We start from the raw sequence: 41,903 nt of genomic DNA on the forward strand, positions 1-41,903 counted from the left end.
CGGGTCCCCGATCTCCGTCATCCCAGGCCTCCGAGCCTGGGATCCATGCTCACCGCTGAGAGGGTCGTGCCCCGGCAGAGGTGTGGGAAGGAACTGCCTTCCTCGAATGGGGAGATCGCCGCGTGCCCCTCATCCGGCTGCCGCCACCTTCTCCCCGTAAACGGGGCGAAGGGGAATAGCCGCGACCTCTCCGTCCCTCGCCAACGTCTCGCAGGGCACGTCCCCTCTCCCCGTTCTTTACGGGGAGAGGGCTAGGGTGAGGGGCCGCTATGCGCTCAACTTGCATTTGCCGGTCATTCTCGCGAAAAGGGTGCGGTCGCCCCCTAGCCGGAGATCGCATCACCGAACGCAATCTTCCGACACCCTCCGGAAAGGCAAACCGTGGCCGAGAATGATTATGATGCCTTCGCGGCGGCTTATGACGCCGATAATGAGGTCAATGCCTGGAATGCCTATTACGAGCGGCCGGCCATTCTTGCCCTGGTCGGCGAAGTCGCCGGGCTTTCCGTGCTCGATGCCGGATGCGGCGGCGGGGCGCATGCGGCAGAGTTGATCGCGCGCGGCGCCATTGTCACGGGGATCGATTCCAGCGCCGGCATGTTGCAGATCGCGCAACGTCGCCTCGAAGGGCGGGTGCGCCTGCTACAGGCGGATCTGAGCGTTGCATTGCCGTTCGAGGATCAAGCCTTCGAGCTGATCCTCGCCTCGCTGGTCCTGCATTATCTGCCGGACTGGTCGGGGCCGCTCCGGGAATTCAACCGGCTGCTGCCTCCAGGCGGCCGCCTGGTTTTCTCGACCCACCATCCCTTCATGGATCACCCGTCGAGCGGCCACGACAATTATTTCGAGACCTACAGCTTCGACGAGACCTGGCAGCGCGGCGAAAAGCAGATCGCCATGCGCTTCTGGCACCGGCCGCTGCATGCCATGTTCGGGGCACTGAAATCGGCTGGATTTCTGATCGATATCGTCAGCGAACCCCAGCCCGACCCTCAAGCGGCCACGCTGTTTCCGCAGGCCTATCAGAGCCTGACGAGCACGCCGCGGTTCCTGTTCTTTTCGGTGGTGAAAACATGACGATGTGGATGACCAGAATTTCTTCTGTTGGTGCTCGGCCTTTTATTGACCGCATTGGGCGTGTTGTTCAGACCGTTCTGGTTGTCTGAATGGGGCCTGCCCACCTTCATCTTCCTGGCATGGCTGATCTTGAGCCTCGGTTTGGATGGGGAGGTAAAGACAAGCCATATTCGATCCGCTTCGGGTTCATCTGCGGCAGCGGCATGGCCCTCGTGCTTCTGGCAACAGTCTACATCCAGCGTTATGCAGGGCTTGGCCTGTCGCTCGCACTCCTTTATCTCGGCGTCAGAACGAAGTTCTTTGAACGCTGGAACTGAGCAGCCATGCTCCGAACCCGAGCAATGGAATAATCGGTGCCACTGATCAGAATTTTCCCTCCGCTCGGGAACAACAACCTCCGCCGCTCGTAAGTATGATGGGCCGTGCGGAGGTGCGTTATAACACAGCCATGCACTTCGATACTCTGTGCGGCCAACTCCTGCCTCGGCAGCGATGCGCTGACGCATGTGACGGATCGGATCGCCCGCCTTAGCCAAGAGATCGAGGCGTCGCAGCCTGTCACCCTCTCGACCGATGGGTGACAGGGGGAATGCGAACAAGCACAGCCGACGCCCTGGATATTTGGGCCAAGACTTACGACGCCTTGGGCTTTGCGAAGCCGAAGGTCTTTCGCAGACTGCTGTCGACGGCGTTTGCCGGCATGAACCGGCGCAGACGGCTGAGAAGCGTCGCCTGGCCACCAGCCGGTTGGCGCATCTTGTATGGACCGTTGATTGCCGCGAGGATCTTCTCGGCGACGGCCAACGGCGACGGCGCGGTTTTGATCTGGGCCTGTACCGCCTTGATGGTCGCATCGGCCTGCGTGGCGTAAACACCGAGGGGTGCTGCGGTTTGGGCCGCGTTCACATCGAGCTTGGTGTTGGTGAAGGTCGGTTCAACCAACACGACGCGCACGTTGAACTCGCGGATCTCATGGTCCAGCGACTCCGACAGTCCTTCGAGTGCATGTTTGCTGCTGGCATATAGTCCCATGAACGGGGCCGGCAGGAAGCCGAGGACCGAGCTGATATTGATGATCAGCCCACTGCGAGCGGCGCGCATGGAGGGCAGAGCAGCGCGGATCATGCGCAAAGGGCCGAAAACATTGGCATCGAACACCGCTTGGGCTTCGGCAGGCGACGTGTTCTCGACCGGGCCGACCAGCGAAACGCCGGCATTGTTGATCAGGACGTCGATCCTGCCTGCCTCGGACAAGACCCATTGAACAAAATCGGAGACCGAGGCGTCATCGGTGACGTCGGCAGTCCCATAGCGCACGCCGGGAATGGCATTGACACGCTGCAGGTTGCGCACGCCGCCAAAGACCTGGAAGCGGTTTTGTGCAAGAAGGCGGGCTGTGGCTTCGCCGATGCCGGAGGATGCCCCGGTGATGACGACAACTTTATTTTGAGACATGAATGCTCCTGGCTGGGCGCGAGTGGTTGATTACGGGCTTCGATAGAGGGTCGGACTTTTCACCCTGTCGCCAGGACAGCAGAACTTGGCATCCAAGCGCGTAAGATTTCGATTGACATCTATCCATCTCTTAAATGTCAATCGAAATATAAAATCAAGCACTTTTTGCTTTACGGAGATTTTTTCGGTGATCGCGCCTCCAAACGGGGCATGACGCCGAGCCCGAAGGCCCGCCGACATGACAGCTGGGAGCGGCATCGGCCTCAACGGGTTCAAGATTTCGGAGCGGCTGTCCCGGCGCGGTTTCGAGCGACCATTTCGGCGTGGGTCAGGCTCGTGCCTGCCGCGATGAATTCCTTGATCAGCGCGTCGCGGTTATCGGCTGCGCGGGGTCGATCCGCCGATCGCAGCGCCTCTTCCAGCTCACTTGCGGCAAGCTCGGTGCAATAGGCCGGGGTGCCGGGCTGCTGACGCCAGGACGCCGCCAGCCCGCCTGCATCCAGCGCATCGAAACCGGTGGCCTCGACCAGCCCCATGGCAATCGCCTTGGCGTGCGGCGCATCGCCTGCAACCGGGATGGCGATGCGTCCATCCGTGCCGTCAGGCCGCCCCTTCTCCGCCAGCGTTGCCGCCAGCACAGCGTTCCACGCCTTGACGACGGGTCGGCCGATTTGCCCGCTGACCCAAACGCTTTCGGGCATGCCGCCATCGACGTCGGCGATCGCACCGTCGCGAAACGGATAATAGTTTGACGTATCGATCACCACGACGTCTTCAGGCACGTCATTGAAGAGCCCACCGAGATCGCGATAGTTTGCGAACGGGATCGAAAGAACGACCAGCTCGACGCCCCGAACGGCTTCTTCCTTCGAAACGGCGGTCGCTCCGATGTCGCCGGCGAGATCGCGGATGGTGTCCGGCCCCTTCGAATTGGCAAGCTTGACCTGATGGCCGCCAGCGGCGAATTTTCTTGCCAGCGTCGCGCCGATATTTCCAGCGCCGATGATTCCGATCTTCATGGGATGTCCTTTCTCTGATGTGGAAGTAAGCCCGTTTCAATCGCCGGCGGGGCGAGCGAATGCGTGCAGCGTGTCGCGCAGATCGGCCAGCCTCTCGTCCGTGAGCTGGCAGGCGGTCTTGATCTTGTCGGTGACGGCCCAAAGCGCCTCGCGCAGGGATTCACCGGCTTTGGTAAGATGGATGAGCACCCGCCGCTCGTCGTTACGATCGCGCGTCCGGGTCACCATGCCTGCCGATTCCAGGCGCTTCAGCAGCGGCGTGATCGTGCCTGTGTCCATATCGAGCTTTAAACCCAATTCTCCGACGGCGCGGGGCGTTCCGCCATAAAGTTCAAGCATCACCAGGTATTGCGGGAATGTCAGGCCGAGCGGCTGCAAGAATGGCTTGTGAAGGCGCGCCATCCGATTGGCTGCGCCATAGAGCGCAAAGGAAAGTTGGGTGCCGACCGCGCGGCGGGATGCGATCTCGTTATTCGACATGGTTTCATCTAGTGTACATTTATCTAGTGCACTAGATAATGGCTTTGTTGGAGAGTACAAGATCGGCAGCGCTGGATTATAGCCTTGTCGACGGGCGCAACCATATTAGATTGCGATCTAGCTCTAATTCTGCTATAGATTTCCAATGAAATCTAATTGGAGATCGCTATGAGAGTCAGTCGCGCTCAGGCCGAGGCCAATCGTGAAACGGTGATCGATGTCGCAAGCCGGCTCTTTCGGGAGCATGGCTTCGACGGCATCGGCCTGAAAGACTTGATGAAAGGAGCCGGCCTCACCCAAGGCGGGTTCTACAAGCAGTTCGCATCGAAGGATGATCTTGTGGCGCTGGCATCCGGGCGAGCGATGGAGAACGCCATTCGCAGGTGGTCGAGGGTTGCCGCCGGAAGCGCCGATCCCTTCGACGCGGTTGTCGGCATGTATCTGTCGACCGGGCACCAGGGAGAGAAAAGTGACGGCTGCCCCTTGGCAGCACTGGGGTCCGATGCGGCGCGGCAGAGTGAAGAGGTGCGACTTCCGTTCCAGAAGGGCATCGAGGCGCATCTTCAGGTTCTCGACGAATTGATCCCGGCATCTGGTGGCACGAAACCCTATGACAAGGCCATGGTCGTCCTGTCCCTGATGGTGGGCGCCGTCACCATCTCGCGCATCATGACCGATCAGGGCATGTCGGAGCGGCTGCTTGAAACCGCGGCTGATGCAGTCAAACGCATCGCGGGCGACACAGCGGAGGAATGAGATCCCGGTTCTGCCGCTCAGGCGTTTTTCCAACCCTGCTAGGGCTTCGAATATAGGATTTCCGAGAGCCCGCCAAAGGCTAACACGGCACCGGCGGTGAGCATCACTACAGCAACGGCAATGATGATTTCGGTTCGTGTCATTCTCGATCAAATAGGCTTGTGGCTACCGGCCTCAATCGGACTTATGTCCCGTAACCTACCCCCTCATAGTGGTTAACATTCATGCAGCGGGGTGTATCATGTTTCGATGGAGATCCCTGTCGAAACCGCACTCGAAATGGTCGAACGCCACCTGCTCCGCGGTGAAGCGATCATCGAGCAGCAGCGCATGCTAATCCAGCGCCTCGGAAAGGCAGGCGCATCGACGGTCCAGGCTGAGCATCTTTTGGACGTCTTCCAGAGCATTCAGGCGGAACACCTGCTGCATCTTGCCAGACTCAAAACTGGGATTGACAGCCTACCCGCTGCCCTCACCAGGGATGGCAGATGAACCCCCGCGCAAAAATCGGCAAGAAACCGCTAGCCTGCTGAGCCGACCTCTTCCATCCGGCGTAGAAATCTAGGAATGCTCGCAGCTTCGGCAGCGAATGCCTCGACATTATCGCGGTGTTTATAGGCCAAGCCGACACTTGAAACGGCGGCAGACAGGCTTGGTCCCGAGCCGTTGACGATCAATCGCCCTTTGTGGCGATCTCGAACGCTCCCAGCTTGCCGCGGGCGACGGGGTTGATGGTGCTTGGTAAGTAGTCTGGCGAGCCGACCATCGGTTCCCGCTTGACTGTCTACCTACTGGAAGGTAGAAATAGCCGATGAGCAATCTTCTGACGACATCCGATGAGATCCTCGTCTCGGCGCGGGCGCTGATTACCACCGGCGGCTATAACGGCTTCAGCTATGCCGATATTGCCGCGGTCGTCGGCATCCGCAAGGCCAGCATCCATCACCATTTTCCCAGCAAGACCGATCTGGTGCGCACGCTGATCCAGCGATATCGGGAGGATGCCGAGACGGGGGTGGCGGCTCTGGAGCAGAATGTGCAGGATCCGCTCGAGCTTCTCAAAACCTATGCGGGCCATTGGGCCAAGTGCATCGACGATGCCAGCCGGCCGTTTTGCGTCTGCGCCCTGCTGGCGAGCGAACTGCCGGCGCTGCCGCCCGAGGTCGCCGAGGAGGTCAAGGGGTTCTTCCGCTTCCTCTCGGCATGGCTGACCTCGGTCATGGAACGCGGCGCCAAGACCGGAGCTTTGAGCCTGACCAGCGACCCTGGCGTCGAGGCCGAAGTGTTCATGGCGTCGGTCCATGGCGCCATGCTTTCCGCACGCGCTTACGGAACACCGGAGGTGTTTCCCACCATCCTGGCCCCGACCCTGCAGCGGCTGTCCCCGACCGTCGCTCGGTAAGCTGCCGGGCGGAATGACCGCCCGTGGCGAGAACTGCGGCTCATGAAACTACCAACTAGTAGGAAGAACGATATGAACAAGAACTTTCTCCCCACCCTGATGTTCGGCCTCTCAGTGATCTCGTCAGCGGCCCCTGCCCATGCCGAAGACCAGAAGGCCCAAGACCAGAAGGCCCAGAACCAGAAAGCTGGCCAGATCCATGTCAGGGGCAGCATCGTCAATTACAGCGGCTCGACCCTCACGGTGAAGACGCGCGAGGGCGAGAGTGTCGATGTCATCCTCGCCGACGGTTGGAAACTTGCCAGCGTCGCCAAGGCCGATGTCGCCGACATCAAGCCTGGTAATTTCGTCGGCATCGCCTCCCTGCCGAAAGAGGGCGGCGGCGACGGCGCGCTCGAGGTGCTGATCTTCCCGCCGGCCATGAAAGGCGCCGGAGAAGGCAGCTACGGCTGGGACCTCAAGCCCGACAGCAGCATGACCAATGCCACCGTCGCAGATGCCGTCAAGGGCGTCGACGGCCGGACGGTCACCGTCACCTATCACGGCAAGGATAAGAAGATTTCCATTCCGGACGGCACGCCGGTCGTGACCATCGCTCCGGCAACCAAGGATGATCTCGTTGCCGGCGCCGTCGTCTTCGTGCCCGCCGAAAAAACCGCCGCCGGCACCATCGCCCATCAGGTGCTTGTCGGCAGGAATGGCGTGGTTCCGCCGATGTGAGCCACGCCGTCGCCGGTCGGCCGGGCCGCCCCCGGTTCGACCGGCGATCCCCAGGGAATGCTCCCTGACCGCAGCCGATCGGTGCGACCGCCTATCTGAGCCACCTCCCAAGCCTGCTCATGAGCGGCGGCATCCCGGCTGCGATCAACACCAAACTCACCAAGGAAAACCTGATGACCATCGATCAAATGACCGTTGCCTCCGGCGACAGGGACCCGTGGCTGACGCGCTATTATTTCACCCGCGCAGCGTTTTCTCTCCTCTGGGTCGCCGCCGCCCTGACAACCGGCCGCCAGTCCCTTCCCGTCGCGGCCGCCCTGCTGATCATCTACCCGGCCTGGGATGCCGCCGCCAATTATGTCGATGCCGCGCGCGAAGGCGGCCTGGCTGGAAACCGCAGCCAGGCGCTCAACGTCGCCGTCAGCGCGGTGACAACCGCTGCCGTGATCGTTGCTCTGACGATGAGCATGAACTCAGTCCTCGGCGTCTTCGGCCTATGGGCGATCTTTTCCGGCCTGCTGCAGCTCGGAATTGCCGTCCGGCGCTGGAGAACCAGCGGCGGCCAATGGTCGATGATCCTCAGCGGCGGCCAGTCGGCGGTCGCCGGCGCCTTCTTCATCGCCCAGGCGCAAATGCCCGAACCACCATCGATCGCCAACATCGCCGGCTACGCCGGCCTCGGCGCCTTCTATTTCCTGGTCTCGGCGGTGTGGCTGGGGGTGACGCAGATGCGGCGGAGGTAGCCGCCGGCTGCCGCGGGCAGTTCTCCAGGCCCGAACTAGAGATTGCCGCCCGCCCCTCATCCGGCTGCCGCCACCTTCTCCCCGTAAACGGGGCGAAGGGGAATAGCCGCAACCTCCTGTGCCTCGCTAGCCTTTTGCAAGGCACGTCCCCTCTCCCCGTTTTTTACGGGGAGAGGGTTAGGGTGAGGGGCGGCCATCGACGCCAACTGGACGGCCGTGACCCTGAGCCTGGGATCCATGTCCGCGGCTGATGGAGGCCGGCGTGGATCCTCGGGTCAAGCCCGAGGAGGACGAAGGTTGGGGTAAGCGCTGTGCCAAACACAGCGTCGACGGACGGAGGAAGGGGCGGCCGTGTCGTGCCGGGGCGAACGTCAGAACGGCCCGCCAGCGCTTCCTGCGGAGATGGTGGCTGAGATTGATCAGTCGGGACCAACGATATCAACTGGGAATTTGTAATAGTTGCAGCTGCTCATCGAAAAAACCGCCACACCATCACCTATCTCCCGGCGTTGAAGCTCCCATTCGAAAGTGTCGTCGTCCCCGAGCCCGGCAAGCACCGCCATCATGGTCAGCTCCCTTATCGGCCCTGGAGGATAGACCGTGCCGTACACGATTGCCTCCGTTCCAGAATACTTGCCTTTGATCACTCTCTTGATCTCCAAATCCACCCGTGTCATGCGCGTTGGAGTACCGTCCGTCACGAGCAAACCGGATTCGCCGATCGACAGCGATTTCACCCGCGCCTCAACCACGATCTCTGCTTTCGCCAGCAACTCATCCTGCGGCGGGCATCGAGGCAGTCCGGCTGCCGGCCTTAGACCGACAACCAGCAGAGCAAGAACTGCTTTGACGCATAGCCGCATAGGCCGGTTCCGGAATGCTCTCAGCATCTGTATCTTTCCTGGTGAACGGTCATGTCTATTTCGCCTTGATTGTGTGAGGCTGAAAACGGACATCGTCACGCAATTGCATGAACCGCCGCCTTTTCTCCGTAATCTAGGAAATGCCCTTCTCGCCAAGCCCTATGGAACAGCGCCGATGCTCGACTTTGATCCGCTCTATTCGACCCAGCAGGTTGAGGCGATCGAACGGTCCATCAATCAGCACTATTCGCTGACGGGGCCGGTCTCTTGCCAGATGCTGCAACGCGGCCTGAACGACGTTTATCTTGCCGTTGGCAGCAACGGCGAGCGTTATGTCTTCCGGCTTTCCCATCGGCGCGCGCGGGGTCCAGCCGACGTCAAGACCGAAACGGCTTTTCTCACACACCTCACGCAATCGGGGGTTCCGGTCGCTGCACCGATCCCGACACGTGATGGCGCCTTGTTCCTGCAGGGATATGCGCCGGAGGGTGCGCGCGAGGGCGTGCTGTTCCGGGCGCTCGATGGCCGCAAGCCACAGGCGACGGATGCCGGCGATGCCCGGGCCAACGGCAAGACCCTTGCTCTGATGCACAATGCAGCCGAGGCATTTTCGCCGGACGGAGCGCTCTATCGGCTTGACCTCGAACACCTGCTGCATCGGCCGCTGGCGCGGATACGCGACAGCGGCATTGTCGAAGACGCTGATGTCCGCAGCGATCTCGAACAGATCGCGGCGCGGACCGCAATGGCGATCGACGCCTTCGGCAATCTGACCTGGACCTATTGTCATGGGGATTGTCACGGCTTCAATGCGCGGATCAGCGACGCCGGCGAAGCAGTGTTTTTCGACTTCGACGACGGCGGTCCGGGATACCTCGCCTACGACCTGTCGGTCTTTCTCTGGGCGCAAGTCTCCTTCGGCCGGAGCTCGACCGCCATGTGGGACGCCTTCATCGATAGTTATCGCGCCGTGCGGCCGATCACGCCGGACGATTTCGAAGCCGCCCTCCGCTTCGTGATCGTCCGCCACGTCTGGCTGATGGGCGAATACGCCAGCCGTGCCCAGGAATGGGGCAGCGAGACCGTCGGCTGGATCGCACGCGAAGCGGATTTCCTGAAGACCTGGGAGATGGAGCAATTTGTCGATCGGCTGTTTTGAAAGCGGGTGTTGTCAGGAGGTCTTCAAGGCAAGGGGATGCTGCTTCGGATAAACTGATTGCCGTTAGCGCCGTGCCGTGTAGCCCCCTCATCCGACCCTTCGGGCCACCTTCTCCCCGCTGGGGAGAAGAGGGAGAATGCCGTTTCGCTGTCGACCCCATTGGACGGAGAGCCTTTAAACAGGCGGTTCGTTTGGCAGTATCGACGCGCCTTGCTCCCCTCTTCTCCCCTCGGGGAGAAAGGTGCCCGAAGGGTCGGATGAGGGGGCTGCACGGCACGCCTTTCATGAGCACACTTCAGCTGCTCCATCACCCACCCCTCGCCCCGCGCAACGCGATCAACCCCCGCCGCAGCCACAATAGCTGTTGCGGCGGCATCTGGCGCAGGTGTTCGTAGTCCATCACCGTGACGTTATAGACGGTGCTTCTCACCTGCGGGCCGTCCTGGCAGCGGAGGAGAATGCCCTGCAGGGCCATCATGCGGTTGCTGGCTTTGCGGGCGCGGTCGGCGAGGCTTTCGGTGACCTCGCCTTCGTGGCCTTTGACGGTGAAGAGCGATTGGGCGCGCGGGCTTGGGGCCGGGATGCCGGTGGTTTTGTGGTAGCGGGCCATGGCCTCGGCATAGTCGTCGCCGGCTTGGCGCTGCTCTGCGCTGATCAGGCCGTCGAGGAACATGCGGCCGAGGGTATAGCCGGCAAACGGGCTCTTGACCGTCTCGTCATCGACCGTCCTGCCGAAGCCGTGGATGCGGCGGCGGGCTGATATGGCGACGCTGATATTGTCCTTCTCGGTCTCGAACGGCTTGATCTTGCCGCCGGGAAAACGCTCGACATTTGCCTTGCGCGGCCGGCCGGCGCCCTTGTTTGCCCGCTGTGTCCTGGCCTTGGCTGCTTTGCCACCCATGCTGATTGTCCTTCCTATCGAATGATGCCGTTGCGCAGTGCGGCGGCGACCAGTGCGGTATCCTTGAAAACGCCGAGTCTCATCTTGGCGTTGGCGATGTGCGTATTCACGGTGACGGGGGAGATGCCGAGAATGGTGGCGATCTCGGCGGCGGTCTTTCCGGCCGCCATCCAGCCGATGATTTCGGTTTCCCGCAGGGTGACCTTGCTCATGATGATGCCGGCCCGTCGATGCAAGGCACGCGCGGCATCGTCACCTCAGCCCCCGACAAGGTCACCCGCGTGACGCGGTCGGGGTGGCGGATCGGCGTCGGCGCCTCGCGGGTCTCGGGCGGCGGCTGCCGGGCGTCCTGGCGCGAGGGGAACCTGTCGCGGTTGCGGTGCGCCATGTTGATGACGGTGTTCTTCTTCGAGCCGAACAGGTTGGCGATCTCTCTTGCCGAGAGCCCCTGCTGCCAGAGCTTCTGCGCCTTGAGGATCTTGTCTTCCGTCCAGAACAGGCTTCTCACCTCAATGCCTCCTCGTGTCGTGCGGCTCGTGCAATGATCGGGTTGTCGGGAAACATCTTCGCCAGCTCCCGCTTGGCGCTGCGGCTGCCGTTGGCCGCGTCGCGCAGCAGCTGCATCTTGAAGACGGCGACCTTCGGCTGCGGCGGCTCGGGCGCCGGCTCGATGCGCGGCCGGCTTTGCGCTGCCATCGCCGCCTGCTGATTTCGGCATTCCTCGGCAAAATTGGCGCTGCTCGGGGCAAAGGCGCGGTTATGATCCCTCACCTTTCCCGCGATGAAGCCTCTGGCGGCGCGCCAGACCGCCTCGGCCGGAATGCCGTCGATCGCAAGGAGATAGGCGCGGATCTGCATATCGGGATCAGTGCCGGCGGATGCCGGGAAACCCGAAAGCATCCCCGCAATGATCTTCACCGGAGAGGAAATCTCTTGCGGCATCGACTGTCGTCCTTCTCGTACTGCTGTTGATCGACCCGGCTTCCCTCGCCTTCTCCTTGAGGTACCAGTCGCATTTGATCGCCTGCCAGCCGCGGAAGATCTGCATCTCGGCGGCGCCGGTCGGATCGCCGGTCAGCAGATATTCCCTGGCCTGCATCCGTGCGGCGTAAGCTGTCAGCGGCTTCCGCAGCGTGCGTTTGCGATGCTCGATGACGGCTGCCGCCAGCTCCTCCCCCAGCACCGGGCCGAGGATATCCATGATGTCCTTGTCCATTGTGTCCTTCGCCATGCCGTTTTCCTTTCTCCCGCCGCTCAAACCTGCCGCCGCTGCCCGCCGAAAAAGTTGACCGGCGTGCCCGGCTTGATCCGATGAGGAAAGCGGCAGATCGCCGCGCCGGCATGATCCTGCTGGGCGGTATCGCCGTTCTCGGCGCTGCGACGCCGGTGGATCTCGCTTTCCACCGAAGGCACCGACATGCCGAGGATGGCTGCGATTTCGATATAGTCCCTGCCGGTGCGGAAGAGCTCGAGCGCGTTCATGCCGGGGTGATCCTTCTTGTCCATTTCGAGCGCAGCGGGCCGTTGCCGCCGAAGCGGGCGCTGCCAGTTGCTTCATGTGAGTTCATCGACGGCGCTCCAGTCTGCCGGGGCCGCCCGGGGAATAGCTGCCGGCGTCGCCGAGGGAGGGCGACGACGCCGGCCACCGAGAGCCGTCAGGGAGGGGTGAGGCTGTCGGGATGGGTGAGCGCAGGCGCGCCGGGGACATCGGCTATCTGCCGCATCTCCTTCGGGCGCGTCTGCCGGCCGCAATTTTCGCAATGGCGCTCGATCACCTCGGCGATCGACAGCGCCTTGCCGCAGTTCGGGCAGCCGGTGTAGCGGGCGTTTTCGCGCTGGGACGGGCCGACTGCTGCCTCTGTGGAAGCGTGAATGTTTTGGCTGTTTGTCATGCGTATAGGGTACATTTAATACCCCGTACGTCAAGCAGAAAAAGGCATGACATATACCCTGGAATGGGGTATTTTTTATATCATGTTGAAAGATCAGGAACAATTTGAGCGCGAAGAACGCGCAAAGCGGCTGGTCATGGCCAGAAAGAACGCGGGCTTTGCCGGGCCGAAGGCGATCGTCGATCGGTTCGGCTGGAATGCGAATGTCTATAAGGCGCACGAGTCCGGCCGCAACGGCTTCGGCATTGCCGATGCGAAGAAATATGCCCGCGCCTTCAAGGTCAATCTCAACTGGCTGCAGTTCGGCACCGGCAACGCGCTCGATCCGGATGAGCTGCCGGTCTCCGTCGCCGACGTGCCGAAGATCTCCTGGGTCAGCGCCGGCCAGCTGAGCGAGCAGGCCCCGATCACCGACTTTTCGGAATTCCCGACGGTGGCAGCGCTCGATCTGCCCGATGGCGAATGGATCGCGCTCGAGGTCGAAGGCAATTCGATGAACAAGATCTCTCCGCCGGGCTCGATCATCTTCGTCAACCTGCGCGACAAGCGCCTGGCGCCGAATGCGCTCTATGTCGTCGCCGACGAGACCGGGGCTGCCACCTACAAGCGCTATCGCCCGAACGACAACCCGCCCTTCCAGCCCGCCTCCTACGAGGATGTACCGCCGCCGGAATTCCAGGGCGCCGTCACCATCGTCGGCCGCGTCCGCCGATCGATCATCGAGATGTAGGGATCGATACCCGGCAGCAATTCTGCAGATAAGCCATATTCATCAAGGAAACCAAGATGATCCGCCCTTCCTCGCGCGCCGGCAGAATTTGGTTCTATATCGTCACATCAGCAGTGTTTCTGCTGGCGTTCAGCGCCGCGCGCGAGACGTACGGCCTGTAGGGTTTTTGCTCCGATCCCCGATCCGGCGATCAGCATCATCAGGGGCATCGGGTCGTTTCCTCCTCTTTAACCAGAAGTTGCGGACGGTTCGGGTGCCGTCCGCGCCCCACCCGCGCTACCGCCGGATGGAACGAATGGCTTTAGAGAAGATGTCGTTCGACAGCCTCTCCCACGATCATATAAAATTCGGTGATTCCAACACCCGCCTCGATAGCCGCGATTCCGATCTCGTTACGCCTTCCGTTTTTCTCGCAGCACCAGACTCCAAGATAAGCCTTGTTTCTATCTCTCTATCCTAGCTCCTGAAGGCTGGTGAGGGAGGGTTCCGGCCAAAGCTTCCCCCTACCCCATGAGCAAAGCCCATGAAGCCGGGAGAGCATTGGCCAAGTCCTGAAGGCCGGAGCCGGGATGGGACACGTGCCAGAGGGGCCATTCGCTTCGCCCTCGTCCTGATTTTCTGACAGCGCACTTAAGGACTTTCGCTTCCCGCGCCGCTGGGCTTCGTCAGCTCGGGAGTTGCACCCGGTCGCCCAATCACTGGCGACAGACATACGCCTATGATTCGTACCTCGTCAATCTGTAAGGTATTTTTTATACCTTTCACCATTGACGCATTGAGGTATTATATATACCTTTCTTCACAAGCCAATCGGCGGCGCGTGAGAGGACAGGCGATGCGGCACATCCGCAATATCGAGACCGAGGAGAGCAAGCGCGACGCCCGCTGGAACGGCGCGCGGGGGATCGGCGACTGCAGCGCCTATATGGCGATCGAGGCCCAGCGCATGGGTGCCCTCGGCTTTGCGTTCCTGCGCCGTCCCGAACATTCGATCCGCGGCCCGTCCTGGCTGCGGGGTGCCGCGGCCTCCGTCGAGGAGCATTACCGCTATGCCCGCGAGATCATGGGCATGACCGATCACGATCAGTTTTACGCCTGAGGGGAGCGGAGATGTCTGCCGATTGCATCATCAAGGCCTTTTCCGGCTGCGCCTGCTCAGGCAATGGATGCACGGAGAAACCCCTCACCCCGGCACCGGTCACCTTCATCTCCTGGCGCAAACAGGCGATCACCTGCCTCACCTTCGGCTTCCTCGCCGCGATCATTTCGGCCGGCTGGATGGAGACGCAGTTCAAGAACCAGGACCGCGCCGATCAGGAGCGAGTGTCATGGAAGTGAGCCAGGGCTTTGCCCGGCATCAGCGATCACGAGCTATATTTGATGTCGCTCGCCTTGGCCGCGGTAATGAAGGCGCGGCGCACCTGCTCCGGCCCGGCGGCATCGTTGAAGACGTCAAGCACAAGCCGCTCGGCAACCTTGGCCGCCGGCGTCTGGTCGGGCCAATCGTTCAGCAAAGTGTTGCCGGCCTGGACGACATTATAGACCGTCCTCACCTTGCCATTGATGGTGATCTTCACCGGTTTGAAGCTTCGTCGCTTGCTCATGGCGCAGTATCTCACACGGAACGCGACTCAACGAATCACTTTGGGACTCGTTCCGGTTGATTCGAAAATCGGCGCATCAAGGCCGATTCGGGCAGCCCGATGCCCCCGCGTTGCTGTTCGACCGCGCCGTTATAACTTTCCCGCAGAAAAATTATAACTGGAGAGAAGAGCGAACTGGTGAGGCCTTCTGCGGCAGGGGACGATCTGAACCTCATCTAAACCCTACCTTCCAGAAGAGATCGTGATATGCTCGGAGTCCAATTTGGAGAAACAACTATGTTGAAAAATCATATAGTTGGACTGGCGGTTGGCGCGCTTGTGGTTTTTGTGACCGACGCAGTAGCGACTGCCGATCCGCTCCCCAAAGGTTTTGAACGCCACAAGTTCAACGGATCGGTTAGACCGGAGGCCAAGGACGGCGTGACCCGGTTTCAGATATTCGACCGTCAGTGTTCGAACGTCGACTATGGAGATGGACGCGGCGAAAATGATTGTCGCAATGGCAACGTTCGCTCGACGATTCGCTATACGCGAGACATGAAGGCTGGCGAAAGCGTCGAATACAAGTTCGATTTCCGGCTCGATCCGACGTTTGGCTACAAAGGCTGGCACAACAACTCCGCAAACGGCTTTTATCCCGACGGCTGGGACAGCCATTTGCGTTTCGCGTCCTGGGAAGGACCGGCAATCCACAATTTCATCTACATGCTGAAAGCCGACACCCGCAACGGCGTGAACTTTCTCGCCCGCCAGTGCCAAAAACCGGAAGATTTCGGCAAATGGGCGACATTCTCGCTGAAAATCCGATGGGCACACGATGAGAGCGGATGGGTTGCGGCAAGCTGCGACAACAAGGTGATCTACGCCGCCGAGGGCGAAGCAACCAACCAGGCGCCGCATTGCTGGGAATCGAACGAGTGCGAGCCGCAATCAAACCGCGACCCAAAATCATTCAACTTCATTCTCGGCCCGGTGATGATGGGTTGGGGTCATGACTGGAAGACCTATGACCATCATACGTCCCAGTTTGACGTGGTGCAGCCGGATGGTATCGGCATCGATGTCCGCAATGTCAGTGTGACCCGCGGTGTCAGCGACTATTCCGCCGAACAAGCAGCTTTGCTCAAGAGGTTGCAGCAGCAACTGGCTCATTTGGGCTGCAAGCCAGGGAATGTCGAGGGCAAGCCTGACAAGACAACACGGCAAGCCGCGCTCTCCTGCCGCAAGTTCGAGAGCGGTTCGCTTCCCGAGGCGCTCAACCTCACGACGCTGCAAGCCTTCGCTGACGCCTATGCCAAGCCGGAGACGGCAAGTCTGCCTTCAGGCAACGCCGCGGCTGGTACCGTTTCGTCAAAACCGAGGATCTATATCAAGCTGGGCGAAATGCTTGCCATGAAGACGGGCAAAGACACCAAGGTGAATTCCAACTTCTTTGGCAAGATCAAAGGCGCCAAGAAGGGGCAGAACGAGCTGGACTTCGTTATGCTGGGTCAGTTCGACTACACTGACAACACGTTCAGCCAGCTGTCATTTCTTCTGCAAGACAAGCTCTCCAAGGCCGAAGTGAATGCGGCGGCCAAGTGCGGCTATGGGACGATCAGATTTCCAGACGGCTCAGATCATCTGGAGATCCGCATGCAACGTTCAGGAAACACGTTCTCCTCCCCGCCAAAAACTGACTGCTTGATTCAAGCGCTCGGTAAACGACCGGCATCGCAGGTTCCCTACCTGACCACGAGGTTTGCCGATCTGGCGAAATCAATGGTTTCCGACGGCAGTTGGAAGAAACTTAGGCATGAAGGTTTGAAGATATTTGTCAAACGTGTTGCGGATGGTGAGATCACAGTCGGCGGCTGAGATCGCAGCACAGCGCCACACGTTCCATCAGCCGCGGCTTCGTCCTTCAGGGGTGGAATATGCTGGGGATTTTTTGCCGAGATCAGCGGATACGAAAAACCCCGCCGGAGCGGGGTTTCTAGCTGGTCGGAGTGGAGTGATTCGAACACTCGACCCCCACGTCCCGAACGTGGTGCGCTACCAGACTGCGCTACACTCCGTGACCAGCGGCGCTTCTATAGAACAGCCTATCTGGTTGCACAAGCACCAAATTCCAAAAAGCAGGTGGAATTTTTGACGGGTTGATGACAGGGCGGGCAGTGCGCCGCTGCTGCAAAAAGACACACTCGGAGCAAATCGTCGGGAAGTGCCACAGGGGCAATTTTCTTTTGCCGGGTTCCGCGCTAAAGGGCTCGACGGGACAGGCGAAACCGGGCGTAAAGAGCCGATTCGCAGCCACTGCGCTTGAGATCAGGGACGATACGATGAAACTCCGCACCATCACCGCGGCCGGGCTTGCAATTGGGCTTGCCGGATGCACCACCTTACCTTCCGCCGGCAATCCGATCGAGGCCCGCTGGGTCGGCAAATCGGCCGGCATCTTCTTTGCCGCCTACGGGCCGCCGCTCAGCGATCGCGAGGAAGGCTCGAGCACCGTCTATACCTGGCGCGGCGGCTATAAGACCGTGCGCATTCCGGCGAAATATGCCGAAGGCGCCGACGGCAAGCGCGGCAAGCAGATCGCCGCGGGCCGCACCGCCTATCTGCGCTGCCAGACCGAAATCACCACCAGCTCGGATTACACGATCCGCGACATCCGCACCGTCGCCGATATTCCCGGCGTCGACGGCCCGTCCTATTGCGCCGAGTTCCTGGCGCCCGAACAGAAATAACGGGCGAGCCGAAGAGATGAGCAAACAGGCGGCCGATGTGCCGCCTGTTTTGTTTCGGCTGAAGGCCGCCAGGCCGGTGAACCGCTGCCACGTCCGTGGGCCCAGTTGTGCTCTTCAGTGCTCTCGGCTACATTTTGCGCAAGGCTTCGCCTTGATGTTGCTGACACTCATTCTGCCGGCGATCCGCAAGGGCCGCAAACAGGCATTCGATGCGAGCGAGGACTGGAACAGCCGATGACAGTCGCTCCAACGAAGCCGGCGAGCCATCCGTTGCGAGGCGTCCTGGCGCTGGACGATTTCGAGGCCAAAGCGAGGCGCCACCTGCCGCGCCCGCTGTTCGGTTACATTGCCGGCGCAAGTGAGACCAACGCATCCCTGCGGATGAACAGGGATGCGTTTCAGAAGTATTCTTTCAAGCCGAGAGTGCTCATCGACGTTTCGGCGCGCAGCAGCGAAACATCGATCTTCGGAACGACCTATGCCGGGCCCTTCGGCATCGCGCCGATGGGGATCAGCGCCATGATGGCCTATCGCGGCGACCTGGTTCTGGCCTCGGCAGCGGCGCAGGCAGGCATTCCGATGATCATGAGCGGCTCGTCGCTGATCCGGATGGAAGAGGTGGCGAAAGCCAACCCCGATGCCTGGTTTCAAGCCTATCTGCCTGGCGCGCCGGAGCGGATCGACGCCCTGGTCGACCGTGTGGCGGCTGCCGGTTTCAAAACCATCCTGCTGACCGTCGATACCGCAACGCTTCCAAATCGCGAGAACAACATCCGGGCGGGCTTTTCGACGCCGCTGCGCCCCAGTCTTCGGCTGCTGTGGCAAGGCCTGTCACACCCGCGCTGGAGCCTTGGCACATTTCTTCGCACGCTCGCAAACCACGGCATGCCGCATTTCGAGAATTCTTATGCCGAGCGCGGTGCGCCGATCATCTCCTCCAAGGTGATGCGTGACTTCGCCAAGCGGGATCATCTGAACTGGTCGCACTTGCAGCGCATCCGGGACAGGTGGAGCGGGAACCTGGTGGTCAAGGGCATCCTGCACGAGGACGATGCCGTCAAGGCGGTGGAGGCCGGCGCCAACGGCATCATCGTCTCGAACCATGGCGGCCGACAGCTGGATGGCGCCATGTCGCCATTGCAGGCGCTGCCGGGAATCGTCGAAAAGGCCGGACAGTCCGCGACCATCATGATCGATGGCGGCATAAGGCGTGGAACCGATATTCTCAAGGCGCTGGCCTTGGGCGCGAAGTTCGTTTTCGTCGGAAGACCGTTTCTTTACGCGGCCGCAGTCGCCGGACAGGCGGGCGCCGAGCGCGCAATCGAGGTCCTGCAGACGGAAATTCAGCAGAACATGGCGCTGCTCGGCGTGACATCGCTTGCCGAGCTCAATGAACAGCACGTGCTGCGACATGACGGCTAGAGCAAGCAGGCGACCGATGTGCCGCCTGTTTTGTTGCAGCGGTTGGCGCGGCATGCCACTTTAAAGCATGGAAAACAAACTGCCCAACGGCGCCGAAATCCGGCTTGATCCTGACGAAGCGCTTGTTCTCTTCGAACTCCTCTCCCGCTGGAGCGAGGATAACAACGCCCCGACGCCGGACGCGTCCTGTTTCGAAACTACGGCCGAATGCGCTGTGCTGCACAGGCTGCTTGCCGAACTCGAGAAGCAGCTGGTGGCGCCCTTTCAGACGGATTATCGCGACGCCGTCGACATCGCCCGCAGCCGCCTGGCCTCGGCATGGGAGTATCCGACGTTAAGGGGGTGATCCTTCAAGGTGGGGCTTCGAAGTTGGAGGCTTCCTCAGCCGCCGCGCACCTCTTGGGCTCCCACCTGCCGATCCAAACGACACACTCGCGACCAGCCCCGTGTTTAAAAAGGGCTTGCCGCACGCAACCATCCGGCGTATGTCTTGGCCGTCGCGAAAAGCGGCTGCTTCCCTTGATCCGCTCAGTAGCGGAGTAAACAGGTGGACGAATTGTCGTCCAGGCGGTCGAGCACACGCCCTCCATGCGCCAGCGCATGGATCGGCCAGCACCTCCCAGAAACCAAACGCCTGACACGTCAGGCTTCATCGTGAGCCATCGGCGCGCGCCGAGCAATTCCAATGGTTTGTCCAGGGATTGCCCGCGACCAAGGCTGGAGCCGTTTCGCGCCTTGATGAAGGCGGGAACCGTTCCGGCGGCGCTGCGTGCTCGCGTCGACCCGGAACGCACCATGACCAGATCCCTTATCGTCATCTTCACCGCCATTGTCCTCGATGCCGTCGGCATCGGATTGATTTTCCCGATCCTGCCGTCGCTGCTGCGCGACATTACCCATGCCGAAAACGTCGCGCCGTACATCGGCACGATGACGGCGCTCTATGCGGTGATGCAGTTCATCTTCGCCCCGGTGCTCGGCGCTCTCAGCGACCGGCTCGGCCGCCGGCCGGTGCTGCTGATTTCGCTGGCGGGCGCGGCCGTCAATTACCTGTTCCTGGCGTTTGCGCCCAATCTCTGGATGCTATTCATCGGCCGGGCGATCGCCGGGCTGACCAGCGCCAACATTTCGGTCGCCACAGCCTATATCACCGACATTTCGCCGGAGGAGACGCGCGCCCGCCGCTTCGGCCTGTTCAACGCGATGTTCGGCCTCGGCTTCATCATCGGCCCGGTTCTCGGCGGCCTGCTTGGCGATCATTGGCTGCGGCTGCCGTTCATTGCGGCGGCCGTGCTCAATGGCGCAAACCTGCTGCTCGCGCTGTTCATCCTGCCGGAATCGCGCCCGGGCAGCCGCGAGAAAATTGATTTTTCCGCGCTCAATCCGCTGAGACCGCTGCGCGCGGTGCTGGAGGTCAAAAGCCTGCTGCCTGTTGTCATCCTGTTCTTCATCTTCAGCGCCACCGGCGAGGCCTACGGCACCTGCTGGGCGCTGTGGGGACAGGATGCCTTCCAGTGGAACGGGCTGTCGATCGGCCTTTCCCTCGGCGCCTTCGGCATCTGCCAGACGCTCGCCCAGGCCCTGCTGCCGGGACCGGCCGTCAAACTGCTCGGCGAACGCCCGGCGATCCTGACGGGTGTCGCCGGCGTCTCGATCGCGCTCACCGTCATGGCCTTTGCCGGCCACGGCTGGATGATCTTCGCGATCATGCCGATCTTCGCCCTCGGCGGCATCGGCGTGCCGGCGCTGCAGGCACTGGCCACCCGGCAGGTCGACGAGGACAGCCAGGGCCAGTTCCAGGGCGTGCTCGCCTCAGCCGTCAGCCTCGCCTCGATCATCGCGCCGCTCGGCTTCTCCAGCCTGTATTTCCTCACCCGGGAGGAATGGCCGGGCGCCATCTGGCTATCGGTGGTCGTGGTCTATGGGCTTGCGGTGCCGCTAGTTCTCGGCCTCAGGCTGAAGACGGCGGAGCGGGCGGCGGCGGGCTAGCCGGTCGTGGTGTGTTTCGTTTGGCTGCGTGGCGGCGGGACGCACCCCCCTCTGTCCTGCCGGACCCGGGGTCGAGCCACGGGTCTCGCCCCGTCCTTCGGCCCCCCCCACAGGTGGGGAGATCGGATAGACGTTAGGGCCTCCCCAAACAATTGCCATTTGGAATCAACGTATCGGCAGAGAGGGACCGAGCGTTGGCCTCCTGCCGATCTCCCCCTTGTGGGGGAGATGCCCGGCAGGGCAGAGGGGGGTGCCACAGGACACGACGCCCCCGAACGCTACGTCGGCTTACGCCGACCTGCCCCTCATCCGGCTGCCGCCACCTTCTCCCCGTAAACGGGGGCGAAGGGGACAAGCCGCGACCTCTCGGTCTCTCACCAACCTCTCGTAGGGCACGTTCCCTCTCCCCGTCAGAACGGGGAGAGGGTTAGGGTGAGGGGCAGCTTCTTGGCCAAGAACCGGACAGCGAGAGTTCCGTGCCCCGCCTAAGCCGCCTCCCCCGCCTGCATCGCACCCTCCGCCAGCTTGCGCGCCGCAACAAAATCGACCTTGCCCGAACCCAGCACCGGCACCTTGCCGATATTGACCTCGGCTGGGACCATCATGTCCATGGCGCCCTTGGATTTGGCGAAGGCGAGGAATTCGGGGCGGGTGGCGGTGGGGGCGTCGGTGAGCAGCACCAGGCGTTCGCCCTTCTTGGCGTCGGGCAGCGAGGAGACGACTGAGAGGGCGCCCGGCCAGAGTTCGGCGGCCAGTGTTTCGACGGCGGCGAGCGAGATCATTTCGCCGGCGATCTTGGCGAAGCGTTTGGCGCGGCCGCGGATCTTGACGAAGCCGTCCTCGTCGATAGTGACGATGTCGCCGGTGTCGTGCCAGCCGTCGGCGAGCGGCTCGAGCACACCGGGCTTTTCGGCGCGGAGGTAGCCGGCCATGACATTGGCGCCGCGCACATGCAGCCGGCCGCCCTCATCGATGCCGGGCACCGGTTCGAGCTTCCAATCCATGCCGGGCAGGATTTTGCCGACCGTGCCGGATTTGTTGTACATCGGCGTGTTGATCGAAATCACCGGCGCCGTCTCGGTGACGCCGTAGCCTTCCAAGATGCGCAGGCCGAATTTTTCCATATAGGTCTGGCGGGTCGAAGCCTTCACCGGCTCGGCACCGGAGAAGATGTAGCGGATCGAGCGGAAATCATACGGATGCGCGGTCCTCGCATAACCGTTGAGGAAGGTGTCGGTGCCGAAGATGATCGTGGCGTTGGAGACATAGATCAGCTCCGGCACGATGCGGTAATGCAGCGGCGACGGATAGAAATAGACCGGCACGCCGGAGATCAGCGGCAGCACCGTGCCGGCCGTCAGCCCGAAGGAATGGAAAACGGGCAGGATGTTGAACACCTTGTCGCCGCTGTGGAAATCGATGCGGGCGGCGGCCTGGGCGGCGTTCGACAGGATGTTGCGGTGGGTCAGCACCACGCCCTTCGGCGTGCCCTCGGAGCCGGAGGTGAAGAGGATGACGGCCGGATCGTCGGCCAAGCGCTTCACCAGCGGCCGCGCCTTGCGCAGGAGTCCGCGGATCTTGTCGATCGCGCTGACCTCGGCCCTGAGATCATCGAGCCAGACGATCGTCACCTGCTTTTCCATCTCCTCGACCACCGGGCCGAGTTTGGCCTGGGTGACGAAGGCGCGCGAGGTCAGCACGTGTTTTATCTCCGCGGCCTTGCAGGCAGAAAGAATATTGGCGGCCCCGGCGGTGAAGTTCAGCATCGCCGGCACCTTGCCGGCGCTCATGACGCCGAGCAGGGTGGCGGCGGCGCCATTGGCGTTCGGCAGCATGACGCCGAGATTCGCTTCCGGGAATTTCGCCCGGAATTTTGCGCCGAGCACGGCAGCGCCGGTCAGCAGCTTGCCATAGGTCAGCCGGCCGGTGACCGGATCTTCGACGGCTGGCTTTTTCATGCCGAATTCGTGGCCGGCCTCGATGACCCGCTCGAGCACGGTGGTCGAGGTATCGGCGGTCTGGAACATCAGGTTCGACATCACCTGATAGAGGGCGGCGCCGGCCGCGGTGCGGCGCTTGCGGCCTTTCAGCTCGGCCGGCACTTCGAGTTTCACCGGATCGAGAATGGTGACCTTGACCTTGGGAAACAGCCGGCGGCGGATCTTGCCGTTATCGAGATAAGAGAGATAGCTCTTCTCCAGCCCGTCGATCCTGACCGGCACCACCATCGAGCCGGTCTTGTCGGCGACCATGGCGGCACCGTCATAGACCTTCATCAGCGTTCCGGTCACCGTCAGCCGGCCCTCGGGGAAGATGCCGATCGGGTTGCCATCCTGCACCACCTTGATCAGCGAGCGCGTCGCCATCGGCTTGGTCGGGTCGAGCGGCAGGAACTTGCACATCTTCAGGAAGGGCCGCACCCACCAGGCCTGGGCGATCTTGTAATCGACGGCGAAGGTCGGCTCTTCCTCGGTGATGGCAAGCGCCAGCGCACCGTCGAGCAGGCTGACATGGTTCAGCGCAATGATCGGCGCGCGGCCGGCCTTCTTGATATTCTCCAGCCCCTCGACCTCGAGGCGCATGAAGGCGCGGAACAGGATCGAGATGAAATCGCGAAAAGGATTGGTCGGCAGCGTCTTCAGCATCAGCCAGGCGACGGCAAAGTTGAGGATGCCGAGGCCGATCAGAATCTGCGGTATCGAGGCGCCGAGCGCCTGGATGGCGGCGACGAGGCCGAGGCCGACGGTGATGAACAGCGCCGAGAGCACATTGGCGGCACCGATGACGCGAGCGCGGCGGTCCTCATGCGCCCAGGTCTGCAGGCCGGCGAAGGTGGGAACGGCGATGAAGGCGCCTGATATGGCAAAACCGGCGAGATCGATGGCGACGCGGATGGTATTCTGGCCGGCGAAGAAATCGGCAATCGTCGTCGCGTGGGCGAGCGAGTGCTGGCCCCAGAGGTTCCAGGCGAGATCGAGGCTGAAGAGGCCGAGCAGCGCCGTGCCCACCGGGGCCGGCAGCAGCACGATGCGGCCCGACGACATCCAGGCGGCAATGGCCGAACCGACGGCGACGGCAATGGCGAAGACGGTGAGATAGGCGGGAACGACGAGCTCGGAGCCGCCGAGCAGCTCGGTGACCATGGTCGGCAGGATCGACAGCACGAAGGCGCCGACCAGCCAGAACCAGCAGTTCATCAGCGCCGAACGCCAGAGCCGCTTGTCCTCGCGAATTTCCATGACCAGCGTGTAGCTGGAGCGGATGACATTGCGGTCGATCTGCAGATCCGGCGCCTTGGAACCGGTCGCCGGGATCATCCGGCTGGCAAGCCAGCAGAGCACCGACAGGCCCATCATCATCGAGCCGAACAGCAGCACGTTGTCGCCGCTGGAGAAGGCCAGTGCGGCGATGATCGTGCCGGCGAGGATGGCGATGAAGGTGCCGCCCTCGATCCAGGCATTGGCCTTCGGCAGGTCGCGGCGTTCGAGATGATCGGGCAGGATGCCGTATTTGATCGGCCCGAACAGCGCCGAGATGACGCCGAAGCCGAAGAGCGCGACCATCAGCACAAAGATGGAGGAAAAGCCGAGGCCGACGACGGCCAGCGCCGCAATGCCGATCTCGCAGCGTTTCAGCAGCTCGGCGATCTTCGCCTTGTCATGCTTGTCGGCGAGTTCGCCGCCGAGCGCCGAGAGCAGCAGGAAGGGCACGATGAGGATGACGCCGGCAAGCGTCACCAGGGCGGCCCCTTCGCTCGCCGACATCTTGAAGAGAATGAGGAACACCAGGGTGTTCTTCAGAAAATTATCGTTGAAGGCCGTGAGGAACTGGGTCCAGAACAGCGGCGCGAATTTCCTCGATGTCATCAGCTTGGTTTGCACGGGCTTGTCCCTCTTTCGGCTCGGCTGAGAAGGCCACAGAGTCGTTACCCAAAAGTTGCGTCGGATAACAACTCTGCGCTGTGGTTAAGGAAGATCAATCTTCATCGCTACGATTGAACTTGACGAGCAGTTTTTCGGTGCGGGCATCCTCGACCTTGCGGATCAGTTTTTCGGATTCGGCATTGTCGCGCAGCGTCTTGGTGATGTTCACCGTGGTCTGCACCAGCATCAAGATGCCCATGGCGAGATAACCTTTGCCCCAGAGATCGAGCGGCATCATGTAAAGGCCGAGCGCCAGCATGAAGGCGGCCGAGCCGAAGGAGATGTAGGAGAAGCTGACCCAGCTGGAAGAGTGTTTCTGGAAACTGTCGTTCATGGTCTTAGTCCCTATCGTTGGATGGATTGAAAGGCTGGATGGAGGAAATTTCAAGCGGCAGGCGTGATGCGGCCCTTCAGGCGGGCAAGCACATCATCGGCAGACGAACGCAGCGGCGCGCCGCAGCCGGCATTGGCAAGCTTTTCAATGATGCCGGCCGGGCGGATGGCGCCTTCCATCTCCTTCAGGGCTGAGGCCGTCAGGTCATTCTGGCTCTGGCGCAGGCGCAGCCGCGCCAGGGTCTCCTCGGCCTCGTCGAGCGTCGCCAGGCCCGGACCGGCGACGACGACGTCGAGCTTCTGCGCCTCTTCAGTCGCGCGGGCCAGCCGCTCGCCACGCTGCAGCTCCTGCAGCCGCGCCTCGGCGGAGCGCACGATGGATTTCAGCTTGCCGATCGAGGTGGTGAACTGGGCCTGCGCCTCCACCGAGGCATCACGCTCGGCTTCGAGAAAGGCGATCGCCTCGGCCGCCTCGCGGGCCAGGCCCTCATTGCCCCGGGCGAGGCCTTCATCGCCCTTGGCGAGCGCCGCCGTGGCGCGGATCTCCAGATCGGCGATGCGGGAAAGGATCGTCTGATGCTGCGCCTTTTCCTGCTCGTTCTGGGCGATGGCGACGGCGACGCTGCGCCGGGCCGACTGGATCTGTTGGGCGGCATCGCGGATCTGCTGGGACAGCAGCGGCACGGCGTGGCGATCGGCAAACGCCTGTTCGGCATCATGCGCCCTGCCCCGCAAAAGAATGGAAATCAGTTTGAACATTTCTTGCCTCCGGTTTATGAACGTCGTTCACGAGTGCTGTTATGGCAGAATCATGAACGTCGTTCAAGATAAATTTTGAACGCCGTTCAAAAAATCGAAGTGGAATGGTGAATGGCCGGCAGACGAGAAGAAAAACGCGAGGATTTGAAGGCCCGGCTGATCGAGGCGGCGCGCGAGCGCATCGCCCGCGACGGGCTTGGTAATCTCAGAGCCCGCGATATCACCCAGGACGCCGGCTGCGCGCTCGGCGGCCTCTACACGGTGTTTGCAGACCTCGCCGAGCTGGTCATCCACGTCAACTCGGCGACGCTGAAGGCGCTGGAAGCCAGGCTGACCCTGCCCGAGACCAAAGACAAAAGCCCGACCGACCGCCTGCGCAACCTCGCCCAGGGCTACCTCGCCTTCGCCGTCGAGCACCGCAACCTCTGGAAAGCGCTGTTCGACCACTTCCCCCCCGACACCAGCCCGACGCCGCAATGGCACCTCGACGAACACCTCTTCCTGATGGACGTGATCGCCGAACCGCTGGCCGAACTGCAACCCGACATGCCCCCCGAAGACCGCGCGATCCGCGCCCGCACGCTGTTTGGGGCGGTGCATGGGGTGGTCAGCATCAGCCTCGAAGGCCGCTTCGTCGGCTTGCCGTTGGAACGGCTGGCGCGCGAGGTGGATGAGCTGGTGCAGACGATCGCGGCGGGGGCGGAGCGGCGGCGGTGAAGCGGGCGTGTGAGTGCGGAGGTTGGAGGTGGGTTGGGTTTGGCAGGAACATCACCCCACTCTCCGTCTTCCTCGGCCTTGAGCCGAGGACCCATGCCCGGTGCTGATGAAGCTCCGCCCCAAAAACTGCCCCTCACCCTAACCCTCTCCCCGTTTTGACGGGGCGAGGGGACGTGCCACACGCGACGTCGGAAGGGGCGGAGAGCTCGCGGCATATCCCCTTCGCCCCGCAAGCGGGGAGAAGGTGGCGGCAGCCGGATGAGGGGCTGCCCTCGCCCAATCGTCTGCGCCGGGATGTCGTGCCAGCAAGCCGCCAATGATTTTACCGAGCGGGACATTCTGCCCCCTCACCCAGGGCCATACCTCCAAAATATCCCGATCGGTAAATTCCCTGCCAATCCCCTCTCCCCACCCTCCGTCGTCCTCGGGCTTGACCCGAGGACCCACAGCCAAGCACTCTGCCCCCACCACGCCACCGCGAAAGGAAACCTCATGAGCCGCATCTTCATCACCGGTTCCACCGATGGCCTCGGGCTTGCCGCCGCCCGCACCCTCATGAGGCAAGGCCATGGCGTCGTGCTGCACGCCCGCTCCCGGGAGCGCGCCTCCGCCCTCGCCGAGATTTCGCCCACCGCGCTCGGCCTCGTCATCGGCGATCTCGCCAGCGCCGCCGAGACGCGCTCCATCGCCGAGCAGGTCAACGCCATCGGCCGCATGGACGCCGTCATCCACAATGCCGGCATCTACCTGGAAAGGAGCCGGGGCGAAACGCCTGATGGTCACGCCAAGACGCTGGCGGTCAACGTGCTCGCCCCCTATCTCCTCACCGCCTGGATCACCCGCCCCGACCGCCTGATCTATCTCAGCAGCGGCATGCACCGCAGCGGCGGCAGCACCCTTGACGATATCGACTGGAAGCGGCGGCCATGGAATGCCAGCCAGGCCTATTCGGAAAGCAAGCTCTACATCGCCACCCTCGCCGCCGCCATCGCCCGCCATTGGCCGGATGTTCTGAGCAACGCCGTCGACCCCGGCTGGGTGCCGACCAAGATGGGCGGCGCCGGGGCGCCTGACGATCTGGAGATGGGGCATCTTACGCAGACGTGGCTTGCGGCGAGCGATGCGGAAGCTGCGAAGGTCAGGGGTGGGTATTGGTATCATCGGCAGCGGCGGGAGGCGGCGGAGGAGGTTACGGATACTGGGTTTCAGGATGCACTGGTGGAGAAGCTTGCCGAGCTCACAGGTGCTCGTTTGTTCGCGGGGCGCGGGTAAGGGGCAAGATCACCGCGCCATCCGCGCCCCCACCCTCTTCGGCGCCGTCAGCATCAGCGGAGGCCACTTCGTGGGGTTGCCGCTGGAACGACTGGACCGGGGGTGGATAAGCTGGTGCTGACGATTGCGGCGGGCGGAGAGAGACGGTGATGGCGAGTCGGTTGGGCGGCAGCGTAGATGTTCAAACAAAGCCTATGGTTACCCAATTGTCTGCGCCTCATGTTGAGCTGCCAGAATCGCCGGAGGCCACTGGACCACAGGCGGACGCTTCGGTACGCCAAATGACCGCTGTGAATAAAGCGCGACATGCGACGGATCAATAAGCATACTCTCCGGCAGGTTGTCGAACAGCTGGTACTCGTGGATATAAAGCCAATAATTGATGCCGTGCTTGTTGAGCGCGGTGTAAAACAGCATCACCAACTCAAAATCAGAGAGTTGGGCTCTAAGTAGTTTTACATATGGCATTCTGTCCTCGATGCCTTTTGACTCATGAACGAAACGCAAGACGTTGTAGAGATAGCGGTAGTAATGGGCGAGATCCTGCTGCCGGTAGCTCCAAAACTTATCATAAGCTACCTGAAATCGCTCTTTTTCAGACAGACCAACAGCGTTCTCGTAATTTTCTTTGAAATTAGTAAAAAATTGGCTGAAGCAGTCGCGTCCCTTCCTTTCGCGAGATCGCCTGATGATTTCGCCGCCGTCAGAGGATACGCGCCTACTATAGTCGAGGTCGATTGAGTTCACGATAGTGTTATGCAGCGTCAACATCTGAAAGAAGGTTGATTCAAAATTCTGGCGGTCCGTGGCCTTGATCTGATTTTCTAAGGCATCTGCCGACCTTATAAGTTCATCGCGGGTCTCACGTAACTCAGCCTGCTGAAGCACAATCGTGACAAGCAGCCCCATAAAGGTGAGGAACGTCAGCAAAGGATTCAGCGTACCTCCGAAGAAATCTCCAAATTGCCCAGCCTCTCCTCCCATCAAAGCGACGACCACCGCCACCACGAAAACGATCACCGTCACTGTCATTGCGATAACGAACAGAACGTACAAGCTGTCGGTAGATCCCCTGTCGGCCGGTCTAATTATAGACTCGAAGAAGTTACGCACGCCTACCCCCTAATACAACGCTGTGGAACCCTATCGGGCGCAATCATTAATTGCAAATTGAGCACATGCAGACCCTTCCCACCTTAGGCCATAATTCCTTCGAGTCTCGCCTTCCGTTTTGACCAATCTGGCATCACACGGTCCAAAAGCGCGTAGAAAGCCGCCCCATGGTTCGGTTCGGAGATGTGGCACAACTCATGGGTTATTACATAATCGATCGCGTCGACTGGAGCTTGGATGAGACGCTTGTTGAGCATTAAGCGCTTCACTGGAGACATCGATCCCCAGCGCATCTCCAGTTGACGGATGATCAGACCGGTTGGCCGAAAGCTGTCCGGAACAGCAAAACGTTCGATCGAGGCTTCCAGCCTTTCCCGATACTTGACGTGCGCTCGCTGAAGATACCAAGCATCGACAAGGCCTCGCGTGAAATCGCGGTTGTTTGGTCTCGTGGATGAGACTTCAATGAATCCGCGCGTTAGGCTCACATGGTCTTTCAGGCCGCTCGAAATGCGGAGACGATACTGTCGCCCAAGGTAAAGATGCGTCTCGCCTGAGACGAATGTCTTCTCCGGCGCTCGGGGCAGGAACTGGCTGAAATATCGTTGTTGCTTCAGTATCCAAGCGGCGCGCCTGTGGACTTTTGCTTCGATCGCCTCAACCGTCGCGTCTATGGGTGCCGTGACTACCACAGACGCATCCGGCTCAACCGCGATCTCTAGCGTCTTACGCTCGCGTCGACGAACCGTGAATTCGAGCAAGCGAGTCCCATAAGTTACCGAATGAACGGAGGTCATCCTGGAAATCTCGCGCGAGCAAGGTCCATGATCCGCTGCTCCAAGTCGTCTAAGGCCTCGACTGGTAGATCGATCCCCTTCGTGTCGCGAAGCTCGTCGAAAAAGTAGTCGTCGATCGCATTCCGCATATTGTTTTGAGCAACTGCATTGCTCCAGACGCCAACGATGTGGTGTGCCATAAGGACGTCAATAATCTTGATGACGATGTGTGCCACCTCGTCATCATTGACCAACTCGCCATCTGGCTTCGCCAGCTTTCCTTTCAGAATGCCGTAGAAGGCCATACCATGGTCGTTACCCTTGATTGCCTCGGGAACATTCACCCCGCGATCCTTAGAAGTGAGCTTTGATGCCAGGTCGGCGACCGCCCTGAGGTATTCACGTTCGGAAAGTCGTTTGGCGCGGTAGTCGCTGATCGTCCGCTCGAGAAGTTCGGAGAAGGTTTGATAGAATGTCGGGTCCTGGTCCATGTTTTCGGTTATGGCACGACGGGTGGCGCTCGCAATGCGATCGGCCTTCGATGCTGGGGTGACACCGGAGTCCTCGATTGCCGCGTTCAACGCTTCCGGATCGTTGATATTGATGAGATCGATGACTGTTTCCGCCGGCAGGGCAACGACATGATCGTCAAGTAATCTACGAATCTTCGGCTCGAATTCCTTAACGTCGACGATCTCCTGGTAACGTATCTGGACAGCGCGCTTCAGTTCGGCGAACTGCTTCCAATCACGTTTGAACTGATCAATCTTCTTTTCATCGAAAACGTCGAGCAGCTTGTCGGACGACATCGATACATGCAGGCAACGGCTGAAGGCCTTTAGCCGTTCATAGAACTCATGTCGCAGGGCTTCGTCGGCGAGCAACTGCTCGAATTGCTCCATGTCCTTCTTGTTTTTGACCGGCTTGAAGAGGTCCCATAGTTGGTCATGCAACTGCGGCAGGCGCCTGATTTCCTCGCGCACGTCGTGAACTGCCTCGCCGAGGTCTGAACCCTCATATCCCTCGAAAGCGCTATAGGTCGTCAGCGCTGCGTCCAACTCACCGAGCAACCCCTCGTAGTCAATGATGACGCCGAACTCCTTTTCGCCGCCATCCTCGGTCTCGAACAGGCGATTGACGCGGGCGATCGCCTGCAGAAGGTTATGCTCTTTTAGCGGCTTGCAAATATAAAGCACAGTGTTCCGCGGTGCGTCGAACCCTGTCAACAGCTTCGACACGACGATCAGGATTTCCGGATCGCCAGTTCCCTTGAAGTCCTCGATAAGCTGGCGGTTATACTCGTCCTCAGTCTTATACCGCACCATCATCCTGTCCCAGAAGACACGAACGAGGTCCTTTGATTCTTGATCGACGTCCTCGTTGTCATCGTTGTCATCGGGGGGCGAAATGATGACGGCGCTCGAAACATGTCCGATCTCGTCCAGCACCGCCTTGAATCGGATGGCGGACGCCTTCGATGGGGCAACCAGTTGCGCCTTGAACCCGGTGCCTTGCCAGTACTGGCGATAGTGCTCGGAGATATCAAAGGCTTTAGCGCGGATCGACTGCGTGGTCTTACTCAGCGCGTCGAGCCTAGAGAACTTGCGTTTCAGGTCGGCCTTCTGTTGGTCCGTAAGGCCGGCACTGATCTTCTCAAACCACTTGTCGATGACGTCGCCACTCACCTGCTGCTCGACCATCCGGCCTTCATAGAGCAACGGCACGACTGCGCCATCGGCGACAGCTTCGTCGATTGCGTATTTGTGGATCAGCCCGCCGAAGGTGGAAAGTGTGTTCTTTTCCTTCTTCAGGAGTGGAGTGCCGGTGAAGCCGAGATAGCAGGCTTTGGGCAATAGGCGGCGCATCTTGATTGCGAATTGGCCATGCCCGCCGAACTTGCCGGTCTGGCTGCGATGGCTCTCATCAACCAGCACAAAAAGATTAACGTCCTCGTCTACATGGTCGCCGTTCCGGAGCGCTGTATCGAACTTGTTGATAATAGTCGTAATCAGGGGTGTCCTGTTGAGAATGAGCTGTAGCAGATCGGCACCGCTCGTCGCACGCCTCGGCTCCATATCGCAGGATTTGAACGTATCCTTTATCTGCTTGTCGAGATCGTCGCGATCGGTGACGATGATCAGCCGCGGACTTGAAATATCCGGGTCAAGGGCGAGGGCCCGGCCGAGCATCACCATAGTCAGCGATTTGCCCGAACCCTGCGTATGCCAGATCACGCCGCCCTTGCGTGCACCGGTGATGTCGTGCTGCTTGATCCGCTCCACAGCCTTTCGGATGCCGAAGAATTGCTGGTGCCGCGCGATCTTGCGCGCGCCGCGATCGAATACGGTGAAGCGGCGGACCAGATCGAGCAGCCGATCGGGCCGACAAAGCGCCATGATCATGCGATCCTGCGCCGTCACCACGCGCCCGCCTTCCTCACGCAGGGCAGTGAAATATTCGCGCGCACCGGCAAAGTCGCCAGCGAATATGGCTTGTTCCTCGGCGAAACCGAGTGGCCGGTTGACCGGAGCGTCGTCGTCGATCTCGCTAAAACTGATCAGCATGTCGTCGATCTGGTCGATCTCGCCCTTCAGTCGCTCAGAATCGATCGCGGCAAGCACGTCCTCCTCGGCCACTTCCTCGTCTCGCCAGGCATGCCAAAACTTCCGCGGTGTCCCGACGGTCGCATAGCGGGCGTCCAGCCTGTTCATCACCATCAGCAGCTGAGCAAAATGGAACAGCTGCGGAACCTTGTCTTCTTGCTGATAGCCAATCAACTGGCTGTCCGCCTTGGTCAAGCTTTCCGTGGGCCGCTTGTTCTCGATGACGACGAACGGAATACCGTTGACAAAGGCGACGATGTCGCAGCGCTTGGTTTCCGTCGAGCCGGTACGCTCCACGGTGAATTCCGCGGTCACATGAAAGACGTTGTTCGATGGGTTCTGCCAGTCAATAATCCGGAATGAGTAGCTCTTGGAATCGCCGTTGATCGTCTTGGTGATCGTGGTGCCAAGAACAAGCGTGTCATAAATTTCCTGATTGGTGGCTTTCAGGCCCTTGAGACGATCCGGCGTTGGTTTCAGCCGGCGCATGGCCTCGTGCGCATCTTCAAGGTCGAAGGCATACTCTTTGCCACGATATGTGTAACGGTTGATCCGCAGAAGCTGGTCGGCGAGGATATCATCGAGCACGACGCTGCGGAGCTTGCCGCCGCGCATAGCCAGGGCTTGCGCCTGAGATATCGGCTTGAAACCCATGGCCACGAGAAGCAAGAGTGCTGGCAGTTGGGACTGATGCTTTTCGGCGGCGTTGAATCCGTGACTGCTCATGCGGCCTCCAAAACGGCAGCAACACCCGCAGCTTTCTTGTCGCCCCTCTTCTTTTTCTCGCCAGCGTCTTCCGGCTTTTCGATCCAGGCAAAAGCATATTTGAAGCCGGCGACCTGCAGATCGCGAGCCGCCTGACGAAATGTCAGCAGGCTGAAGAAGGGAAGCTTTGCGATCTTACCTGTCGAGATGACAGCATAAACGACAGTAAAATCCGATGCATGAAACGCCTCCGTCGCAGCCGGCATGGCATTCAGGAAACCGGATTGACCTGTTTCAGTCTCTACGTCCGTAATCTTGTCTCTCACCTTGTCCCTTGCGGCTGCATCCAGAATCAGGACGCGCCCCGACACTGTTCCTTGATTAAAAAGGTGGCTCAACCGAGAGGATGACGTCTTGTCCTTCACGTGGATAAGCTCTTTTGACTTCGTGAGAAAATCACACGCTTCCAGCGTCGTATTCCATCCAGATGGGACGATGAGTTTGCGATCGAGGCAGAGAAGGTCTGGATTAGAATCCTTCTGACGCTCGTTGTATTTCTCCTCATTCTCGCCGGCTTCCGCAGGCGGGAGTGCGACGCGGGGGGTCTTGTCAAAGAACTCGACAACGTCCTTGGCTAGGCTCTTGTCGATCTGGTACCAGCGGCCACCCGATAAGACGAAGATGTGGCCATCATGCTCAACCTCCGTGGCCAAACACTCCAGTAGAGGCCACTTTCCTCCACAGTCACGGCCCTCCTCGTCCACTTCGTGTATGGAATGTGAGTCAAGGTCACCGTCAGCAAACGCAGACTTGCCCCTTTCCATCAGCGCTTCGAAATAACCAGTGATATCCAAGTCCGCGAACCGAAGCTGACTGCGGAAACCCTTATACTGTATTTGATTTCCCTTCTCGGGATCGTAGATAACCGGGTAGGCCAGATGTAACCCATCCGGGTTCTTGGCTTTGAGGGAGACGTCGACCTTGATTACAAGAAGCGCTCTAAGTGCCTTAAGCGTCTTATCCTCGCGCACATGTTTAATCTGGTCGATCCAGCCGAAGGAGGTCCGATAATCAATCTTTTGGTACATCTGATAGGCGTCTGCGCAGGCCGTCGTCAGTTCCGCGATATTCAGTTTGCGGTCCATCGTAAGGCCGTCCGACCCTGCAACCCGCGTTGCGAAGTTAGCGTTCTTTGGCTTGCCAGCCAAACCGCGAACAATATCGCGCTCAACGTCAATCGCGAAAGCTGTTTGGTCGGAGCCTCGGCTGGTCTGGCTACGACGGGAGAGTGTGTTTTCATCCGGAGTTCGAACGTCCGCACTCTTCAGAAGTTTCGGATCAACCGAATTCAGAACCACACGGAGACCGAAATCCTGTTCGAATTTCGCGGGATCAAGTTTGATGTGGCCCATGCCGAATGAAACCGCGAACCATCGGCCAGCCGTTTTGAGGAAAACGACTCCCATCGCCGAAAGGTTCTTCAGCTTGGCAAGCTCCTCCGGCGACAGTTCCAGAAACTTCGACCATTTTGGCTCGCCGCCGCCAACTGTATCCAGAACGATCTTTGAACCTTCAATCTTTGGCCAATCAGTGATCACCACACCGGCTCGGACAGCATCCGCAGGTTCGACCTGCTCGCGCAGTAGTCGGATAGATAGTTTCTGGATACGTTCAGACATTTCCATCTCCCTAGTCGGCCGCCTTCACGCGCCATTCTCCTGTTAAAAGCTTCTGCATCAGCCCCCGCTTCTGGCGTCGAAACAGATCAACTTCTTTCGCTATTGCATCGAGTTCGGTGCGCGTCGTTCGCAACACCTCTACGATGGCCTTCTGCTCGACCAGAGAAGGAACGGGGAACGGCAGTTTCGAGAACTCGCTCCAACGTAGGCTGCCGCGCCTGTCTACTGACGCGCTAGTGCTGACCTCAAAAATATGCCGGTAGACTCCCGTCTTGAGCACGGCGAAAGCATATTCAACATCCACCCTTTCAGGCGCGAACCGGAATACGGTGTAGATAGGGCTAACGACGCCAACATCCGTCAGGTTCTGGAGGCCGATAGAACCTTCTTCGATATGGTTGCTGGGGAAGCCAAAATCGCCACGCCATATCTTTTTATAGCCGGACAAATCGGCACTGAAGACCTGCTTTTTGAAGTATTCAAGCGAACGAACAAAGCCCTCATATTTTGAGCAGGAGAGAACTTCAAACTGCCCCCCGTCCGCGTTCCGTTCTGATATCTCGTTTGCCAACTTGCCTAGCGGCTCGCAGTCCCAAGATGCGGGAAGCGTGAACCAGCGGTGCGATGTCTCCGCATCCGTAATGCAGAAGTGGCTAAACTGCCGCTTTCCGAAGACCAGTAAGTTGGTCAAAGCGCGATGATGACGCGCCTTCGCCGACCGCAGCCGCTCCAGCGTCTCGATGGACTCATCCCATGTCCGGAAGATTTCAGCGATCTTGCGCTGCTCGCAGAGAGGCGGTAGCAAGATCGGCAACTTTTCGAGGGCTTGCTTCGTCAGCTTGAAGCGACCAGCACCTTGACGGGTAAGTGAGTGCGATATGTCTTTGTGCCGAAAGAAATGGAAAAACCAATCAACGGTGCATGCCACTCCATCCGCCACGAGGTGGGCGTGATTATTGACGTTGAACCGGTCTGATACCCTTATCGTTTGACTTTTCCGGCCTACATCGAGGAAGTGATCGCCATCTTCGCCAATCAAAGCGAAATCTCCCTCGGCTCTGAACTCGTCCAAGTAATCAAGAATGCCTGTAGGTCCGTAATATGGATACGTTCCTTGCATCGTTGCCCGCGCCTCTTGGGATAAAGGCAGCCGCAGTTCATTTCTAATCGTACAGGCATTGCCTACCGTCGAGAGCTTCCAGCCAGGCGGTACACGACTAATCCCCAAGCGGTCTAGCTCTCGTTTAGTGTTCTTTGACCTCACGTCCGTTTGGGAAGCGACAACTCCATCAAGCATCGACGCCGAGCTCCCGCAGATATCCCGCCATCTTCGCTCGAACCTCGGCCAGCTCGCCCTCGATCCGCGCGATGTCCTTCTGCAGCGCCGCGACATCAACTTCCTCCTCGGCCTCGAATGTGTCGACGTAGCGCGGGATGTTGAGATTAAAGTCGTTCTCGGCAATCTCTTCGACGCTCGCCTTATGGGAGAATTTGAAGACTTCCGCACGGTTGCGATAGGTATTCAGCACCTTGGCAATGTGGCTTTCGTCCATGACGTTCTGTGTCTTGCTGGACGTAAATCCCCTGCTCGCGTCGATAAAGAGCACATCCTTGCGCGCTTCGTTCTCGCCGCCCTGTTCGCGAGAGCGATCAAAGACGAGGATCGCCACGGGAATGCCGGTACTGGTGAACAGGTTGGCGGGCAGGCCAACGACGGCGTCCAGCAAGTTCTCCTCGATCAGCGTCTTGCGGATCGCGCCCTCCGAACCGCCGCGGAAAAGAACGCCGTGCGGGACGATGACGGCCACTCGCCCGCGCTGCCGCTTGGCAATCTCGATCATATGGGTGATAAAAGCATAGTCACCCTTCGACTTCGGTGGGGTGCCGCGCCAGAAGCGCTTGTACTGGTCAGACCCGGCATGTTCTGCGCCCCATTTGTCGAGCGAGAAGGGCGGATTCGCGACGACGATGTCGAAGCGCATCAGATGGTCGCCCTCGATCAGCGTCGGGCTGTTGAGCGTATCGCACCACTCGATCCGCGCAGCGTCCTTCGAATGCAGGAACATGTTCATTCGCGCCAGTGCCCAGGTCGCCCCGTTCGATTCCTGACCGAAGAGTGCATAGTTGTCGGAGCCGACTTCTTGGGCCGCCTGGATGAGCAATGAACCAGAACCGCAGGCCGGATCGCAGATTGTGTCTCCCGGCTTCGGCGCAGCGAGTTTGGCAAGCAGCCCTGATACGGGTGTCGGCGTATAAAACTCTCCGGCCCTCTTGCCTGCGTCCGAGGCGAAGCGGGAAATCAGATAAATGTAGCACTCGCCGATGATATCTTCCGTCACTCGCGACGGACGCAGGTCCATGGCAGGTTTGGCGAAATCTTCGAGCAGGTGCTTGAGACGACGGTTTCGATCCTTCACCTTGCCGAGATTGGCTTCGGAATTGAAATCGATGTTGCGAAACACGCCCTCAAGCTTGGTGCGGTTCTTGTCCTCGATCGCCTCGAGTGCGACGTTGATCAATTCGCCGATATTCGCTTCGTTTCGCCTCTCGTACAGATTATAAAAGCTCGCATCTTCCGGCAGAATGAAGCGCTCCCGCTCCAGCCGTCGACGAATGCGGTCCTCGTCGCCACCGAACTGTTTCCTGTAGGTTTCGACATGGTCATTCCACAGGTCTGAGATATACTTTAGGAATAACATCACGAGGATGTAGTCCTTGTATTGGCCGGCATCGACGACGCCGCGGAACGTGTCGCACGCCGCCCACGCCGTCTGATTGACCTGTTGCTGAGTTATCTGGTCCGCCATGTCATTTCCTTCCCGCTTTGCCGTTATCGGGCACATTCTTGATTTGTGATTGTAAACAATAGGCAATCAGCTGACGGCGCATTTCCATGAGCTCCATAGTGAGCTCCGCCTCCCGGCGCGAGAGCGCATCGATCTTCGCCACCTTCTTCTGGGTCGCGACATCCGGGATTTCTAATACGAGCGACTCGATGCTCGCCTTGGGGATCATCCGGATCGTCGCCCCGCGGGCATCACTATCGAAATGCCGCTGCGCTTCGGGCCGGTTAATCGCCCATGCCAGGTATTCCGGCACAACCCCCGCTTTGGGACGCAGGATGAGGATCGGCAAAACTGCGACAGCCGGCTCGACGAACCGATCATCGAGATACGCGGCGGCATTGCGTTCACCTCTCGACCGGAAGACAACGTCGCCGGCACCGGCAAGATATCGCTCCATCGCCCCCCCGAATGTCGACTTCATGAGCAAAGCGGGGTTTACCGTCGCTGAGTCCGTTACGTCCCGCATCTGAATCGTGAGCACGCCTCCAGCATCCTCCTCAAGCCGCTCTCTAGCCGTGAAACCCGAAAGTACGTTGCAAACATCAGCAAGGCGGTAGGGCATAAAAATTCCTCTGTATCCGCATTACAGCAAGAAATACGGAAGGTTCAACCTCCTGTCAAGGCTCAATTTCTCTGTATGAGAGATACTGCAATTGTGGCGATGATTGCTTTGGCCGCCGCCCCGCGTTTGAAGACGTGCGCTAAACACTTCTGAGGATGAGTGGATATGGCGATCTTCTGTAAGACACCAAGATAGTGCTACGGCAGCCCTGCACGACAGGGTGGATCTTGATTTCCACCTGAGCAAGAAACGCTGAAAACTTACGCGTGCTCAGCAAGAAAAATGGCTGGGGCGCCTGGATTCGAACCAGGGATGACGGTACCAAAAACCGTTGCCTTACCGCTTGGCGACGCCCCACCAGAGCTTGAGCGGAAACCGCCTGCTCAAATCGACGCCTGATTAGCAAAGCTCTTCGTCCGTCACAATGACTAAGTTGCGCCTCAAGCAGATTTATGCGCGCGCGGGGCGGTGGGCCGTGCTAGGAATTGGCGGTGTCATCGGCCTCGAGATCATTGCCTTCATGGACAGTCCCGCATTCGACCTTGCTTTCGAGCCGGCCTATGGGCGGGCCGTGCCGGTGGCGCCAGGGGTCGAGCGGGTTACAGTGAACAATCCCGGGCCATTCACCTTTTACGGCACCAACAGCTATATCGTCGGCGGCTCCTCGGTCGCGGTCATCGATCCCGGGCCGGAGGACGAGGCGCATTTTGCGGCGCTGATGGCGGCGCTTGCCGGCCGTGAGGTGACGCATATCTTCGTCAGCCACACGCATCGCGACCACTCGCCGCTGGCCCGCCGGCTGCGGGCGGCAACCGGGGCGGTGACGGTCGGCCAGGGGCCGCACCGGCCGGCAAGGCCATTGCGCGCCGGCGAGATCAATCCGTTTGCCGAAAGTTCGGATATGGCCTTCGTGCCGGATATCGCCATCGGCAACGGCAAGAGGATCGCGGGTGATGGCTGGGTGCTTTCAGGCGTGCCGACGCCGGGGCACACGGCCAATCATGCCGCCTTTGCGCTCGATGGCCGCGATGTGCTATTCACAGGCGATCATGTCATGGCCTGGTCGACCTCGATCGTCGCACCGCCGGACGGTTCGATGGCCGATTACATGGCCTCGCTCGACCGGCTGATCGCCCGCGAAGACGGGCTGCTGCTGCCCGGCCATGGCGGCCCGGTCACAGAGCCGGCCACATTCCTGCGAGCGCTGAAGGCGCACCGGCTGGGGCGCGAGCAGGCGATCCTGGCGCGTATTTCGGCGGGCGACCGTGGCATCCCCGAGATGGTGAAGGCGATCTACAGCGATACCGATCCGAAGCTGCATGGAGCGGCGGCGCTTTCCGTGCTCGCCCACATCGAGCATCTCATCGAGCGCGGCGAGATCGCCGCCGATGGGCCGCCGTCGCTTGCCGCCCACTACCAGCCGGCACCAGGGAGATGAGCCAGGACATGAGCGCCGCTTACAGCTATCGCGATGATGCCGATGTGCCCGATTTTGCCGATGACCAACCGCTGATCGTCTTCGATGGCGAATGCGTCTTCTGCTCCGGCTGGGTGAAATTCGCGCTGAAACACGACAGGCAGCGGCGCTACCGTTTCGTGGCCGCCCAGACGCCGCTCGGCGCCGCGCTCTACCGGCATTATCGGCTGGATGGGCGCGACTATGAGACCAATATCTTCATCGAGAACGGCCGCGCCTTCTTCAAGTCTGACGGCTCGATCCGCATGGTGGCCGGCCTCGGTTTTCCCTATTCGCTGGCCAGGCTGTTCCGGCTGCTGCCGCGGCGCCTTGCCGATAGGCTCTATGAATTCATCGCCCGCAACCGGCTCAGGATCGCCGGCCGGCAGAGCTGCATGGTGCCGACGGCGGAGCAGCGGAGCCGCTTCATCGCATGAGCGGCGACGGGCTTTCGTTGCTGATCATCGGCGGCTACGGCACTTTTGGCGGTCGACTGGCCCGGCTGCTTGGCGATGAACCGCGGCTGAGGCTGTTGATCGCCGGGCGTTCGCTTGCGAAGGCCGACGATTTCGTTGCGGATCTCCGGACGCCGAAAGACGGAGCTGAGGGGCTGGGAAGCAGCGCTCTCGGGGCGAGGCTGCAGGCGGTGGCCTTCGATCGCGACGGTGACCTCACCGAACAGCTGACGCGGCTGCAGCCGGATCTGGTCGTCGATGCCTCCGGGCCGTTTCAGAGCTTCGGCGAAGACCCTTATAAGGTCGTGCGGGCCTGCATCGGGCTTAGCATCGATTATGCCGATCTGGCCGACAGCACCGGCTTCGTCGCCTCTATCGGCGGGCTCGATGCCGAGGCCAAGGCGGAAGGCATTTTTGCGCTTTCCGGGCTCAGCAGCCTCCCGGCGCTTTCCTTCGCCGCCCTCGATGTCATGGCGCCGCAGTTCGCGCGGATCGACAGCGTCGCGGCCGGCATTGCCCCCTCCTCGCATGTGAAGATCGGCCGCAATGTCGTCGGCGCCATCGCAAGCTATGCCGGCAAGAAGGTGCCGCGGCTGCGCGATGGGAAGCCCTCAAGCGGGCGCGGGCTGATCGAGGCGATGCGGGTGATTGTGGCGCCGCCCGGCGCCGTGCCGCTGCGCAGCCACACATTCCTGCTGGTGGATGCGCCGGATCTGGCGCTGCTGCCAGTGCGTTTTGCCGGCCTGCAATCCACCTTCACCGGCGTGGCCACCGAGCCGCAGCCGCTGCAGCGCCTGCTCAGCCTTGCCGCCCGTCTCGTGCACCTCGGCCTGCTGCCCTCGCTGACGCCGTTTGCGCGGCTCATGCAGCGCGCCAGCCACGCTTTTGCAACAGGCGAACATCGCGGCGGCATGTTCGTATACGCCAGCGGTATCGATGGCGCGGGCAAGCGGCTGACGGCGGGCTGGCATCTGATTGCCGAGGGTGATGACGGGCCGTTCATTCCGGTCATCTCAGTCGCGGTGCTGGTGCGCCGGCTGCTTGCCGGCCAGCGGCCGGCGCCCGGCGCCCGGCCGGCGGCCGGCGAATTGCGGCTCGATGATTTCGAAGCGGCCTTCCGGCGGTTCTCGATCACCACCGGCATCCGCACCGAATGCGAGGCGGATCGCCAGCCGCTCTACCGTGAGATTCTCGGCAGCGCCTTCGAGCGTCTGCCGCCGGCCGTTGCCGTCATCCACGCCGGCGGCGCGCGCACCGCCTCCGGCCAGGCGCGGATCGAGCGCGGCGGCGGCTGGCTGGCGCGGCTGGTGGCGCGGCTGATCGGCTTTCCCGCAGCGGGTGAGGATGTGCCGGTGACGGTGCGTTTCGTTGCCGAGGGCGACAGGGAGATCTGGACGCGGACGTTCGGCGACAACAGCTTCCGCAGCATCCAGCTCGAGGGCAAGGGGCGCGACCGGCATTTGCTCGCCGAAGTGTTTGGGCCGTTCCGGGTGCTGGTGGCACTGGTGCCGGAGGGGAATAAGTTACGGCTGGTGGTGCGGGGCTGGCGGTTTTGCGGGATGCCGCTGCCGCTGTTCCTGGCGCCCGGCGGGGAGACGTATGAGGAAGAGCGGGATGGGCGGTTCCACTTTCACGTGGAGATCGGCGGGCCGCTGACCGGGCTGGTGGTAAGATATACGGGGTGGTTGGTGGTGGAGTGAGGGTGGTGCCGGCGGCCTTCACTGTCGCCCGGTGTGCCGATTGAACGACCGGGTTGATAGTCG

The 41,903-nt window shown here is 60.7% G+C and carries 44 protein-coding genes, 2 tRNA genes and 1 pseudogene; 23 read left to right on the plus strand and 24 right to left on the minus strand.

Annotated elements, in window-relative coordinates; all coding sequences use genetic code 11:
• Positions 1-381 precede the first annotated feature (381 nt).
• The 3 genes and pseudogenes from RCCGE510_RS03245 to RCCGE510_RS35455 all read left to right on the plus strand — a co-directional run.
• Positions 382-1,077 carry a class I SAM-dependent methyltransferase gene (locus RCCGE510_RS03245; protein ID WP_007627112.1) on the plus strand — a complete coding sequence of 232 codons (696 nt, stop codon included), beginning with the start codon at positions 382-384 and terminating at the stop codon, positions 1,075-1,077.
• 89 nt (positions 1,078-1,166) lie between these two features.
• The gene (locus RCCGE510_RS03250) at positions 1,167-1,394 is read left to right on the plus strand and encodes a hypothetical protein (protein WP_007627113.1); all 228 of its coding nucleotides are present in this window, start codon (positions 1,167-1,169) and stop codon (positions 1,392-1,394) included.
• 165 nt (positions 1,395-1,559) lie between these two features.
• Positions 1,560-1,658 (plus strand): annotated as a pseudogene (locus RCCGE510_RS35455) (short-chain dehydrogenase/reductase); the annotation flags it as partial.
• A 52-nt stretch (positions 1,659-1,710) separates the two neighbouring features.
• Here the strand turns inward: RCCGE510_RS35455 and RCCGE510_RS03255 are convergent.
• From RCCGE510_RS03255 to RCCGE510_RS03265, 3 genes are all read right to left on the minus strand, one after another.
• Positions 1,711-2,532 (minus strand): oxidoreductase, encoded by an 822-nt coding sequence (locus RCCGE510_RS03255; protein WP_007627114.1) that lies wholly within the window; start codon positions 2,530-2,532, stop codon positions 1,711-1,713.
• 272 nt (positions 2,533-2,804) lie between these two features.
• On the minus strand, positions 2,805-3,551 hold the full coding sequence (locus RCCGE510_RS03260) for an NAD(P)-binding domain-containing protein (RefSeq protein ID WP_007627115.1): 747 nt from the start codon (positions 3,549-3,551) through the stop codon (positions 2,805-2,807).
• Between the two features lie 36 nt (positions 3,552-3,587).
• A complete protein-coding gene (locus RCCGE510_RS03265; RefSeq protein ID WP_007627116.1) occupies positions 3,588-4,031 on the minus strand; it encodes a MarR family transcriptional regulator in 444 nt (147 codons plus the stop codon).
• A gap of 168 nt (positions 4,032-4,199) precedes the next feature.
• Between RCCGE510_RS03265 and RCCGE510_RS03270 the strand changes: the two genes are divergently transcribed.
• The 5 genes from RCCGE510_RS03270 (at position 4,200) to RCCGE510_RS03290 (ending at position 7,652) form a co-directional block, all read left to right on the plus strand.
• The gene (locus RCCGE510_RS03270; RefSeq protein WP_007627118.1) at positions 4,200-4,787 is read left to right on the plus strand and encodes a TetR/AcrR family transcriptional regulator; all 588 of its coding nucleotides are present in this window, start codon (positions 4,200-4,202) and stop codon (positions 4,785-4,787) included.
• A 249-nt stretch (positions 4,788-5,036) separates the two neighbouring features.
• The gene (locus RCCGE510_RS03275) at positions 5,037-5,279 is read left to right on the plus strand and encodes a hypothetical protein (RefSeq protein ID WP_007627120.1); all 243 of its coding nucleotides are present in this window, start codon (positions 5,037-5,039) and stop codon (positions 5,277-5,279) included.
• Positions 5,280-5,598: 319 nt separating this feature from the next.
• Positions 5,599-6,189 carry a TetR/AcrR family transcriptional regulator gene (locus tag RCCGE510_RS03280; RefSeq protein ID WP_007627123.1) on the plus strand — a complete coding sequence of 197 codons (591 nt, stop codon included), beginning with the start codon at positions 5,599-5,601 and terminating at the stop codon, positions 6,187-6,189.
• Positions 6,190-6,261: 72 nt separating this feature from the next.
• A complete protein-coding gene (locus tag RCCGE510_RS03285; protein WP_007627124.1) occupies positions 6,262-6,909 on the plus strand; it encodes a hypothetical protein in 648 nt (215 codons plus the stop codon).
• 173 nt (positions 6,910-7,082) lie between these two features.
• Entirely contained in the window at positions 7,083-7,652 is a 570-nt protein-coding gene (locus RCCGE510_RS03290; RefSeq protein WP_085989752.1) for a hypothetical protein, read from the plus strand.
• Between the two features lie 419 nt (positions 7,653-8,071).
• On the opposite strand, the gene RCCGE510_RS03300 is transcribed toward RCCGE510_RS03290, so the two are convergent.
• Positions 8,072-8,542, minus strand: coding sequence for a hypothetical protein (locus RCCGE510_RS03300; RefSeq protein WP_007627127.1), 471 nt, complete (start codon positions 8,540-8,542; stop codon positions 8,072-8,074).
• A gap of 148 nt (positions 8,543-8,690) precedes the next feature.
• On the opposite strand from RCCGE510_RS03300, the gene RCCGE510_RS03305 reads away from it, so the two are divergent.
• Positions 8,691-9,674 carry a phosphotransferase gene (locus RCCGE510_RS03305; RefSeq protein ID WP_007627128.1) on the plus strand — a complete coding sequence of 328 codons (984 nt, stop codon included), beginning with the start codon at positions 8,691-8,693 and terminating at the stop codon, positions 9,672-9,674.
• A gap of 307 nt (positions 9,675-9,981) precedes the next feature.
• Here the strand turns inward: RCCGE510_RS03305 and RCCGE510_RS03310 are convergent, their stop codons facing one another.
• The 7 genes from RCCGE510_RS03310 to RCCGE510_RS03340 all read right to left on the minus strand — a co-directional run bounded on the left by RCCGE510_RS03310 (position 9,982) and on the right by RCCGE510_RS03340 (position 12,467).
• Complete coding sequence (locus RCCGE510_RS03310; RefSeq protein ID WP_007627129.1) at positions 9,982-10,575, minus strand: hypothetical protein; 594 nt, start codon at positions 10,573-10,575, stop codon at positions 9,982-9,984.
• Positions 10,576-10,589: 14 nt separating this feature from the next.
• Complete coding sequence (locus RCCGE510_RS03315; protein WP_007627135.1) at positions 10,590-10,787, minus strand: helix-turn-helix domain-containing protein; 198 nt, start codon at positions 10,785-10,787, stop codon at positions 10,590-10,592.
• On the minus strand, positions 10,784-11,083 hold the full coding sequence (locus tag RCCGE510_RS03320; RefSeq protein ID WP_007627136.1) for a GcrA family cell cycle regulator: 300 nt from the start codon (positions 11,081-11,083) through the stop codon (positions 10,784-10,786). The genes RCCGE510_RS03315 and RCCGE510_RS03320 overlap by 4 nt, the downstream gene beginning before the upstream one ends.
• Positions 11,080-11,475 (minus strand): hypothetical protein, encoded by a 396-nt coding sequence (locus RCCGE510_RS03325; RefSeq protein ID WP_007627137.1) that lies wholly within the window; start codon positions 11,473-11,475, stop codon positions 11,080-11,082. Before RCCGE510_RS03325 ends, RCCGE510_RS03320 begins: the two co-directional genes overlap by 4 nt.
• Positions 11,441-11,806 carry a hypothetical protein gene (locus RCCGE510_RS03330; protein ID WP_007627138.1) on the minus strand — a complete coding sequence of 122 codons (366 nt, stop codon included), beginning with the start codon at positions 11,804-11,806 and terminating at the stop codon, positions 11,441-11,443. Before RCCGE510_RS03330 ends, RCCGE510_RS03325 begins: the two co-directional genes overlap by 35 nt.
• Positions 11,807-11,829: 23 nt before the next feature.
• A complete protein-coding gene (locus RCCGE510_RS03335) occupies positions 11,830-12,057 on the minus strand; it encodes a sigma-70 family RNA polymerase sigma factor (protein ID WP_157179862.1) in 228 nt (75 codons plus the stop codon).
• Positions 12,058-12,230: 173 nt separating this feature from the next.
• Positions 12,231-12,467 carry a hypothetical protein gene (locus RCCGE510_RS03340; protein ID WP_007627140.1) on the minus strand — a complete coding sequence of 79 codons (237 nt, stop codon included), beginning with the start codon at positions 12,465-12,467 and terminating at the stop codon, positions 12,231-12,233.
• Positions 12,468-12,549: 82 nt separating this feature from the next.
• Between RCCGE510_RS03340 and RCCGE510_RS03345 the strand changes: the two genes are divergently transcribed.
• The 3 genes from RCCGE510_RS03345 to RCCGE510_RS03355 all read left to right on the plus strand — a co-directional run bounded on the left by RCCGE510_RS03345 (position 12,550) and on the right by RCCGE510_RS03355 (position 14,535).
• Positions 12,550-13,197 (plus strand): S24 family peptidase, encoded by a 648-nt coding sequence (locus RCCGE510_RS03345; RefSeq protein ID WP_007627142.1) that lies wholly within the window; start codon positions 12,550-12,552, stop codon positions 13,195-13,197.
• A gap of 835 nt (positions 13,198-14,032) precedes the next feature.
• On the plus strand, positions 14,033-14,296 hold the full coding sequence (locus RCCGE510_RS03350) for a hypothetical protein (RefSeq protein ID WP_007627145.1): 264 nt from the start codon (positions 14,033-14,035) through the stop codon (positions 14,294-14,296).
• 11 nt (positions 14,297-14,307) lie between these two features.
• On the plus strand, positions 14,308-14,535 hold the full coding sequence (locus tag RCCGE510_RS03355; RefSeq protein WP_007627146.1) for a hypothetical protein: 228 nt from the start codon (positions 14,308-14,310) through the stop codon (positions 14,533-14,535).
• A 26-nt stretch (positions 14,536-14,561) separates the two neighbouring features.
• On the opposite strand, the gene RCCGE510_RS03360 is transcribed toward RCCGE510_RS03355, so the two are convergent.
• Entirely contained in the window at positions 14,562-14,801 is a 240-nt protein-coding gene (locus RCCGE510_RS03360; protein WP_003587993.1) for a DUF982 domain-containing protein, read from the minus strand.
• Between the two features lie 276 nt (positions 14,802-15,077).
• Between RCCGE510_RS03360 and RCCGE510_RS03365 the strand changes: the two genes are divergently transcribed.
• A complete protein-coding gene (locus RCCGE510_RS03365) occupies positions 15,078-16,658 on the plus strand; it encodes a hypothetical protein (RefSeq protein ID WP_007627147.1) in 1,581 nt (526 codons plus the stop codon).
• A gap of 123 nt (positions 16,659-16,781) precedes the next feature.
• Here the strand turns inward: RCCGE510_RS03365 and RCCGE510_RS03370 are convergent.
• Positions 16,782-16,858, minus strand: a tRNA-Pro gene (locus RCCGE510_RS03370).
• Positions 16,859-17,122: 264 nt separating this feature from the next.
• Here RCCGE510_RS03370 and RCCGE510_RS03375 point away from each other — a divergent pair.
• The 5 genes from RCCGE510_RS03375 (at position 17,123) to RCCGE510_RS03395 (ending at position 20,941) form a co-directional block, all read left to right on the plus strand.
• A complete protein-coding gene (locus RCCGE510_RS03375; protein ID WP_007627149.1) occupies positions 17,123-17,530 on the plus strand; it encodes a hypothetical protein in 408 nt (135 codons plus the stop codon).
• A 16-nt stretch (positions 17,531-17,546) separates the two neighbouring features.
• Positions 17,547-17,768 carry a hypothetical protein gene (locus RCCGE510_RS03380; RefSeq protein WP_037077608.1) on the plus strand — a complete coding sequence of 74 codons (222 nt, stop codon included), beginning with the start codon at positions 17,547-17,549 and terminating at the stop codon, positions 17,766-17,768.
• On the plus strand, positions 17,765-18,952 hold the full coding sequence (locus RCCGE510_RS03385) for an alpha-hydroxy acid oxidase (protein ID WP_007627151.1): 1,188 nt from the start codon (positions 17,765-17,767) through the stop codon (positions 18,950-18,952). Before RCCGE510_RS03380 ends, RCCGE510_RS03385 begins: the two co-directional genes overlap by 4 nt.
• A 67-nt stretch (positions 18,953-19,019) precedes the next feature.
• Positions 19,020-19,298 carry a hypothetical protein gene (locus RCCGE510_RS03390; RefSeq protein WP_007627153.1) on the plus strand — a complete coding sequence of 93 codons (279 nt, stop codon included), beginning with the start codon at positions 19,020-19,022 and terminating at the stop codon, positions 19,296-19,298.
• Between the two features lie 449 nt (positions 19,299-19,747).
• Positions 19,748-20,941 (plus strand): tetracycline resistance MFS efflux pump, encoded by a 1,194-nt coding sequence (locus RCCGE510_RS03395; RefSeq protein WP_037077641.1) that lies wholly within the window; start codon positions 19,748-19,750, stop codon positions 20,939-20,941.
• Positions 20,942-21,426: 485 nt separating this feature from the next.
• Here RCCGE510_RS03395 and RCCGE510_RS03400 read toward each other — a convergent pair whose 3' ends face one another.
• The 3 genes from RCCGE510_RS03400 to RCCGE510_RS03410 form a co-directional block, all read right to left on the minus strand.
• Positions 21,427-24,822 (minus strand): acyl-[ACP]--phospholipid O-acyltransferase, encoded by a 3,396-nt coding sequence (locus RCCGE510_RS03400; RefSeq protein ID WP_007627158.1) that lies wholly within the window; start codon positions 24,820-24,822, stop codon positions 21,427-21,429.
• 94 nt (positions 24,823-24,916) lie between these two features.
• Positions 24,917-25,198 (minus strand): YiaA/YiaB family inner membrane protein, encoded by a 282-nt coding sequence (locus RCCGE510_RS03405; RefSeq protein WP_003588051.1) that lies wholly within the window; start codon positions 25,196-25,198, stop codon positions 24,917-24,919.
• 50 nt (positions 25,199-25,248) lie between these two features.
• The gene (locus RCCGE510_RS03410; protein ID WP_007627161.1) at positions 25,249-25,956 is read right to left on the minus strand and encodes a PspA/IM30 family protein; all 708 of its coding nucleotides are present in this window, start codon (positions 25,954-25,956) and stop codon (positions 25,249-25,251) included.
• Between the two features lie 111 nt (positions 25,957-26,067).
• On the opposite strand from RCCGE510_RS03410, the gene RCCGE510_RS03415 reads away from it, so the two are divergent.
• Both RCCGE510_RS03415 and RCCGE510_RS03420 read left to right on the plus strand, forming a co-directional pair.
• Positions 26,068-26,673, plus strand: coding sequence for a TetR/AcrR family transcriptional regulator (locus RCCGE510_RS03415; protein ID WP_007627163.1), 606 nt, complete (start codon positions 26,068-26,070; stop codon positions 26,671-26,673).
• A gap of 492 nt (positions 26,674-27,165) precedes the next feature.
• Positions 27,166-27,945 (plus strand): SDR family NAD(P)-dependent oxidoreductase, encoded by a 780-nt coding sequence (locus RCCGE510_RS03420; RefSeq protein WP_007627166.1) that lies wholly within the window; start codon positions 27,166-27,168, stop codon positions 27,943-27,945.
• A 198-nt stretch (positions 27,946-28,143) separates the two neighbouring features.
• On the opposite strand, the gene RCCGE510_RS03425 is transcribed toward RCCGE510_RS03420, so the two are convergent.
• The 8 genes from RCCGE510_RS03425 to RCCGE510_RS03460 all read right to left on the minus strand — a co-directional run bounded on the left by RCCGE510_RS03425 (position 28,144) and on the right by RCCGE510_RS03460 (position 38,586).
• Complete coding sequence (locus tag RCCGE510_RS03425) at positions 28,144-29,058, minus strand: putative phage abortive infection protein (protein WP_007627168.1); 915 nt, start codon at positions 29,056-29,058, stop codon at positions 28,144-28,146.
• An 83-nt stretch (positions 29,059-29,141) separates the two neighbouring features.
• Positions 29,142-29,819 (minus strand): SprT family zinc-dependent metalloprotease, encoded by a 678-nt coding sequence (locus tag RCCGE510_RS03430; protein ID WP_240539618.1) that lies wholly within the window; start codon positions 29,817-29,819, stop codon positions 29,142-29,144.
• 32 nt (positions 29,820-29,851) lie between these two features.
• Positions 29,852-33,163 (minus strand): HsdR family type I site-specific deoxyribonuclease, encoded by a 3,312-nt coding sequence (locus RCCGE510_RS03435; protein WP_007627173.1) that lies wholly within the window; start codon positions 33,161-33,163, stop codon positions 29,852-29,854.
• Entirely contained in the window at positions 33,160-34,821 is a 1,662-nt protein-coding gene (locus RCCGE510_RS03440) for a DUF6119 family protein (protein WP_007627174.1), read from the minus strand. Before RCCGE510_RS03440 ends, RCCGE510_RS03435 begins: the two co-directional genes overlap by 4 nt.
• 10 nt (positions 34,822-34,831) lie before the next feature.
• Positions 34,832-36,214, minus strand: a complete 1,383-nt coding sequence (locus RCCGE510_RS32860) for a restriction endonuclease subunit S (RefSeq protein ID WP_081525669.1) — start codon at positions 36,212-36,214, stop codon at positions 34,832-34,834.
• A complete protein-coding gene (locus tag RCCGE510_RS03450) occupies positions 36,111-37,628 on the minus strand; it encodes a type I restriction-modification system subunit M (protein WP_007627176.1) in 1,518 nt (505 codons plus the stop codon). The genes RCCGE510_RS32860 and RCCGE510_RS03450 overlap by 104 nt, the downstream gene beginning before the upstream one ends.
• A 1-nt stretch (position 37,629) precedes the next feature.
• A complete protein-coding gene (locus RCCGE510_RS03455) occupies positions 37,630-38,229 on the minus strand; it encodes a restriction endonuclease subunit S (protein WP_007627177.1) in 600 nt (199 codons plus the stop codon).
• Positions 38,230-38,512: 283 nt separating this feature from the next.
• A tRNA-Gln gene (locus tag RCCGE510_RS03460) sits at positions 38,513-38,586 on the minus strand.
• 163 nt (positions 38,587-38,749) lie between these two features.
• On the opposite strand from RCCGE510_RS03460, the gene RCCGE510_RS03465 reads away from it, so the two are divergent.
• Genes RCCGE510_RS03465 through RCCGE510_RS03475 form a run of 3 tightly spaced genes read left to right on the plus strand, consistent with a single transcriptional unit; the run spans position 38,750 to position 41,840 of the window.
• Positions 38,750-39,667, plus strand: coding sequence for an MBL fold metallo-hydrolase (locus tag RCCGE510_RS03465; protein WP_007627178.1), 918 nt, complete (start codon positions 38,750-38,752; stop codon positions 39,665-39,667).
• Positions 39,668-39,675: 8 nt separating this feature from the next.
• The gene (locus RCCGE510_RS03470) at positions 39,676-40,122 is read left to right on the plus strand and encodes a DCC1-like thiol-disulfide oxidoreductase family protein (RefSeq protein ID WP_007627179.1); all 447 of its coding nucleotides are present in this window, start codon (positions 39,676-39,678) and stop codon (positions 40,120-40,122) included.
• Positions 40,119-41,840: a DUF4166 domain-containing protein gene (locus tag RCCGE510_RS03475; RefSeq protein WP_007627181.1), complete on the plus strand. Its 1,722-nt coding sequence runs from the start codon at positions 40,119-40,121 to the stop codon at positions 41,838-41,840. The genes RCCGE510_RS03470 and RCCGE510_RS03475 overlap by 4 nt, the downstream gene beginning before the upstream one ends.
• Positions 41,841-41,903 lie beyond the last annotated feature (63 nt).

This window comes from Rhizobium sp. CCGE 510, from assembly GCF_000292525.1.
Lineage (GTDB): Bacteria > Pseudomonadota > Alphaproteobacteria > Rhizobiales > Rhizobiaceae > Rhizobium.

Bases quoted from the DNA above. Each gene is read 5' to 3' on its own strand.
- RCCGE510_RS03250 (WP_007627113.1), top strand. From the start codon at position 1,167: ATGGGGCCTGCCCACCTTCATCTTCCTGGCATGGCTGATCTTGAGCCT.
- RCCGE510_RS03255 (WP_007627114.1), bottom strand. From the start codon at position 2,532: ATGTCTCAAAATAAAGTTGTCGTCATCACCGGGGCATCCTCCGGCATC.
- RCCGE510_RS03260 (WP_007627115.1), bottom strand. From the start codon at position 3,551: ATGAAGATCGGAATCATCGGCGCTGGAAATATCGGCGCGACGCTGGCA.
- RCCGE510_RS03265 (WP_007627116.1), bottom strand. From the start codon at position 4,031: ATGTCGAATAACGAGATCGCATCCCGCCGCGCGGTCGGCACCCAACTT.
- RCCGE510_RS03270 (WP_007627118.1), top strand. From the start codon at position 4,200: ATGAGAGTCAGTCGCGCTCAGGCCGAGGCCAATCGTGAAACGGTGATC.
- RCCGE510_RS03275 (WP_007627120.1), top strand. From the start codon at position 5,037: ATGGAGATCCCTGTCGAAACCGCACTCGAAATGGTCGAACGCCACCTG.
- RCCGE510_RS03280 (WP_007627123.1), top strand. From the start codon at position 5,599: ATGAGCAATCTTCTGACGACATCCGATGAGATCCTCGTCTCGGCGCGG.
- RCCGE510_RS03285 (WP_007627124.1), top strand. From the start codon at position 6,262: ATGAACAAGAACTTTCTCCCCACCCTGATGTTCGGCCTCTCAGTGATC.
- RCCGE510_RS03290 (WP_085989752.1), top strand. From the start codon at position 7,083: ATGACCATCGATCAAATGACCGTTGCCTCCGGCGACAGGGACCCGTGG.
- RCCGE510_RS03300 (WP_007627127.1), bottom strand. From the start codon at position 8,542: ATGCTGAGAGCATTCCGGAACCGGCCTATGCGGCTATGCGTCAAAGCA.
- RCCGE510_RS03305 (WP_007627128.1), top strand. From the start codon at position 8,691: ATGCTCGACTTTGATCCGCTCTATTCGACCCAGCAGGTTGAGGCGATC.
- RCCGE510_RS03310 (WP_007627129.1), bottom strand. From the start codon at position 10,575: ATGGGTGGCAAAGCAGCCAAGGCCAGGACACAGCGGGCAAACAAGGGC.
- RCCGE510_RS03315 (WP_007627135.1), bottom strand. From the start codon at position 10,787: ATGAGCAAGGTCACCCTGCGGGAAACCGAAATCATCGGCTGGATGGCG.
- RCCGE510_RS03325 (WP_007627137.1), bottom strand. From the start codon at position 11,475: ATGCTTTCGGGTTTCCCGGCATCCGCCGGCACTGATCCCGATATGCAG.
- RCCGE510_RS03330 (WP_007627138.1), bottom strand. From the start codon at position 11,806: ATGGCGAAGGACACAATGGACAAGGACATCATGGATATCCTCGGCCCG.
- RCCGE510_RS03335 (WP_157179862.1), bottom strand. From the start codon at position 12,057: ATGAACGCGCTCGAGCTCTTCCGCACCGGCAGGGACTATATCGAAATC.
- RCCGE510_RS03340 (WP_007627140.1), bottom strand. From the start codon at position 12,467: ATGACAAACAGCCAAAACATTCACGCTTCCACAGAGGCAGCAGTCGGC.
- RCCGE510_RS03345 (WP_007627142.1), top strand. From the start codon at position 12,550: ATGTTGAAAGATCAGGAACAATTTGAGCGCGAAGAACGCGCAAAGCGG.
- RCCGE510_RS03350 (WP_007627145.1), top strand. From the start codon at position 14,033: ATGCGGCACATCCGCAATATCGAGACCGAGGAGAGCAAGCGCGACGCC.
- RCCGE510_RS03355 (WP_007627146.1), top strand. From the start codon at position 14,308: ATGTCTGCCGATTGCATCATCAAGGCCTTTTCCGGCTGCGCCTGCTCA.
- RCCGE510_RS03360 (WP_003587993.1), bottom strand. From the start codon at position 14,801: ATGAGCAAGCGACGAAGCTTCAAACCGGTGAAGATCACCATCAATGGC.
- RCCGE510_RS03365 (WP_007627147.1), top strand. From the start codon at position 15,078: ATGTTGAAAAATCATATAGTTGGACTGGCGGTTGGCGCGCTTGTGGTT.
- RCCGE510_RS03375 (WP_007627149.1), top strand. From the start codon at position 17,123: ATGAAACTCCGCACCATCACCGCGGCCGGGCTTGCAATTGGGCTTGCC.
- RCCGE510_RS03380 (WP_037077608.1), top strand. From the start codon at position 17,547: ATGAGCAAACAGGCGGCCGATGTGCCGCCTGTTTTGTTTCGGCTGAAG.
- RCCGE510_RS03385 (WP_007627151.1), top strand. From the start codon at position 17,765: ATGACAGTCGCTCCAACGAAGCCGGCGAGCCATCCGTTGCGAGGCGTC.
- RCCGE510_RS03390 (WP_007627153.1), top strand. From the start codon at position 19,020: ATGGAAAACAAACTGCCCAACGGCGCCGAAATCCGGCTTGATCCTGAC.
- RCCGE510_RS03395 (WP_037077641.1), top strand. From the start codon at position 19,748: ATGACCAGATCCCTTATCGTCATCTTCACCGCCATTGTCCTCGATGCC.
- RCCGE510_RS03405 (WP_003588051.1), bottom strand. From the start codon at position 25,198: ATGAACGACAGTTTCCAGAAACACTCTTCCAGCTGGGTCAGCTTCTCC.
- RCCGE510_RS03410 (WP_007627161.1), bottom strand. From the start codon at position 25,956: ATGTTCAAACTGATTTCCATTCTTTTGCGGGGCAGGGCGCATGATGCC.
- RCCGE510_RS03415 (WP_007627163.1), top strand. From the start codon at position 26,068: ATGGCCGGCAGACGAGAAGAAAAACGCGAGGATTTGAAGGCCCGGCTG.
- RCCGE510_RS03420 (WP_007627166.1), top strand. From the start codon at position 27,166: ATGAGCCGCATCTTCATCACCGGTTCCACCGATGGCCTCGGGCTTGCC.
- RCCGE510_RS03435 (WP_007627173.1), bottom strand. From the start codon at position 33,163: ATGAGCAGTCACGGATTCAACGCCGCCGAAAAGCATCAGTCCCAACTG.
- RCCGE510_RS03440 (WP_007627174.1), bottom strand. From the start codon at position 34,821: ATGTCTGAACGTATCCAGAAACTATCTATCCGACTACTGCGCGAGCAG.
- RCCGE510_RS32860 (WP_081525669.1), bottom strand. From the start codon at position 36,214: ATGTCGCGGCGCTGCAGAAGGACATCGCGCGGATCGAGGGCGAGCTGG.
- RCCGE510_RS03450 (WP_007627176.1), bottom strand. From the start codon at position 37,628: ATGGCGGACCAGATAACTCAGCAACAGGTCAATCAGACGGCGTGGGCG.
- RCCGE510_RS03455 (WP_007627177.1), bottom strand. From the start codon at position 38,229: ATGCCCTACCGCCTTGCTGATGTTTGCAACGTACTTTCGGGTTTCACG.
- RCCGE510_RS03465 (WP_007627178.1), top strand. From the start codon at position 38,750: ATGGACAGTCCCGCATTCGACCTTGCTTTCGAGCCGGCCTATGGGCGG.
- RCCGE510_RS03470 (WP_007627179.1), top strand. From the start codon at position 39,676: ATGAGCGCCGCTTACAGCTATCGCGATGATGCCGATGTGCCCGATTTT.
- RCCGE510_RS03475 (WP_007627181.1), top strand. From the start codon at position 40,119: ATGAGCGGCGACGGGCTTTCGTTGCTGATCATCGGCGGCTACGGCACT.